This window comes from Oceanisphaera marina (assembly GCF_014643915.1).
Lineage (GTDB): Bacteria > Pseudomonadota > Gammaproteobacteria > Enterobacterales > Aeromonadaceae > Oceanimonas > Oceanimonas marina.
Genome location: NZ_BMKE01000002.1, coordinates 57,672 through 115,342 on the forward strand (window position 1 = coordinate 57,672; position 57,671 = coordinate 115,342).

Below are 57,671 nucleotides of genomic sequence, written 5' to 3' on the forward strand. Positions count from 1 at the left end.
TGACTTTAATCCAGCAATCATCGGTAAAGCTCATGGTCAGCAAACGCGGGTTGGCAACAGGCTCGGGAGCCGGTTCGGGCTCAGGCTCGGCGGCCGGTTCGGTAGCGTCGATGTCAGCCGATGCAACATTGGCATCATCTTCAACAGTTGGGGTGGGAGTCGCTTCTACTGGCACCAGCGCGTCGGAAGGCGGATTCAATGGCGGTAATGGCTCAGGTTGAGCAAGCGTGTCTTCGACCGGTGCCGTTTGCTCGCTGATGGGCGCCAGGTCACGTCCCATTTGCTGGGCACCACCATCTTGCCACCACCAATATACCAGGGAGGTGACCAGCCCCAGAAACACCAGCCAACTGGTGCGTTTAAGCCATTTGTCGCTTGCTTGTTGTCGGGTCTTCTTGGAAAAGCTTTTCATTGGCGCATCAGCCGCAACTTGTTCACGGCTCATGGCATCAAATGCGGCCAGCGCTTGAGGTTCAGAGACACCCACCACCTTGGCGTAGGCTTTAACGTAGCCTCGTAAAAAGGTCAGTGCGACCCCCGCCTTGTGCTGATCGTTGTCGATAGCCTCGATCACGGCCATTCGCAGATTGAGTCTGCGGGCCACTTCGGCCTGGGTCCAGCCTTTGGCCTCACGGGCTTCACGCAATAAGGCACCGGGACCAGGCCCTGGCGTCGCTACGGGGTCAGCCTGGTTTTCAGCCTGGGGCTGTGAGTCTGTTTCATTTATAGTCATTTAATAACAATCGCCTAGCCTGTCTGAATCTGGAAATAAGCGTATCGGCTTAACACTGGTCCTGATCTCACGACCCTGTGCTGGTGCCATACGCGCTGTTAACCATAAACCGTGTGGGCTGGGTGTTTGCCACTCTTGATCATGGCCAGAAACACCAGCGCAGCCGCGTCATTCCCTGTCCTTCGCAGGACCGCAAAGCCCAGCCGCACTTTGCGGTGTGGCCTGCCAGCTTAACATATCCAAGTGGCACCGCCGCCTTCTTAAACCTGACCCTCGTTTTAGTGAAACGTTCCCGTTACCACATAAAAAGGCCGTTTTCGTTTAATCAACGGCAATCATTCATTAACGGCCCGTACTCTTTATGCCTTTATCCATGAACGCTTAAACCATTGTGACGGATATACTTTGCTCCTGCATCCGTTTTTTCATGGTGCGCTTGGTACGGTCGATCACATCGCCCACCAACTGACCACAGGCAGCGTCGATATCATCACCCCGGGTTTTACGAATGGTGACCGTATTGCCATATTGCATCAATACCTTGTTGAAGCGATCGATGCGGCTGTTGCTCGGCTTCTCATAATCGTTGCCCGGAAAGGGATTGAACGGGATCAGGTTGATCTTGCAGGGCAGGTCTTTCAATAACTCGGCCAGCTCGTGAGCATGCTGCATGTCGTCGTTCACATGATCGAGCAACACATATTCTATGGTCACCTTGCCGTGGTTGGCATTGGACTTGGAAATATAGTTGCGCACGCTTTCGAGCAGGGTGGCAATGTTGTACTTGTCGTTGATCGGCATGATCTCGGAGCGCAGCTTGTCATTTGGCGCATGCAGCGATACCGCCAGCGCCACGTCGATCATGTCGCCCATTTTGTCCAGTGCCGGCACCACACCGGAAGTCGACAAAGTAACGCGACGTTTCGACAAGCCAAAACCGTAATCTTCCAGCATCAGACGCATGGCAGGCACCACGTTGTTGAGATTGAGCAAGGGCTCACCCATGCCCATCATCACCACGTTGGTAATGGGCTTGCGGCCCGAATCGCGCACAAAGCCCACCCGGCTGGCCGCTCGCCATACCTGACCGATAATTTCCGATACCTTGAGGTTGCGGTTAAAGCCCTGCTGCGCCGTTGAGCAGAATTTACAGTCCAGCGCACAGCCTACCTGAGACGACACACACAAGGTGGCACGGTCGCCATCGGGAATATAAACGGTTTCGACTTCCTGGCCTCCCACCTGCATCGCCCATTTGATGGTGCCATCGGCGGAGATTTTCTCGACGCTGATCTCGGGGGCGCGAATTTCCGCCTTTTGCAGCAGCTTGGCACGCAACACCTTGTTGATGTTGGTCATCTGTTCAAAGTCGTCACAACCGAAGTGATAGATCCATTTCATCACCTGATCGGCACGGAACGGTTTTTCGCCCATCTCATTAAAGAAGGCTCGCATGCCGTCACGATCCAGATCCAGCAGGTTTACTTTAGTTTCACTCATTTCGGTTGCCTCACGCTTACTGACCAGAGCCCACAAGGGCGCGAAATTGTACAGAATTTAGCATCGGCTTGCCAGTAATACTATGAAAGGCCGCAGGAATCGGCCAAGCATGGTCTGTCAGTCTAAACGCAAGCATAGCTTCGTATGGCAACTGCGGTACACCAACCGATGTCAACACAACATCTCATCCTTGTCTGGCGAGCCAGCCACAAAAAAGCCGCCTGTTTCAGGCGGCTTTAATTGAGTGACACAAGCGTTTTACTAGTGGTCGGTCACCGGCTTGTGAGTTGCAGAGGTGCCAGGCCCGACGCTCTTTCCTGCTTCAGTCACTTCACCTTCTACGGCAATCTCGTTGCCTTCCACATCAAACAGCTTGCCATCGGTGAAATAATCACCTTCGGCCAGTGTTTCAATGGCTTCGGCGCGCACCATACGGTCGGTACCGGCAGCAAATACCGATTGCTGATCCGAGTTACCCAGCGTCATGTGGTTAAACAGCAGGTTCAACAGTATGGCCATGATAGCGGTAGAGCTGATGCCGGAATGGAAGATGGTGGCGAACCAGTCCGGGAAATCATGGTAGAAAGACGGTGCTGCGATGGGCAGCATGCCAAAACCAATGGAAGTGGCCACAATAATCAGGTTCATGTTGTTGTGATAGTTCACCTTGGCCAGGGTACGAATACCACTGGCGGCAACGGTACCAAACAACACTATGCCCGCCCCGCCCAGTACCGCAGTCGGCACGGTGGCAATCACGCGGCCCATAATCGGCAGCAAGCCCAGCGTCACCAGGATCAACCCCGCAAAAGACACCACGAAGCGGCTCTTGACGCCGGTGACGGCAACCAGGCCCACGTTTTGCGCGAAGGCACTTTGAGTAAAGGAACCAAACAAGGGGGCGACGGCACTGGAAATCATGTCGGCACGCAGGCCATCACCCAGACGACGAGAGTCGACCTTGGTGTCTATGATGTCACCTACCGCAAGAATATCTGCCGAGGTTTCTACCAGAATCACCAGTACCACGATGAACATGGAGATAATAGCGGCCAGCTCGAATACCGGTGCGCCAAAATGGAACGGGGTTGGGAAAGCAAACAGTGGACCTTCCATTACCCGGGAAAAATCAACCAGGCCCATGCCCCACGCCGCCAGAGTACCCAGCACCATGGCCAGCAAAATCGACAATCGGCTGATGGCCGCATTACCCAGCTTGCTTAACAGCAATACCAAAGCCAGCGTCAAACCCGCCAGGCCTACGTTGGTCATGCTGCCAAAATCTTCGGCTCGGCTGTTGCCACCCATGGCCCAGCGTGCCGCAACCGGCATCAGGGTCAGACCTATGGTGGTAATCACGGCACCGGTCACCAGTGGCGGAAAGAATTTAATGATTTTGGAAAACACCGGCGTAATCAAAAAGCCGAGAATCGAAGCGGCAATAACGGCACCGAACACCGATGGCAAACCACCGCCGGAGGTCACGATCGCCACTATGGTTGCCACACTGGCAAAGGATACCCCTTGCACCAGCGGCAACTGACAACCAAAAAAGGGCACACCCAGAGTTTGTAACAGAGTGGCCAAACCACCGATGAACAAGGAGGCAGCAATCAACATGCCTATTTCTGCCGAACTCAGGCCTGCGGCCTGTCCTACAATCAGCGGCACGGCAATAATGCCGCCGTACATGGTAAGAACGTGTTGAAAACCGTAGGCGATGTTAGCTCCAACGCCCAGGTTTTCATCTTCTGGGCGAGCCGGCTTGGTGCCGACCTTTGATTTTGTAGTCATTTCTTTGCTCCCTGCGTATTTATATTGTGTATACGATAACCACAACATCATCATGATTTATGTAAAAATAAATGTAAACAACTTTTACATAGATCGCATACACAATTAACAGAAGCTGGAAAAAACGCCGCCCCGTCACTATCCCGTCATACCGGACTTGCTCCGGTATCTGGGTTTTGTCTGTTGATGACTCCCCCCAAAAGCGAGCTCCTGACGTGCGTCAGGTCGTCATGCCCGCCCTTACAGCCCCATGGCATATTTCATGACGCGTTTCTTTAGCGGGCCGCTGTGCTCGGCGGCTTTCAAGCCCAGGTTACGCAGCACCTTGAGCGGCAAAAAGTCATTGCTAAAGGTGTGATAACACGCATCCATGGCCGACTGCATCAGCAGATTGTCGGGCCGACGACTGCGTTGGTAACGGGCCAGGCGCTCGGGAGCGGCAAAATCCAGCCTGGCCTCAAGTCCCTGACGGATAAGTTCGTTTAAACGAGCTACATCCTTGAACCCCAGATTAACGCCCTGCCCCGCCAGTGGATTAATGGTGTGAGCCGCATCGCCAAGCAATACCACAACTCCTTTGACGTACTGATTGGCATGGCGACGACGCAAGGGAAAACTACCTTTGTTCAACACCAACAGCTTGCTCATACGCGGAGGAAAATGTGCCTTAACCTGTTCAGCCAGTGCCGCATTATCCAGCTTGCTCAACGCTGCTATGCGCGCCTTTTGGTCATACCACACCAGGCAGCCCTGCCGCGGCCCCATGGGTAAAAACGCCCGCGGGCCGCTGGGGGTAAATTGCTGCCAGGTGGTATCCGACTCCAGGCTGTCGGCTTCTATGCCAATCAACATGCAATGCTGGGCGTAGTCCCAGGCCGTAACCCCGATACCGGCCAGCTGACGCGTTAATGACTCGGCGCCATCGCAGGCCAACACCAGTCTGGCTGCCACTTGCTGGCCTCCGGTCAGGGTAAGCTGGGCTCCAGTACCGGTTTGCTGCAGGGCAAGCAGGCCATTGGGGCAGTCAAGCTGCACATTCGACCACTGCGCCAGCGCCTGCCACAGTCCGGATTGAATAATGCGGTTTTCAATCATGTACCCCAGATATTCACATCCCAGTTCTTCGGCATTGAATTGGGTATGAAAGCCTTGCCATTCACAGGCTTCCAGGCGTTGGTAGGGCCAGGCCCGCATGGCCAAAATATGCGGCCAGGCACCGGCTTGTTGCAACATCTCCACCGAGGTGGCACTTAATGCCGACACGCGCAAATCGGGTGCCTGCTCGGCGGCAAACGCTTCGGGCGCTTTGGCTTCTATTACCCTGATACTCAGGCCCGTTGGCGCCAACAAGGCGGCGGCAAGGGCACCGACCATGCCGCCGCCCACAATAGCAATATCACAATGTTCCATATGCTAACCTCGTGCTAACCTCGCGATTTTTCAACCATTCTACCGTAAAAGGCGCAGAATTTCGGCGAGAATATGCGGTTGTTTCCGCCAATAGCCGCCTGGATATTATCTGGCCACTGGCGCTTTAAGAGAGTAGAATCTCCGGCCTGATCCCATGTCCCTTACCGTCATTAATATGCCTTATTAATGCGGCCGTTATTCAAAGAGTGCCATGAGCAAAAAACTTCATATTAAAACCTGGGGCTGTCAGATGAATGAATACGATTCATCCAAGATGGCCGATCTGCTGGACGCCACCCATGGCTACGAGCTGACCGATGAACCCGAGCACGCCGACGTACTGCTGCTCAATACCTGTTCTATTCGCGAAAAAGCGCAAGAGAAGGTGTTTCATCAACTGGGGCGCTGGCGCCCCCTTAAAGTGGCCAACCCGAAACTGGTGATTGGTGTAGGTGGTTGCGTGGCGTCTCAGGAAGGCGATGCCATTCGTGCTCGCGCGCCTTACGTCGACCTGGTGTTTGGTCCCCAGACACTGCACCGCCTGCCCGCCATGATCAAATCGGTGCTGGAAGGCAACGGCGCTCAGGTTGATGTCGCCTTTCCCGAAATTGAAAAATTCGACAGCCTGCCCGAGCCTCGTGCCGACGGCGTAACCGCCTTCGTCTCCATTATGGAAGGCTGCTCCAAATACTGCTCTTTTTGCGTGGTGCCTTATACCCGTGGCGAAGAAGTCAGCCGCCCGATGGATGACGTCTTGTACGAGATTGCCCAGCTGGCCGACCAGGGTGTGCGTGAAGTCAACCTGTTAGGGCAGAACGTGAACGGCTATCGCGGTGAAACCCACGATGGCGAGATTTGCAGTTTTGCCGAGCTGTTGCGCTTGGTCGCCTCCATAGACGGTATCGATCGCATCCGCTATACCACCAGTCACCCGATTGAGTTTACCGACGATATTATCGAGGTGTATAAAGACACGCCCGAGCTGGTGAGCTTTCTGCATCTGCCGGTACAAAGCGGCTCGGACCGTATTCTGACCTTGATGAAGCGCCCGCACACGGCACTGGAATACAAGTCGAAAATCCGCAAGCTGCGCCTGGCCCGTCCGGACATCACCATCAGTTCCGACTTCATCATCGGTTTTCCCGGTGAAGATGAAGACGACTTTGCGCGCACCATGAAGCTGATTGAAGATGTGGGTTTCGACATGAGCTTCAGCTTTATTTTCAGCGCCCGCCCCGGTACTCCGGCCGCCGATTTGCCGGATGATGTGCCGCTGGATGAGAAAAAAGACCGCCTCTATCGCCTGCAAACCCTGATCAACAATCAGGCCCAGCAGATCAGCCGCCAGATGATGGGCACCACCCAGCGTATTCTGGTAGAAGGCCCGTCAAAGTTGAATCCGATGGAACTGCGCGGCCGTACCGAAAATAACCGCGTAGTAAACTTTGAAGGCCCGCACTCACTGATTGGTGGCTTTGCCGACGTGGAAATCATCGAAGCCAGACCCAACAGTCTGCGTGGCAAATTCCTTCGCGGTGAAGATGAAATGGGGCTGCGGGTACAGGTGTCGCCCAAGAGTATTCTGGTTCGTCGCCCCGATGGTGTCGCCGACGAAACGGGCGTGGCCACCTTTACCCCTTAATTGCCGGGAGTTGGGATTGGGGAGCAGGGACTGGAAAGTCCTCTCTAATCCCACATCCCCCTTCCCTAATCCCTAATCCCCTATTCAGGAGTTATTTTGACATCAACCGTCACTACTCTGGAACTTGAATTACAGCCTGCCGATGGCCAACGACTGGCCAGCCTCTGTGGCCCCTTTGATGACAACATCAAGCAGCTCGAGCGCCGCCTCGGTATAGAAATCAATTATCACAATCAGCACTTCAAACTGGTTGGCCCCGCCAATCTGGTCAAGGTGGGGGCCGACTTGCTGCAGCATTTGTATGTGGAGACCCAGTCGGTGCGGGGCCAGGCTGTGCCCGATATTACGCCGGATGATATTCATCTGGCCATCAAGGGCAGCCGGGTACTCGAGCAGGACGCCGAACCCGATGAAGGCTATCAGTACGGCAAAGAAGTGGTGATCAAGACCAAGCGGGGGCTTATCAAGCCCCGTACGCCCAATCAGGCCCATTATGTAGCCCATATTCTGAGCCACGACATTACCTTTGGCATAGGCCCAGCCGGTACCGGTAAAACCTATCTGGCGGTGGCGGCGGCGGTAGATGCACTGGAACGCCAGGAAGTGCGTCGTATTCTGCTGACTCGCCCGGCGGTAGAAGCCGGTGAAAAACTGGGCTTCCTGCCCGGTGATCTGAGCCAGAAGGTGGATCCTTACCTGCGCCCCTTGTACGACGCCCTGTTCGAAATGCTGGGCTTCGAGCGAGTAGAAAAACTGATTGAGCGCAACGTCATCGAAGTGGCCCCCCTCGCCTATATGCGTGGTCGCACCCTGAATGACGCCTTTATCATTCTCGACGAAAGCCAGAACACCACGGTTGAGCAGATGAAAATGTTTTTGACCCGTATCGGCTTTAACTCCCGGGCGGTGATCACCGGCGACATTACGCAAATCGATTTACCGCGCAATGCCAAATCGGGCCTGCGTCACGCCATTGAGGTGCTGAGCGGTGTTGAAGGGCTGTCTTTTGACTTCTTTCGTGCCGAAGATGTGGTGCGCCACCCTGTGGTGGCCCGTATCGTTCGCGCCTATGAAGCCTTCGATACTCAGCAAAAGCACATTCAGCACAACAACGAGACGCCATCATGACCTTGTGGCTGGATCTGCAAATTGCCTGTGATGAGGCCCCCGGTCTGCCCGATGAGCAACAGCTGGAAAGCTGGCTGATAGCCACCCTGGGCAAGGAGCGGGATGAAACCGAACTGACCGTACGCTTGGTTGACGAAGCCGAAAGCCGCGAGCTGAACCGTGATTATCGCGGCAAGGACAAATCGACCAATGTGCTGTCGTTTCCTTTCGAGGCTCCCCCCGGCATAACGTTACCGCTACTGGGCGATCTGGTTATCTGTCGTCAGGTAGTAGAGCGTGAAGCAAGCGAGCAGCACAAGCCACTTGAAGCCCATTGGGCTCATATGGTGATACATGGCTGCTTGCATTTACTCGGCTTCGACCATATTAAGGATGATGAAGCCGAAATAATGGAAGCCAGAGAAATCGCCATTCTGGCAGCACTCGGCATTGCCAATCCCTATCTAGATGATGAAGGTTAAATAACATTAATGAGCGACGATAATTCGAACTCAGACAACGGTTCGTCCAGCAAGAAAAACTGGCTAGAGAAGCTGGGTCAGCTTTTTCAGGGCGAGCCGAAGAACCGTGAAGAATTGGTGGAAGTGATCATGGATGCCAGTCAGCGCGAGCTGATCGATCAAGACACCAAAGACATGATTGAAGGGGTGCTGGAAGTCAGCGAGTTGCGAGTGCGGGACATCATGATCCCCCGCTCGCAAATGGTGACGGTAGAAAAGTCCCAGCCCGTTTCTCATTTTCTCCCCATGATCATAGAGTCCACTCACTCGCGCTTTCCGGTGGTGAATGAAGACAAGGATCACATAGAGGGCATACTGCTGGCCAAGGATCTGCTGCAGTACGGCTTTGCCCTCACCGAGGAAGAGTTCTCCATCGACAAGGTGCTACGCCCCGCCGTGGTGGTGCCCGAAAGCAAGCGCCTCGACAAGTTGCTCAAGGAGTTTCGCCAGCAACGCTACCACATGGCCATCGTGGTCGACGAGTTCGGTGGTGTGTCGGGTCTGGTGACCATCGAAGATATTCTCGAGCTGATTGTCGGTGACATTGAAGACGAATACGATGCCGAAGGCAGTGCCGAAATCCGCCAGATTACGTCGCGTGTGTACGCGGTGGCTGCACTCACCGATATCGAAGACTTCAACGAGTTTTTTCAGACCGACTTTAGCGACGAAGAAGCCGATACCGTGGGCGGGCTGGTGATGCATGCCTTTGGTCATTTACCTGCCAAGGGCGAACAGCTTGAAATAAATGGCTTTATCTTCAAAGTCGCCCATGCCGACCGTCGACGTTTGCTGCAGTTGCAGGTTAAGATACCGAACAATCAGGAAACCTCCACTTCGGAAGCCATATAAAAGTGCGCCATTATCTACCCAGTCTCGGGGCCCTGCTTAGCGGGGCTCTTGGCGTTTTAGCCTTTAGTCCTTTTGACTATTGGCCATTAGCGCTCGTATCCCTGTTCGGCCTGTTCGCCGTTACCCAAAAGCAGGCCCCAAAACAGGCGGCCAAGCGCGGTTTTATCTGGGCAATGGGCCTGTATCTACCCGGTTTGTGGTGGATTCATAACAGCATGACCCTGTTTGGCGGCCTGCCCTTGCTGGCCGCCTTTCTACTGGTTGCGCTGCTGGCCGCTTACCTCAGCCTGTATACCGCAGTCGCCGTTGGGCTGGCACAGCGACTGGTACCCACGCCCCGCTGGCGTGCACTCCTGGTGCTGCCGGCATTGCTGATACTGGCCGACTGGCTGCGCGGCTGGGTGCTTACCGGCTTTCCCTGGCTGTGGTTCGGTTACAGTCAGCTCGATGGCCCCCTTGCGGGTCTGGCCCCCATTCTGGGCGTACAGGGCATCAGCTGGCTGCTGACCTTTTCTGCCGGTGCGCTCTGGCTGGGCGTGCAACGCCGCCCCAGCTGGTGCTGGTGGCCTGGTGTTGCCGCCATCATCTTGTGGGCCGCGGCCTTCGCCACCGGCTTTATGCACTGGGTAACACCAACCCAAAGCAGCCGTTTTGCCTTGATTCAGGGCAATATAGAACAATCACTTAAGTGGATTCCGGGGCAGCTTGAACTCAGTCTGGAGCGTTACCTTGGCCTGACTCTGCCCGAACGCCAGGCCGACGTGGTGATCTGGCCCGAATCCGCTCTGCCCGCCTCCGAGCAGCAACTGGCACCCTGGCTGCAGCAAGTCGATCAACTGATGCGCGAGCGTAACCAGACCCTGATCACCGGATTGGTATCACAGCCCAGCTCGGGAGATGTCTATAATGCCGTGATCACCCTGGGCCGCAATGTCATTCCCTACGAGCTGGAACACAGCAACCGTTATTACAAGCAACATCTGGTGCCGATCGGCGAGTTTGTTCCCTTTGGCGACTTGTTGCGCCCACTGGCCCCCTTCTTTAACTTGCCGATGTCGTCTTTTGCTCGCGGTGAGTCAGGACAACCGGATCTCACTGCCGGTGGTCGCAACTTGAGCGTGGCTATTTGCTATGAAGTGGCGTTCCCAAGCCTGGTGCGCAACAACATGAAACCCGACACCGACTATTTGCTGACCCTGTCGAACGATACCTGGTTCGGTCAATCGATAGGTCCCTGGCAACATCAGCAAATTGCGCGCATGCGTGCCCTCGAGCTGGGCCGGCCGCTGATCCGCGCCACCAATAACGGCGTCACCCTGGTGACCGATGAAAAAGGCCATATTGTGGACAGTCTGCCGCAGTTTGAGTCTGGGGTGCTCACCACCCTGGTGACCGGCATGACCGGCCTGACCCCCTATGCCCGCTTTGGCAGCACGCCGCTGGTGGTCTGGTTATTACTCAGTGCCCTGCTCGGCATCACCCAGGGGCGGCGCCAATATCGCTGGCGCCAGCAAAAACTGGCCGCCAAGGAAAACCTGCGTATCAAAGCACGAAGTTAACGCCATACGTTGAACGCGGTACGGAAAACAAAAACGCCGCATCATCTGATGCGGCGTTTTTTCTTGCCCTAACATGCTGAGTAAAGAGCACGACATAACACTATTATACCAATCTGGAAAACTAACTGATCTATTTAGCTACCCTGTAAAGGTCGAACGAAGGTGCTACTCCACCGACACGCTGAACCGCATCCCTGCGACGCTCAGCACATGACGTCCTGTCATGTGATGGTCGCCTGAGTAGACCCCTTCATCCGCCCCTGTGCTGAGGCGTCGCCTGTGGGAACGCTCAGCAGACAACTCGGTGCTTAAGGAGAGGCAACAGAGTTCGGCTCCCACGACCGTGAAATGCCAAGGAAGGCATTTCCCGAGCCCCCAGGGATGGGTTCATGGCGTGTCGTGGGAGGTGATTCTATTGCCTCGCGTATCCAGCTTTAAAACAGATCACATTTTTACTTAGATTGGTATTATTTTTTAGTACTTACGTACGGCGTATAGCGTACCGCTATTACTCAAACCGCTAACGGCCGACGAATGAAATGCGGATGGTTGCATTCCAGACAGGTGGTCAGCACCTCTGGGTGAGTCACCTCGTGGGAATGGGCGCACAGGGTACAGTCGTAGCGGCCAGGTCCCACCACTTCGCCGGCCTGATATTCACCGTGATGGGTTAATTCCGTGGCCAGCTCGTGCCACTGCAGCTGACTTTTATCGGTAATATCAGACAGCCAGCCCCACACGGTTTCTTTAATGCGTCGATAAAACAGGCTATCTCTGAATTCATCACCGCTGTCCTCCAGCTCGACCAGATCCCGTTTTACGTATTCGGCAATCAGCGCCAGCTCGTCTTTGGTCAGATCACTGGCCGCTTCCATATAGGCTTGCGTGGTTTCAACCAGCTCTTTAATGCTGGTGTTTTCGCTTTCCTGCCAGCGCTTGTGCAGATCGTCAACGAAGGCGTCGTAACCCTTTTTCTTTTTGTGATCATGATTATCCATGTTCGATCTCCCCTATGATAGTCAGCGCCAAGGGGGTAGCTATTGTTGCCTTTCGCCCCCTAGGGTATTCTATTGCGATTTATCGCCGTGGTTTATCACCCATTTCACAGATCCGGATGTCACTAATGCAAGAGCAATACATTCCCCAAGATATAGAGCCCAAAGTGCAACGCTTGTGGGCAGAGCAGCAGACCTTCAAGGCCACCGAACAAGCGGGTAAAGACAAGTTTTACTGCCTATCCATGTTTCCTTACCCTTCGGGCCGACTGCATATGGGGCATGTGCGTAACTACACCATAGGTGACGTTATCTCTCGCTATCAACGGCTGCAAGGTAAAAATGTGTTGCAACCCATAGGTTGGGACGCGTTTGGCCTGCCTGCAGAGAATGCCGCCATCAATAACAAGACGGCGCCGGCACCCTGGACCTACGAAAATATCGACTACATGAAAAACCAGCTCAAGCGTCTGGGCTTTGGTTACGACTGGGATCGCGAGTTCGCCACCTGTACTCCCGAGTATTACCGCTGGGAGCAATGGTTCTTCACCAAATTGTACGAAAAAGGTCTGGTGTACAAGAAGACCTCTTCGGTTAACTGGTGCCCTCACGACGAAACAGTACTGGCCAACGAGCAGGTGAACGAAGGCTGCTGCTGGCGGTGTGATACCCCGGTTGAGCGCAAGGAAATTCCCCAGTGGTTTATCAAGATCACCGAATATGCGGACGAGCTGCTGAGCGATCTGGATAACCTGGACGAATGGCCGGAACAGGTTAAAGCCATGCAGCGTAACTGGATTGGCCGCAGCGAAGGCGTGACCCTGAGCTTTGCCGTTGCCGAGCAGGACCAGTCGTTTGACGTCTATACCACTCGCCCCGACACCCTGTTTGGTGTGACCTATGTCGGCATTGCCGCCGGTCACCCACTGGCCGCCAAGGCCGCCGCAGACAACCCGGCGCTGGCTGCCTTTATCGACGAGTGCAAGCACAACAGCAAAGTGGCCGAAGCCGACATGGCCACCATGGACAAGAAAGGCATGGCCACCGGCTTTTACGCCCTGCACCCACTTACCGGCAAGCAGGTGCCGATTTGGGTCGCCAACTTCGTATTGATGGATTACGGCTCAGGCGCCGTGATGGCCGTTCCGGCACACGATGAACGTGATTATGAATTTGCCAGCCAGTACGGCCTGGAGATCACCCCCGTGATCAAACCTGCGGACGGCAGCGAACTGGATATCAGTCACCAGGCTTATACCGAACACGGCATCTTGTTCAACTCCGGCGAGTTCGACGGCATGAACTTCGAACAGGCATTCAATGCCATTGCCGACACTCTGATCGAGAAGAAGCTCGGCCAGCGTACCGTCAACTACCGCCTGCGTGACTGGGGCGTGAGCCGCCAGCGTTACTGGGGCGCCCCCATTCCGATGCTGAACCTGGAAGACGGCTCAGTGGTGGGCGTACCCGAAGCCGATCTGCCCGTGGTATTGCCGGAAGACGTGGTGATGGACGGCATTCAAAGCCCGATTAAGGCGGATCCCGAGTGGGCCAAAACCACCTATAACGGCCAGCCGGCATTGCGTGAAACCGATACTTTCGACACCTTCATGGAATCCTCCTGGTACTACGCCCGCTACTGCAGCCCGGATTACGATAAGGGCATGCTGGATCCGGAAAAAGCCAACTACTGGTTGCCCGTCGACCAGTACATTGGTGGTATAGAGCACGCCTGCATGCACCTGTTGTACGCCCGCTTCTTCCACAAGCTGCTGCGCGACACCGGCCTGGTTGAGTCTGACGAACCCTTCAAGCGTCTGTTGTGTCAGGGCATGGTGTTGGCCGATGCCTTCTATCACACCGACGAAAAAGGTGCCCGTACCTGGGTCAGCCCGCTGGATGTGACCCTGGAGCGCGACGAAAAAGGCCGCGTGAAGAGCGCCCGGGATCAAGACGGCAACGAGCTGGTGCACACCGGCATGACCAAGATGTCGAAGTCGAAAAACAACGGCATAGACCCGCAGGTGATGATCGACAAGTACGGTGCCGATACCGTGCGTTTGTTCATGATGTTTGCCTCACCGGCTGACATGACCCTGGAATGGTCCGACTCCGGCGTAGAAGGCGCCCAGCGCTTTATCAAGCGCCTGTGGCGTCTGGTGTTCGAGCATCAGTCCCACGGACCGGTAGCGGTCTTGAATGTAGCAGGCCTGAGCAACGAACAGAAAACGCTGCGCCGTGACGTGCACAAAACCATCAACAAGGTGAGTGACGATGTGGGTCGCCGTCAGACCTTCAACACCGCCATTGCCGCCGTGATGGAGCTGATGAACAAGCTGACCAAGACCGACATGAGTGATGAGCAAAATCGCGCCCTGTTGCAGGAAGCCCTGGAAGCCATCACTGTCATGCTGCACCCCATAGTGCCGCACACCTGTGTTGAACTCTGGCAGGCGCTGGGTCATAGCGATATCGACCACGCCGCCTGGCCTGAGGCCGATGCCGAAGCCCTGGTTGAAGACGAGAAGCTGGTGGTAGTACAGGTGAACGGCAAGGTACGCGGTAAAATCACCGTGCCCGCCGATGCCAGCCAGGATCAGGTGGATGCCACCGCACAAGCGGACGAAAACGTGACGCGTCACCTGGAAGGCAAAACCGTACGCAAGGTGATTTATGTGCCCGGCAAGCTGCTGAACATAGTCGCCAACTAAATGTGAAGAGTGAGAGGGGAAGAGTGAAGTGGACAACCAAACACACCACTCTTTCCCGTCACATCGAGCACTTGGTTTATGTCGGATTCTGATTTTATGTAGGGTCGAATTCATTCGAGCGTTTTAAATGGTGCCATCATTTTTCGTCGGATACGCTTACCTGAAATAAGTCGACCCTACAAAAGAACTAACAAATAATGCTTATTGGGCTTCAAGCTTACCGCTGATAGCTTATTGCTTTGTTAAAGGAGTTTTTATGCTCATTCGTATTAAGGCAGGCATACTGATACTGCTTACCCTGCTGCTGGCCGGCTGTGGTTTTCAGTTGAGGGGCGGCGATAACCTGGCCCCCGAACTACAACGCCTGGCCCTGGTAGGTGACGACAAGAGCCAGTTTTATCGTCTGGTCTCTGCCCGGCTGCAACGGGCGGGAGTGCAACTGGTCGAGCCCAGCGCACTGACGCCCATACTCACCATTTCGGGTCTGGGCCAGGGCAACAGCGTGGCTTCGGTGAACGGCAGGGCCGACGCGCTGGAATACGCCACCCGCTTTGGCACCCGCTTTACTCTCGATATGCCGGATCAGGCGCGTCAGGTATTCAACGTGACCTTCAACCGCAGCTTTCTTGACAAGTCGGCTCAGGCGCTGGCGTCCAGCCGCGAACAGTTTCAGTTGCACGAACAAATGGAGCGTGAAGCCGCCGAGCAAATCGTGCGTCAGCTCAACCGACTGTCTTTCTAATGCGTCTGTACCCTGAACAACTGGCAAAACACCTACAAGCAGGGCTGGCTCCCTGCTATTTTATTTATGGTGAAGAGCCGCTGTTAAAACAGGAAGCGCTGGATATGCTGCGCCAGACGGCAAGAGCCCTGGGCTTTGACGATCGCCAACGCTTCGATGCCGATCAGGGGCTGGACTGGGACGAAATATTTGCCGCCAGCCAGACCCTGAGCCTGTTCAGCCAACGGCAAATAATTGAACTGCATCTGCCCGACAAGCTGGACAAGACCGCCTCGGAACGGCTGCGCGAATTACTCAAGCAATGTCACCCCGACTTATTGCTGCTGATCACGGGCCCCAAGCTGAATCAGCAACAGCAAAAAGGCGCCTGGTTCAAGGCCTTGTCTGCCGCCGGTCCGGTGATACCGGTAGTAACGCCCGACGCCCGGTATTTTGGCCGCTGGTTGACCCAGCGTCTGCAGCAACATGGTCTGAGTGCCGAATCAGAGGCACTGCAATGGCTGGCCTATGCCTTTGAAGGCAATTTGCTGGCGGTGAATGGCGAGATAGAAAAGCTGGCGCTGCAGAACCTGCCGCAGCCTTTAACGCTGCAGCAGTTGCAACAGCGGGTACAGCCCCATCATCAGTTTAACCCGTTTCAGTTGTTCGACCCTTTGCTGCAGGGCAAGGTCAAACGCGCCTGCCGCATTTTGTTACAGTTGCGCCAGGAAGGCATAGAGGCCGGCATGCTCTGCCACCTGCTGGCACGAGAGTTGAGCACCCTGCAACAGTTACAGCTGGGCCTGCAGGGTGGCCAATCATTTACGCAATTAGCCGCCAACCTGCATGTGTGGTCCAGCCGCCAGAGCTTGATGCAGTCCGCCCTGGCACGGGTGCCTCTGGCAAAACTGCGGCAACTGCAAGCCATGCTTGCCGCCGCCGACCGAGCAGTGGCGGCCTTTGATGACGATGAAGCCTGGCGCTGGCTATACAGTATCTGTGTCGGCTTTCTCGACGACCGGCTAATGGCGATAAGTCCATGAACACAACGCCGTAGGCTATAAGCTGTCAGTCCAAGACAAAAATAAACACCAAATCAGGTCTGCCAGGGGATACACATAACCCACAGAAAAATAAAAGCGAGTATGATTGCTAGCGTTAAACACTGATCATAAATAAGCGTTTAACTTATCGCTCTCGATGGGCTTTTCTTCCGTGTATTGTCTAGCAAAAAGGTGTTTAGCTTTGCTCTTGGCTTGTCCTGTTCACCCTTTACTCTTCACCCTTGACGTAGGATCTGTGCAATGAAAAAAGCCATTGGCCTGCTGGGCGGCACCTTTGATCCCGTGCATATCGGTCACTTACGTCCGGCCATTCAAATACTGGAGCAGCTGGAGCTGGCCGAGGTACGCCTGCTGCCCAACTATATTCCCCCGCACAGAGCCAGCCCCGACAGTGCGCCGGCTCACCGGCTGGCCATGGTGCAGCTGGCGACCGCCCAAACCCCGGGGTTAACGGTCGATGATCGCGAGTTGAAGCGCGACCGTCCTTCTTATACGGTAGAAACCCTAATGGAATTACGCCGAGAGCTGCCGGATACGCCGTTATGCTTTTTGATGGGCATGGACTCACTATGTAGCCTGAATCGCTGGCACCGCTGGCAGGAATTGCTGGAACATGCCCACCTGGTGGTCAGCCACAGACCCGGTTGGCAGCCCCAGTTCAACCCGACCATCAGCGCCTTGTACCTGGCCCATGGCACCCGGGACAGTGAGCAACTCCAGCGCCGTTTGTCCGGTTGTATCTACCTGTTCGACAACCCGGAACTGGATATTTCTTCTACCCAGATCCGCAATCACATACGAGTGGGGAACAATCCGCAATATCTGTTGCCTGAGCCGGTTGCGGATTACATTCGAGAACAGGGACTCTATCAATCGCCCGTGTTATAATCCGCCGTCATTTTTTATTGAGGAGAAAGCCCCCTTGCAAGGTCAAGAACTGTACGCCTTTATCGTAGACAAACTCGACGATACCAAAGCCCGCGACATACAAGTGCTGGACGTTACCGGCAAGTCGACCATTACCGACTGCATGATAGTGTGCTCCGGCAATTCCAGCCGCCATGTTAACGCCATTGCCGAAAATGTGGCCGCCGAAGCCCGCCATGCCGGTCTGAATTTTCTCAGCCTGCAGGGTAAAGACGCCGGCGAATGGGTACTGGTCGACCTGGGTGATGTCATCATTCACGTGATGCAGGAAGAAACCCGCGACTTTTACCAGCTGGAAAAACTCTGGGGCGGCACCGCTGTTGGAGCCTCGGCCTGATGAAGCTGCAACTGGTGGCGGTGGGTACCAAAATGCCCGCCTGGGTCACTACCGGTTTTCAGGAATATCAACGACGCTTCCCCCGAGACCTGCCGCTGGAACTGATTGAAATTTCAGCCGGCAAACGCGGCAAAAATGCCGATATAGAGCGCATTTTGCAGCGCGAAGGGGAACAAATGCTGGCGGCCGTATCCAAATCGGCCCGTCTGGTCACGCTTGATATTCCCGGCCGTCCCTGGACAACGCCCCAGTTGGCTACCGAGCTGACTCGCTGGCAGCTGGACGGCCGCGATGTGGCCATTCTTATTGGTGGTCCCGAAGGGCTGGCCCCGGCCTGCAAGGCGGCTGCCGAGCAATCCTGGTCACTGTCGCCACTCACGCTGCCTCATCCGCTGGTACGCGTTGTGGCAGCTGAAAGCCTGTATCGTGCCTGGAGCATCAATAACAACCACCCTTACCACCGGGAATAATCATGGCCAAGTCTCGGGTAAAGATGCGCGATCATGGCGCCGAATCATCCTTGTACTGGCGCCGTGCCGTCATTGCCTTCATGGGCATAGTGGTACTGATGGGGATACTGGTTGCCAATCTCTATCACCTGCAGATTGTCGAACACCAAATCTATCAAACCCGCTCTAACGATAACCGTATCAAGGTGTTGCCCATCGCACCCACTCGCGGCCTTATTTACGATCGCAACGGTACCTTGCTGGCAGAAAACCGCCCTATCTACAGCCTGGAAATCACCCCCGAACAGGTTCAGGATCTGGACAAAACCGTTGACGATCTGATTGCCCTGCTCGATCTTGACCCTGACGTTAAACATCGTTTTATGACCGAAGTGCATCGCCAACGGCGCTTTACTCCCGTGGTACTGGTGAACCGCCTTGACGAAAATCAGGTGGCCAGATTCAGCATCGATCAGCACAAATATCCAGGCGCGGCCATCGAGGCCTATCTGAAGCGCTTTTATCCCTATCGTGACACCTTTACCCATGTCATCGGCTACGTGGCCCGCATCAACGATAAAGACGTGGCACGGCTCAAAGAAGACAACAAGCTGGCCAACTATGCCTCCACCCGGGATATCGGCAAGCTGGGCGTAGAACGTTATTACGAAGATATACTGCACGGCCAGACCGGCTATCAGGAAGTGGAAGTCAATAACCGGGGCCGCGTCATTCGCACCCTGAAATATCAGCCCCCGATACCGGGTACCGATATTTATCTCAATGTCGACGTGGCCTTGCAGCAAAAAGCCCAGAAGCTGATGGCCAACCGTCGCGGTGCGGCCGTGATCATGACCCCCAAAGACGGCAAGATACTGGCGCTGATCTCCAGCCCCAGCTACGATCCCAACTTGTTTGTACACGGTATCAGCGGCCCGGAATACCGGGATCTGCTCAATAACCCGGATCGCCCGTTAATCAACCGCGCCAGCCAGGGTATTTATGCGCCGGCCTCTACCGTCAAGCCCATGCTCGCCGTCATGGGCCTGAACGAAGGCGCTTTTACCCCCAATACCCGCTATTTTGGCGGCCCGTTTTTTCAGATCCCCAACACCAAGCGAAAATTTCGCGATTGGCGTCGCTGGGGCCACGGCTGGATGGACGTATATCGGGCGATTGAAATCTCGGCAGATACCTTCTTCTATGATCTGGCTTACAAGGTCGGCATAGACAATATCAACGACTATATGACCCGCTTTGGCTTCGGCCAGTTTTCCGGCATCGATCTGCACGAAGAAGCCAACGGCACCATGCCCTCTCGGGAATGGAAAAAGTCGCGACACAAGCAGCCCTGGTATCAGGGCGATACCATTTCGGTAGGCATAGGTCAGGGCTACTGGACCGCCACCCCGCTGCAGCTGGCTCGCGCCGCCACCATATTGGTGGATCATGGTGAAACCATACATCCTCGCCTGCTGCATGGCATTGGCAGCACGAACGGCATGATTCCCATGCCGATCAGCAAGGGCGAACCCATCACCCTCAAGCAGGACAGCTACTGGAACGTGGCGCTCACCGGCATGCACAGAGTGGTGAACGGCAGAGAAGGCACCGCCAGACGCGCCTTTGCCGACACACCGTACACCGCCGCCGGCAAATCTGGCACGGCGCAGGTATTCAGCCTGGCGGAAAATCAGCAATACAACAGCGCCGCACTCAAGGAACATCTGCGAGACAATGCCCTGTTTATCGGCTTTGCGCCCTATGAAAATCCTGAAGTGGTGGTGTCTGTGGTACTGGAAAATGCCGGCGGTGGCAGTTCTAACGCGGCTCCCGTGGCCCGCTCCTTGCTCGACCTCTACATGGTCCCCGAATTACTGCAAACTCCCGACGATCAGGAGCCATCCGATGAATAAACATCAGCGTCGCCGCCCATTATGGGAAATGCTGCATCTGGACTGGCCTTTGCTGCTGGCTTTACTGACGCTGCTGAGTGCCAGCACGGTCATTTTGTATTCCGCTTCAGGGGAAGACATGGACTCGCTGATCCGTCAGGTAATGCGCATTGGCCTTTCACTCGTAGTCATGGTGGGGCTGGCCCAGCTGCCGCCGAGTTTTTATGCCCGCTGGGCACCACCTGTGTTTATGCTGGGCGCTATCTTGCTGGTGATGGTGATACTGATTGGCGATATCGGCAAGGGTGCCCAGCGCTGGCTCGAATTTGGGGCGATTCGCTTCCAGCCTTCCGAAATAATGAAACTGGTGATGCCGATGATGATCGCCACCTACATCAGCCGCTATCCATTGCCACCGAGCCTGCTACGGGTATTTCTGGCCCTGGGGCTGGTGATGATACCCACCCTGCTGATTGCCCGTCAGCCCGATCTGGGTACCTCTTTGCTGGTAGCAGCCTCGGGGTTTTTCGTGATTTTTCTGGCCGGCATGTCCTGGCGGCTGATTCTGGCCGCCCTGGTGGCCATTGCCGCCTTCTTGCCGCCGTTGTGGTTCTTTTTGATGCACGACTACCAGAAGCGACGGGTACTGACTCTGCTTAACCCGGAAAGTGATCCTTTGGGTGCCGGTTATCATATCATTCAGTCCAAGATCGCCATTGGCTCCGGTGGCCTTTGGGGAAAAGGCTGGCTGCAAGGTACCCAGTCGCAACTGGAATTTCTGCCCGAGCGCCATACCGACTTTATTTTTGCCGTATTAAGCGAAGAATTTGGCCTGGTGGGCGTGTGCCTGTTGATGCTGCTGTACCTCTTTATCATCTGGCGCGGCCTGTATATTTCGATGCAGGCCCAGGGCGCTTTTCCTCGTTTGCTGGGCGGCGCCCTCACTCTCACTTTTTTTGTATATGTTTTTGTTAACATCGGCATGGTCAGCGGCTTGTTACCCGTGGTGGGCGTGCCCTTGCCACTCATCAGTTACGGCGGTACCTCCATGGTGACTCTGATGGCCGGATTTGGCATTCTGATGTCTGTGCATACCCACAAGCGCCTGTTGGCTAAATAAAAGGATTACTAGAATGCGTCTTGCTCTTCTTTCTGCCGGCTTATTACTAACCACTTCGGTGCTGGCCGCAGACACCAATCCGGAACAACAAGCCTGGATCGACGGGTTGGCCAGCAAATTTGAATTACCCGTGGCCGAGCTGAATGACGCCCTGGCAAAGGCCAGCTATCAGCAATCGATTATCGATGCCATGACCCGTCCGGCCGAAGCCAAGCCCTGGTCTCAATATCGCCCCATTTTTCTGACCGAGAAGCGACTGCAACAAGGTGTGGCCTTCATGCAAGAGCACCGCGACTTACTCGCCAGTGCCGAGCAACAGCTGCAGGTGCCCGCAGAAATCATTACCGCCATTATCGGGGTAGAAACCTTCTATGGCGCCAACATGGGCAGTTACAAGGTGCTGGATGCACTCTATACCCTGGGCTTTCACTATCCGCCCAGAGGTGAATTTTTCCGTTCCGAGTTTGGCCATTATCTGGAACTGGCCAAACAGCAAGGCTGGGATCTGGAAGCACAAAAAGGCTCCTATGCCGGTGCCATGGGCATGGGCCAGTTTATTTCTTCCAGTTATCGTCACTACGCCGTGGATTTCGACTCCGACGGCGTACGCAACCTCTTTGTTGCCGACGACGCCATTGGCAGCGTAGCCAACTATTTTCACGAGCATAAATGGCAATACAATGAGGATGTGGCCTACCCTGCCACGGTAACCAATACCGAAACCGCCGATGCCTTGCTGAACCCGGCACTCGAGATTAACCACAGCTGGGCCGAGCTGGTCGCGGCCGGTATCGTGATCGATCAAGAACTGGATGCAGAAACACCGGTCAAACTTATTCGTCTCGATGGGGTTGAAGGTCCGGAATACTGGGTCGTTCGACATAACTTTTATGTGATTACCCGCTATAATCGCAGCCCTTTATACGCGATGGCGGTCTATCAACTCAGCGAACAGCTTAAGCAGGCCTATGAAAAATCTCTATAAAGCTCTTTTGCCCCTGACCGCCCTGGCGTTGACCGCCTGTAGCGCTCAGTCCAGCATGGAAAAAGCAGAGCAGCAGAAGCACGGCAAACACCAGAACGAAGCCAGGGATGCCAAGTGGGAAAAGGAAACCGCCGGAGGCCGCTATAGCCTGCGCCAGGACAAGCCACCGGGCAAGGCGCCTAACCTGGATCATGTTAAAGATGCCGTGCCCCGTTATGAACCCTATACGCGTGGCGGCAATAAGAATTACACTGTGTGGGGCCAGGACTATGAGGTTTGGCAAGAGGTAGAAAGTTACCGGGATGAAGGCATGGCCTCCTGGTATGGCGCCAAGTTTCATGGCTACCATACCTCTAACGGTGAGGTGTACGACATGTACACCATGACCGCAGCCCATAAAAACCTGCCGTTGCCCTCTTTTTTGCGCGTCACCAACAAAGAAAATGGCAAGCAGGTGGTGGTCCGCGTTAACGACCGGGGCCCTTTTCATGATGGCCGGGTAGTCGATTTATCCTATGCTGCAGCCTATAAACTGGGCATGCTGGATACGGGTACCGCCGCCGTGAAAGTCGAGCTGATAAAGGTCGCCCCCAACGGCAAACAAACCCAGTTGGCACAACAGAACACGAGTAAGCAGATAAGTGGCAAGGAAGCCGGCAGTAAAGCAACAAACCTGGCGCAAACGAAGCCAACAGCATCGGCGCCCGGCAAACACATACAATTATTGGCCACCCGCTCTGGTGAAAAAGCCAGGGAGCTTGCCGCTCAACTGAGCAAGGAGTATGGTTTTCCTGCCCGGGTTGAGCGCCAGTCTGAATGGTACCGCCTGCAAATGGGGCCCATACCATCCAGTAAAACACAGGCAACCCTGTCACGACTCGTTGCCGAAGGGTATGCCCAGGCCTATTTCATAAACTGATCCGGCCTTATAATTAACTTATCACCGGCAATTTTTGCCATTTAAAACAGGGTTTTGATAGACGTATGCGCATGGTTAACACTCTTCCTACTTTTTTGCTCGCCGCCGTGGTGTCTTTTGGCAGCCAGGCTCAAACTCTGGCTCCCATGATCCCGGAAGCGCCCTCGATTGCGGCCAAGTCCTATGTACTGATGGACTATGCCAGCGGCCAGGTACTGGTTTCTCATAACGCCGAGCAAAAACTGCCGCCGGCCAGCCTGACCAAAATGATGACCTCTTACATACTGGGCCAGGCGTTGCAGGAAGGTAAGGTCAAGCGCGACGACATGGTGACCATCAGCGAAGCAGCCTGGGCACAGCACTTCCCCGGTTCGTCGGTGATGTTTCTGGAAGTTGGCAAAGAAGTCAGCGTAGACCAGCTGAACCGCGGCATTATCATTCAGTCCGGTAACGATGCCACCGTAGCCATTGCCGAGCATCTGGCCGGCAGCATCAACTCCTTTGCCGACTTGATGAACGCCTGGTCGGCTCGTCTGGGCATGAAAGACAGCCACTTCGTGACTCCTCACGGCCTGCACAGCGATGATATGTTCACTACCGCCTATGACATGGCCTTGCTGGGTCAGGCCCTGATCCGTGATGTGCCGGAAGAATATAAAATCTATTCCGAAAAATCCTTTACCTATAACGGCATCACTCAGCATAACCGCAACTCTTTGCTGTGGGACAAGTCGCTGCAGGTAGACGGCATTAAAACCGGTCACGTAGAAGCCGTGGGTTACAACCTGGTCTCCTCAGCCACCAAGGAAGACATGCGCCTGATTGCCGTGGTAATGGGTGCCAGCAGTGAGCGGATGCGGGCCTCGGAAAGCAAAAAGCTGCTGACCTACGGTTTTCGCTTCTATCAAACGTTGACCCCTTACGAGGCGGGCAGCAAGTTGATGGATCAACAAATCTGGATGGGTGATAAAGACACGGTAGCGCTTGGCGTAGACAAGGCCGTGTCGGTGACCATTCCTCGCGGCCAGGCACAAAGTCTGCAAGCCGACTTTACCCTGGACAAGGCGCTGCGCGCGCCCCTGGCCAAAGGCGAGCAGGTAGGCACTCTGCATCTTAAACTGGATGATAAAGATGTAATGACCATGCCACTGGTTGCCCTGGAAGATATTGAGCAGGGTGGCATTTTCAGCCGCATGATCGACTACATCAAGCTGCTGGTAAAAGACCTGTTCAGCTGATGCCAACGGGTATCCTATAGGTCACAGGCCGGAAGCTTGCTTCCGGCTTTTTAATGCCGGTTGGCTTGCCTTATCAACTTGCCGGTTTAAGCGCCGCCGATTTTATGGTAAAAATGTGACCTGGGTAATAAATACATCTCGCCCATTTTAAATACAGCAGGTAGTAAAGATTGCTATGAACTCCCAACTAAACACCAAATTTGATGAGTACCTCGAGTTTCCCTGCCGCTTTCCCTTCAAGATACTGGGGCTGGCCGATGAACGTCTGCCCGACATGGTCGTTGAAGTGTTGCAACAGTACGCACCTGGCGATTACAGCCCTCAGGTGCGTCCCAGCAGCAAAGGCACTTACCATGCGATTACAATACAGGTCACCGTAAACAGCAAAGAGCACATTGAAACGCTGTATCAGAAGCTGGGTGAACTGGAACTGGTCAAGTACGTACTCTAGGACAAGCACGATGGCGCAGGATAAACTAACCGTCAGACACTGGGGTAAAGCCTCTTACGAGCACGTCTGGCACACCATGCAGGCCTTTACCGACCAGCGTGACCAGGACACCCAGGACGAACTCTGGTTGGTTGAACACCTGCCCGTTTTTACCCAGGGACAGGCTGGCAAGGCCGAACATATCCTCAATGTGGGTGACATTCCACTGGTGCAAACCGACAGAGGCGGCCAGGTCACCTACCATGGCCCCGGCCAGCTGGTCTTGTATATGCTGCTGGATGTGCGTCGTAAAAAGCTGGGCGTACGCCATCTGGTGACCAGCATGGAAAATGCCATTGTGGGTCTGCTGGCGGACTACCAGATAGAAGCCTACGCCAAACCCGATGCTCCGGGTGTGTATGTTGGCGATTGCAAAATTGCCTCGCTGGGCCTTCGCGTACGCCGAGGCTGCACTTTTCATGGCCTGGCGCTGAACGTGAATATGGATTTGACCCCTTTTTTGCGGATCAATCCCTGCGGCTATGCCGGCATGGCCATGACCCAGTGCAGTGCACTGGGTGGCCCACAAACACTAGATGAAGCTCAGTCCCGACTGGTACCCAAACTGGCAGAACAGCTTGGCTATCAACATCTCTACTACACCACAGAGAAGCTGAAATTATGAATAAACCTGTACGCGTAGAGCCCGGCGTAAAATTACGAGACGCCGATAAAATGGCTCTGATCCCGGTCAAGTTCATGCCGGAGGCAGACGAAGAAGTGCTGCGCAAGCCGGACTGGATGAAGATCAAACTTCCTCCCAGTAATCAGCGCATACAGGAACTGAAAAGTATCATGCGCGAGAACAACCTGCATTCGGTATGCGAAGAGGCCTCCTGCCCCAACCTGCCCGAGTGTTTTAACCACGGTACCGCGACCTTCATGATACTGGGTGCTATTTGTACCCGCCGTTGCCCGTTTTGCGATGTTGCCCACGGTCGCCCGCTGGCCGTCGATCCGGAAGAGCCGGCAAAGCTGGCCAAGACCATCAAGGAACTGAAGCTTAAGTATGTGGTGATCACCTCGGTTGACCGAGACGACCTGCGTGACGGCGGTGCCCAGCATTTTGTTGACTGCATTCGCGCCATTCGCGAGCAAAGCCCGAATACCAAGATTGAAATTCTGACCCCCGACTTTCGGGGTCGCATGGACACGGCACTGGAGATTTTCAAAGATACGCCGCCAGATGTGTTCAACCACAACCTGGAAACCGCGCCGCGTCTGTATCGCGTGGCCCGCCCGGGCGCCGATTATAAATGGTCACTGGAACTGCTGCGTCGCTTTAAAGAAATGCACCCGCAGGTGGCCACCAAGTCTGGCGTCATGATGGGACTGGGTGAAACCAACGAAGAAATCGCCGAGGTGCTCCAGGATCTGCGTGATCATAATGTGACCATGCTGACGCTGGGCCAGTACCTGCAGCCAAGCCGCCATCACCTGCCGGTGAAGCGCTATGTGCCGCCAGCAGAGTTTGACGAGCTAAAGGTATTCGCCGACAGCATTGGCTTTAGCCACGCCGCCTGCGGACCCTTCGTGCGCTCGTCTTATCATGCCGATCTGCAAGCCCAGGGTGTGGAAGTTAAATAAGCCTTGCGCCAGTCAGATACAGAAAAGGAGCCTTGCGGCTCCTTTTTTATTGTCTGGTGAAAATGGTAAAAGATGAACAGAGAACACCCAACCTGCAGATTAGTGGCTCTTACTCTTCACCCTTCACTCATCACTCATCACCTAATTAAGCCTGGCGACGGGCGGTCACCGCGTCGGCCAACTGCGCCAGCAGGGTTTCGGTATCGTCCCAGCCAATGCAGGCATCGGTAATGCTCTGGCCGTAGGTCAGCTCGCCGCCTTCTTCAAGATCCTGACGGCCTTCAACCAGATGGCTTTCTACCATTACGCCCATGATCGCCTGCTGCCCGGCGGCCAGCTGCGCGCTCACGTCCTCAGACACCACCATCTGGCGCTGGTATTGTTTGCTGCTGTTGGCATGGCTGAAGTCGATCATGACTTTCTGTGGCAGGTCGGCTTTTGCCAATGCAGTGCAGACCGCATCTACATGCTCGGCACTGTAGTTGGGCTCTCGGCCACCCCGTAGAATGATATGACAATCCGGATTGCCCGCGGTTTGCACGATGGCCGAATGCCCCAGCTTGGTCACCGACAGAAAATGATGCGCGGCACTGGCGGCACCAATGGCATCGGCCGCGACCTTGATGGTGCCGTCGGTACCGTTTTTAAAGCCCACCGGACACGACAGGCCAGAAGCCAGCTCGCGATGCACCTGAGACTCGGTGGTACGGGCACCAATGGCGCCCCAGCTCATCAAGTCCGCCATATATTGCGGCGTGATCATGTCGAGAAATTCACTGGCGGTAGGAATACCCAGATCGTTGAGATCCAACAACAACTTGCGGCCCATGCGTAAACCGTCGTTGATCTGAAAGCTGTTATCCAGATAAGGGTCGTTGATCAGCCCCTTCCAGCCCACAGTCGTACGCGGCTTTTCAAAATAGACGCGCATCACCACTTCCAGGCGATCGACATACTGATCGCGAAGCACTTTAAGCTTTTTGCCATACTCGATGGCGGCCTCGGTATTGTGAATAGAACAAGGTCCAATAACCACCAGCAGACGATCATCCTCGCCAACTAAAATACGATGAATAGCCTGGCGCGACTCAAAGACAGTGGCCGAGGCCGTGGCGGTAGCTGGATACTTTTCCAGAACCGCAATGGGCGGCAACAGTTCTTTGATTTGATTAATACGGATATCGTCGGTTTGAAAATACATGAGCAACCCTGCTTACAATGTTTGAGCCCCTGGCCCACTTTATATCGAAAAGACTGGTTTTTAATCTATCCCGAGCAAGGGCCGACTGTAAACGCTCAATTGGCGCTATCGGGCAATTGTTTGCCGTAATACCGTAAAATTTCTGCAAAAGCACGGTGTTCGTCGAAATATAGAGCAGCCATGCTCATATTCTCATCTGTAACACCTGCATCGGTTTTGCGGGATCCGCGCCGCGACTGGACAACACCGGCCATGCAATGGGAATATGCAAACAGATTCCCTGTATGAGATAAATCATGAGCTACATTCTGACCGATGCCGACAAAACAGCCGCACAAACCCTGCGTGATGACGAACGTTTCAATCACTTCGTTAACAAGGTATGCGAGCACGATGAAATATGGATTTTAACCGATGAGCACGGCTGCATGATGCTGACCTCGGACGATGAAGAAGACTGCATTCCGGTATGGCCGCACGCCGATTATGCCAAAGAATGGGCGGTCGACGACTGGAGCCAGTGCAAGCCAGAAGCCATTACCCTGAAGGTATGGCAGGCGCGTTGGGTACCGGGCATGGAAGACGATGAATTACTGGTCGCCGTGTTCCCGACCACGGATGCCACCGGCGTCTTGGTTGAGCCCCGTGAGCTGCAAGATGCGTTTACCCGCAAGCAAAAGCTGGGACGGCATAACTGATGCACATTTGGGTAGACGCCGACGCTTGTCCCAAGGTGATCCGCGATATTCTGTTTCGGGCCGCCGAGCGTACTCAAACGCCACTGACCATGGTGGCCAACCATTCGCTGCCCCTGCCAGGCTCTACCCTGATCAAGCAGTTACAGGTACCCAAGGGCTTTGATGTGGCCGACGATGAAATTGTGGCTCGCATCCAGCCCGGTGAAATACTGGTGACCGCCGATATTCCCCTGGCCGCCGAAGCACTGGAAAAAGGGGCCGTGGTGATAAGCCCACGCGGCGAAAAGTTTGATACCGGCACCATTAAAGCCAAGCTGACCATGCGTGATTTTATGGACACCATGCGTGCCAGCGGCGTACACACCGGCGGGCCGCCGACACTGAGCCCCGCCGATCGCCAGACCTTTGCCAACCAGCTGGACCAGTTACTGCGTTAATCCGGCTATGCGTCATAAGCTGGAAGCCGAGAGACAAGCACCGTCTTTCTTTAGCTTTCGGCTGACCGCTGTTCGCTCTCATTTAGAGGTATTTATGTTTAAGCCCCGCATGTTGAAATCCATCACCCTGAGCCTGACCACTTTGTTGCTAACCGCCTGTGCCAGCATCAGCCAATACAGTATTTCTGAAAGTGAACTTGAAAAATCCCTCTATACCTTGCTGGAACAAGAAGCGCCGCGCCTCACCCAGGGGCTGGTGGAAACCCAAATCGACAAACTGGACTTGCAGATTGGCCCCGAGAATCGCGACATAGTGCGCCTGAATCTGCAGGGAGAAACCGCCATTAACGCCCTTATCGCACGGTTTCCCGCCCAGCTGGACCTGGTCATAGAAGGTCGCCCTGTGTATGACCGCAAACAAAACGCCATCTTCCTGCGAGACTTGAATTTGTTGCAAAGCAAGGTTGATGCCTTTGGTTACAAGGGCGACATGACAATGGCATCCACCGGCATGATGCAGATAGTGCGCTCCATTCTTGAAAACCAGCCTATCTATCGCCTCGAGGGCAGCCGCTATTCCTGGCTGAGCAAAACCCCGGTTGGCCTGACCATAGCCCCCGGCCGCTTTATTCTCAGCCCTAAATTCAGCGATTGACCCAGGACTGATCCAGAATCGTCACGCTGATCTTGATTCAGTATCGGCATGACGGCTTAGGTATCTTCTTTATTTTTGGCGCCGTTTAAAGGGCGCCATAAATAGCCGTAGCCTATCCTCCGGCATTTGACCTACAATGGCAGTCAACATACGTAACCTCAGCCCTAACAACAGGTAGGTGTGCTATTAACTCTGCAGTCTTGATGGTGTTTATTCCCACCTTTTTCTTTGTCTCGGTGACACCCGGCATGTGCATGACACTGGCCTTGTCGCTGGGTATGACGGTGGGCGTGCGGCGCACCTTGTGGATGATGCTGGGCGAACTGGTCGGCGTGGGTCTGGTGGCCTGTCTGGCCGTGGTCGGCGTGGCCGCCATCATGTTGCAATATCCCACCCTGTTTCAGCTACTCAAATACGGCGGTGGTCTGTACCTGGCATGGCTGGGTATTCAAATGTGGCGCTCCCGAGGCAAGCTCGCCTTAAGCCCGGTAGATGCCGGCCCCCGTCATATTCCGGCGCGCACCCTGATCAGTCAGGGCTTTATTACCGCCATTGCCAACCCCAAGGGCTGGGCATTTTTTATCGCCCTGTTGCCACCTTTTATCGATAACCAGGCGCCGCTTGCCGGTCAGCTGCTGATATTGATCTCCATTATTCTGTCCCTCGAGTTCACCTGCATGCTGCTATATGCCAGCGGGGGACGTACCCTGAGCCGGGTACTGCAGCAAAAGGGCAAGGTGAAACTCATGAATCGCATCGCCGGCAGCCTGATGTTGGGAGTGGCCCTGTGGCTGGCCGTCGGTTAAGCAGTCGCTTAATACCGCGCCAGCCCGCCTGGTTGGCGCTGATGCTTGTCGCCGTGGTAATCAGCCTGTGTCTGGGCCAGCGCATGGGCATGGCGACCAGCTGCCCTTATTCGGCTCATGACAGTCATGCCATCCAGGCTGTCTCTGACGCTGGCACCCAGTCGTCACCCATATCAGACTCGAACAAAACAGACGATAACGAGCGCTGCAGTCTGTCGGAGCAACTATTAAGCAAGGTGTGGAGCATGCTCGAACCCATGCTGATCGCCATTTTAGTGTTGTTGATCCTGTGGCTGCTATCGCCGCAGCAGGTCCGTTATAGCCATCGGGTTCCTCCTCCCCTCTCGTTCGCCGGTCGACGACGACACCTGGTGTTGTGCGTGTTCCGAGAATGAGATTAACGCCTGTATTAACTGTTACTTGCGTTTATTTATCGGAGACTTTATTTGTGATCAGACTTTTTACCCTATTCATGGTGCTGTTATGTGCGCCCCAGGCGCTACTTGCCGCCACAGACCCAGGTGTGCAACAGACGGGTTGGCAGCAAGCGCCGGAGCATCCCCCGGTCAAGGTGCGCCTGGTACAAACCGGGCCCTATGATGCGGCCAATAACCACTATCCCGCCCTGCTGCAAGTACGGCTCAGTGATGAGTGGAAAACCTACTGGCGCTCCCCCGGTGAAGGCGGTATTGCGCCGCGCCTCGACTGGCAATCATCAGACAATATCCAGAACGTGAACTGGCAATGGCCGGTGCCGGAGCGCTTTACCTTATTGGGCGTAGAAACCCAGGGCTACAAGCATGCAGTGGACTTTCCGCTGCAGCTCACCCCCGCCAAGCCCGGCCAGCCCGTCACCTTCAACGCCACCCTGACGCTGCCCAGCTGTACCACCATCTGCGTGCTCACCGATTATCAACTGCAGTTGCCGCTCGATGCCGATTTGGCGCTAAACGAAAGCCTGAATCATGACTATCAACAGGCCGTGTCTCGGGTGCCCAGAGCGGCCAGCCTGGTCAGTGCCGAGTCACTGGTGTGGGATGCGACCAACAAGCAGCTTGGGATCACCCTGAGTAACGACCGCGGTTGGCAGCAGCCGGCGATTTATGTGGATGAGCTCGACGAGGCTATTTTCAGTCAACCCAAGCTGTCGATTGACAAGGAGCAGCTGCACGTTCGCTTTCAGGTAAGCAGCTGGGATGACGACCTTAACCTGGACCAACGAGCGGTGGTGATCACCGCCATTGATGACGGTCTGGCCGAAGAGCTGAGCTCCAGCATCCATTCAGGTGCTCTGGCGCCCCTGGCCGAGGCCATGCCCTCGTTGGGCTGGGTATTGCTGTATGCCGTGCTGGGCGGTTTAATACTGAATATCATGCCCTGTGTGCTGCCGGTGCTGGGCCTTAAGCTGAACAGCCTGGTGCTGGGCCAGCTTAACCCGGAGTCGGGCCTGCCCCGCAGCGTTCGCGCTCCTCTGCTGTGGTCGGCATTTGGCATCATGTTGTCATTCTGGCTGTTGGCCGCCTTTATGCTGGTGCTCACCTGGTCGGGCGCGCAATTGGGCTGGGGCATTCAATTTCAACAACCGGCCTTTATCGGCTTTATGTTGCTGGTCACCGCGCTGTTCTCGCTCAATCTGTTTGGCTTGTTTGAACTGCGCCTACCTGCCCGCCTTAACACCTGGCTGGCCACGCGCCCCGGCAATGGTCATGGTGGCCATGTGCTGCAAGGCATGTTTGCCACCTTGCTCGCCACCCCCTGCAGCGCGCCTTTTCTGGGCACCGCGGTCGCCGTTGCCCTGGCCTCTTCGCCCCTGGTGCTGATTGCCATCTTTACCGGTTTGGGACTGGGCATGGCCATGCCCTGGTTGCTGCTGGCGTTATTTCCGGGCGTGATCCGTGCCTTGCCCAAGCCAGGTACCTGGATGGTAAAGGTGAAATGGCTGTTTGGTTTGATGCTGCTGGCCACCAGCCTGTGGCTGTTGTCGTTACTCAGTTATACCCTGGGCTCGGGCATCACACTGGCACTGGCTGCACTGCTGATTATTCTGCCGCTGTGGTCTTTACTGCGTCAGTACGGCGGCCGTGGCTTTATCTTTGGTCTGGCGGGCATGCTGCTGTTGGGTGCCAGTGCCGGTGTAGTAGCACTGCTCACACAATCGCATTGGGTCAGCCCGGTGAAAGACGAGCTGAATTGGCAGCCTTTGGATGCGGATCGCATCGCGACTGAGGTGGCCGCCGGCAAGCGCGTGTTTGTCGATATAACCGCAGACTGGTGTATTACCTGTCAGGCCAACAAGATAGGCGTGACGCTGCGTGACCCCGTGTATTCGGCGTTGCAGGCAGATGACATGGTGCTGATGCGTGGCGATTGGACCCGCCCCGATGCTGCCATTACCGATTACCTGCATGCCAACCAAAGAGCCGGCATTCCCTTTAATCAGGTATTTGGTCCGGGCTTGCCGCAGGGCAAGGCGCTGGAAGTCCTGCTCACCACCAACAAGGTGATCAGTGCACTGGATGAGGCTAAGTAATGGCAACCAGTAACAATAACCGCGCAGGTAAAAAAGCAGGTAAGGGGTTACTTTACCTGCTGATGATCATGGTGGTGGTCACGGCGGTGGACTTGTGGCGCAGCAAGGATTTGCCCACCGACATCGCCGCACTGGGCACCCTGACTACCTTGAATGGAGAGGTCATGGATCTGGAGGCGCTCAGCCAGGATGAACCGGTTTTGGTATACGTGTGGGCCACCTGGTGCGGCGTATGCCGCATCGTCTCGCCCATGGTGGAGTTGGTGGGTACGCCGGTAGTCAGCATAGCGCTGGCCTCGGGACACGATGCCAAGGTCGCCGGTTATGTGCGCGACAAAGGCTACGATTTCAGCGTGGTCAACGACGAGGATCACCGACTGGGGAAAACCCTGGGCATCAGCGTAACGCCCACGCTGATGGTGGCGCATAACGGCAAGCTGCGTTTCGCCACCGCCGGCATCACCACCCTGCCCGGCATGTACGCAAGGTTATGGCTGGCTCGTTTGATCGACTAAACTCACCGGTTAAAAGCTAAAGCAAAAAGGCCGCACTCATAAAGAGCGCGGCCTTTTTTATGACTCGACACCTACGGCTAAAATCAAACAGACTGAATAACAGAGCCATGTTGCTACTCTGCAAAAATCGGGTAAAGGGCACTATTCTGTCGACTCGCTCAAGTACCTCCCTGTAACGCTCAGCATATGGCATCCCTGCCATATGATGGTCGACAGAGCAGACACCCTTTACCCTCCTGTTAACAACCGAGTCGCCTGCTAGTATTGCCTCAACACAGTTCGGCGCTGCCTTTTTGTACTTTTCGTGAAGAGGAGACTACCCAGCTGCCTCTGATCCGCGGTACTTATCAAAGAATCCGAGAGAAACAAACCAGCAAAGCTGGTTCAGCCAGCTAAAGCAAGCTGCTACAAAAGCCACGATGTTCTTCTGCATCGTCAGCAGAAAACCTGCATTTTTCACCTTCGCTGATTTAACAGTAACGAAAACCTCCGACACTGCTTTATTATCTGGCTTGGCATCCCTGCTATCGGCGATGCTTTACTTCATAGGGGCAGTCAACATCGGGTTACATCAAAAAGGGGCGAGTTGGACGACTTGCCCAAAATGTCAGGGTCGAGGCAAAAACAGCCAGAAGATACGCAAAAAAGTGCGCCTCGGCTATCAGGCGGCCGTGGCTCAATTTGAAAAAAGCGGCGGCCAGGGCTCGGCACCGGTTCGCCCCAAGGGTCATCTGTCTTTATGCCTGAACTGTAGCGGGTCCGGACTGATCACCGCGGAGCATCCTCCCGTTGCCGATACCACAAGCTACCCACAGGTGGCGATTATTGGTGGCGGCATCGGCGGCGTGGCACTGGCGGTGGCCTGCCTGCATCGCGGCATTCCCTTCACCCTTTATGAACGAGACAGCGGCTTTAACACCCGCTCTCAGGGTTACGGGCTCACCTTGCAACAGGCGAGCAAAGCGATAGAGGGCCTGGGGATTTTCTCGTTGGCAGCCGGGGTCATATCCACCACCCATGTCGTTCATACTACCGATGGCAAAGTGATCGGCGAATGGGGAGTAAGAAAGGGGCTGCATCCGGATGCAAAAACAGCGCCCAAGCGCACCAATGTGCATATCGCCCGTCAGTCCTTACGCCTGGCACTGCTTGAACAACTGGGTGGCCATGATGCAGTGCAATGGGGCCACCAGTTGCTCGACTTTAAAGAGGGCGTGAGTGAAAACGACGGTGTTGAACTGCGCTTTCTAGTAAACGGCGAGCTCAAGCACGCCAGGGCAGACCTGGTGGTAGGCGCGGATGGTATTCGCAGTGCCGTGCGCAGATTGTTGATCGGTGAAGATACAACCCCGCTGCATTATCTGGGGTGCGTGGTGATATTGGGTATTTGCCCCTTGAGTGCCCTCAAGGGGGTTGATAGCACCTTGCTGGACTCGGCCACGGTATTTCAGACTGCCAATGGCAACGAGCGTATTTACATCATGCCTTATGACGCAGACTCTGTGATGTGGCAATTGAGCTTCCCCATGCCCGAAGCTGACGCCAGAGCCTTGAGTGCCCAAGGCGCGCACGCCCTCAAGGCCGAAGCCTGCAGACGAACCCAGTGGCACTCGCCCATACCGCAGATTCTGGCAGCCACCCTGGAGGATCAGGTGTCTGGCTATCCCGTGTATGACCGTGAATTACTGCAACCGGCATTGCTGGAGCAGGCAGGTGCCGTGACGCTGATTGGCGATGCGGCTCACCCCATGAGCCCGTTCAAAGGCCAGGGAGCCAATCAAGCGCTGCTGGATGCGCTGGCACTGGCGCGAGGGATATTTCAAGGCTGCAGGCCACTATCGCAATGGCGAACGGTGGGCATTAGGGAAAGTGTATTATCAGGATTTGAAGCCGCCATGCTGGAGCGCAGTGCTGCCAAAGTGACAGATTCAGCCGAAGCTGCACAGTTTCTGCATTCCGATATCGTGCTTCATGAAGGTGATGAACCACGGGGCCGGTGCCGCAAGAAAGAAGATAAAGAAAAATAAGTCATCAAAGCTGCATCTTGAATACGCGGCTTTTTTGAATCTTTCGCTCTGCAAGTTTTGCCGTATAGTTGTCGATATCTATTCCTGAATAGGTATAATGCACGCCGACTTATAACCAAAAGTCATATCCTAAGGGGTGGCAGTCACGACTGCCTGAGATGCGCATTATGCGAACCCTTTGAACCTGATCCGGCTAATACCGGCGTAGGAATAGGAAGCCGCAACGCCCTGCCCTGCTCTTGTTGTTACCGGGTTTTCGTACGTATACGGAGACTTGAAGTGCCTAAATTGATCCCTTTTTCCTTATCAGCCATTGCCTTGAGCCTGATGACTGCGCTGCCAGCACAGGCTGCCGACAACCAGGACGGCGTTTACACCCTGGCCCCCACCCTGGTGACCTCCAGCTTTCGCGAAGACAGCCTGCAAGACACCGCCAGCAGCGTCAGCGTGCTGGATGAAGCCGAGCTAAACAAGCCCGGCAACAACCATCTGGAAGATGTGCTTGCCCAAACGCCCAACGTCAACCTAAGTGCCGGCGCCTCTCGCGGCAAGTATTATCAAATTCGCGGTGTGGGCGAACGCAGCCAGTTCATCGGCGTGGTTAATCCCTCGGTAGGCGTACTGGTAGACGGCATAGACATGAGCGCTATGACCATGGGCGCCACCCTGCTGGATGCCAATCAAGTAGAAGTATTACGTGGCCCGCAGAGCAGCCTGTATGGCTCCAACGCCCTGGCTGGCCTCATTAATATTCGCGCCAACGAGCCTACGGATACTCTGGAAGGCAATGTGGAAGTTACGGTGGCCGAGTACAACACCCATAATCTGGCCGCCGCCATGGGTGGTCCTATAAGCGATAAAGTCTCATATCGAGTTGCAGCGCAGCGTAATACCAGTGACGGCTTTATCAACAACGATTATCTGAATCGCGACGACACCAACAACATTGACGAGACCCTGCTGCGTACCAAGTTCCGCATTGCCGCCAGCGACGATCTGGACCTGGATCTGACCGCCTTCTACGCCAATATCGACAACGGTTACGATGCCTTTTCCCTCGACAACAGCCGCCATACCCTGTCGGATAATCCGGGTCACGATCGCCAGGAAACCCTGGCACTGTCGGGAAAAAGCAGCTGGTATGGCATCAGCGCCTTCATTCTGGAAACCGCGCTCAGCGTGAACAAGAGTGAACTGGAATACGGCTTTGATGTGGACTGGACTTACCCCGGTTTGCATCCGGACACCTACAGCGCCACCGACAATTACTACCGTGAAGAACGTGGAGCCACCGCCGATGTACGCTTCATCTCTACCGAAGAATCCATGCTGTTCAACGACACTACCGAGTGGACCGGCGGCCTCTATTACTTTCATCGCAGCTCGGATCTGAATCGTGAGTACACCTATCTGTCCAGCAATTTTACCAGTGAATATGAGGCTAACCGATTTGCCGGCTATGGCGAGCTGGAAACAGCACTGACCGACAAACTGACCTGGATAAATGGCGTGCGACTGGAGCAAGACCGCACCTTTTATAGCGATAGCGACGGTAACCGCAGCAAGCCCACGGATCTGTTGTGGGGAGGCCGGCTAGCGCTGGAATATCAGACCAGTGACAGCCAGATGCTGTATGCACTGATCGCTCGAGGCTACAAGGTCGGCGGCTATAACTCCAATGGCGACCTGCCCAACGCACTGCGTGATTTTGCCGCCGAAACCCTGTGGAACTACGAACTGGGCACCAAGCACAACCTGCTGAATGACAGCCTGCAGACACAGGTCGCGATATTCTTTCAACAGCGGGACGACGCACAAATCAACGCCTCGCGCACCGTGATACGTCCCGACAACTCCAGTACTTATACTGACTATACTGCCAACGCCGAGCAGGCATACAGCTATGGTCTGGAAGCCCAGGCTCAGTGGCAGGCCACCGACGCCGTGCGGTTGCACGGTAGCCTGGGGTTGCTGAACACCCAACTGGAAGAGTCCGGCGCCAACTTTGATGGTCGCGATGCAGCACACGCTCCCGAATATCAATTCGCTCTGGGTGTAAGCCTGGACCACGGACGCGGCTGGTTTTCTGGCCTGGACGTGGAAGGCAAAGACCAGTTTTACTTCTCCGACGATCACAATGCGCGATCCGATGCCTATGCCTTGTTGAGCGCCCGTCTGGGCTACCAGCAGGATAACTGGAGCGTCACCCTGTGGGGCAAAAACCTCACCGATGAAGAGTACGCGGTGCGTGGCTTTCAGTTCCCCAACGATCCTCGCAAGGGCTACATCACAGAGCAATACGTACAGCTGGGCGCACCGCGCATGTTTGGGGTAACCACCAAGCTCGCGTTTTAAACGACGCCACCGGCGTTAACCGTCATGCCCGCAACTTTCGTTTGCTGGCAAGGCCGACCATAAAAAAGGCCGCACTCTTGAGAGTGCGGCCTTTCTTTTTCGCTCTGCACCGGCTTAAAACAGTACGCGGCGACCCTTGATGCAATTACGACAAACCGGCTCGCCCTGTAGCGACCCCAGCAGCTCGGGAGCGCTGCGCTTGCCACAATAACTACACTCATGAAACGACTTCAAACGCAGTGCTATGGTGTCTTCTACCAATGTCAGCAACTCTTCCAAGGTGCCATTACGTGCTTCCACAACCCCCTGAGAGGTCGGTTTGGCGGTATGAATATCGTGATGACGCCACTGAATAGCCGGCAGTAACACATCAACCTTGTCGTGCTGAAAGGCCACTATCACCAGCGTGGGGTCGCCAATAAACAAAGTTTGCGCGCCTTGTACCGAATAAGGCAGCTGGCTTTTGAGATGCTGGCGCCAGGTTTCAAGAACAGGCGGCAATGGCATGGCCAGCAGCAAGGCGTCCAACAGCTTGGATGGCATAAAGTCCTCTCTTCACCGGACATAGGCGGCCAAGGCCGCCTATGTCTCTACATAACCGTATATCATTGACCGCTACGAACGGATCAGATAATCCGCCTGACCAATCCATTTGTAGCTGGTCAGTTCTTCCAGCCCCATGGGGCCGCGCGCATGCAGCTTCTGGGTAGAGACTGCCACTTCGGCTCCCAGGCCAAACTGGGCACCGTCGGTAAAGCGGGTAGAAGCATTCACATAAACCGCCGCCGAAGGAGCACCATTGATGAAACGCTCGGCACTCGCCATGCTGTTGGTAAGAATAGCATCGGAATGGCTGGCGTTGTGGCGACGCAAATGTGCCAGCGCCGCATTCACATCAGGCACCAGTTTTACGCCCAGGGTCAGGCCCAGCCATTCGGTATCAAAGTCGCCTTCTACCGCCGCCCGCACCTTGGCAGGGCCCGAGCTTAACAATGCCAGTGCGTCAGCATCCGCAACCAGTTCCACCTTCTTGCTGGCCATCCGTTCACTCAATAACGGCAAGATACTGGCCGCAATGGCGTCATGTACCAGCAGCGTGTCTATGGTGTTGCACACGCTGGGGCGCTGGGTCTTGGCATTATCAATCACCTCGATGGCGCGCAGCACATCGGCACTGTCATCGACAAAAATATGACCGATGCCGTAACCGCCAATAATCACCGGTATGGTGGCCTGCTCTTTGCACAATTTGTGCAGGTTGGCGCCACCGCGCGGGATGATCATGTCCACATACTGATCCAGCTTCAATAATCCGCTTACCCACTCGCGACCGGGCTCGCTGATGTATTGCACCGCACTTTCGGGCAACTGGCTGGCGGTCAGCGCCTGCTGGATCACTTTCACCAGCTCTTGATTGGTATGAAAGGTTTCTCGCCCGCCGCGCAGAATACTGGCATTGCCGGTTTTCAGACACAGGGCGGCAATGTCGATGGTCACGTTGGGGCGTGCTTCATAAATCACCCCGATGACGCCCAGCGGCACCCGGCGGCGCGACAAACGCATGCCGTTTTCCAGCATCCGACTGTCCAGCTCGCTCCCCACAGGGTCGGGCAGAGACACCACATTGCGTACGTCGCTGGCAATGGCCGCCAGTCGCTCCGGGTTCAACATCAGTCGATCCAGCATGGCATCGCTGATGCCACTCTCGCGGGCCGCATTCAGATCTTGCTGGTTGGCAGCCAAAATACGTTCTGCCGCGGCTTCCAGTGCATCGGCCATCACCAGCAGCGCCTGGTTTTTTACCTGGGTAGAGCTGTCGGCCAGGACATAAGCGGCATCCCGTGCCGCCTGTCCCATCTGTTCCAGATTCATACTATCTCCTACAAAAGCACCAAATCGTCTCGGTGAATGGCCACATTGCCGTAGCCATGCCCCAACAATGATTCAATCTGCTCTGAGTGCTGTCCTTTGATAAGATTCAGGTCGAGGGCATCGTAACGGCAAATGCCTCGAGCCAGTTCGCGCCCTTCCGGGTTGACGATGCGCACCGCTTCGCCACGGCGAAAACGCCCTTCAATACGTACTATGCCCTTGGGCAGCAGGCTGGAGCCTTTTTCACGCACCGCCTTGACGGCACCGGCATCAATATGAATTTCGCCATGGGGCGGGGGCCCGGCCAGAATCCAGCGTTTGCGGCTTTCCAGCGGGGTCGCCAGTGCCGGAAAACGCGTGCCGATGCGCTCGCCTTCAGCCAGGCGCCCGATCACTTCCGGTACCTGACCGGTAGCAATCACCACATCGATTCCGGCCCGGCGGGCCACGTCTGCCGCCTGTAGCTTGGTGGCCATGCCGCCGGTACCCAAGCCACCAATGCTGCCACCGGCCAGCTTGCGCAGGGTATCGTCTATGGTTTGCACTTCTTCAATCAGTTGCGCCTTGGGGTCGTTGCGCGGATCGGCGGTAAACAGCCCCTTTTGATCGGTGAGCAGGATCAACAACTCGGCCTCGGCCAGAATCGCCGCCCGAGCCGACAGATTATCGTTGTCACCGACCTTGATCTCGTTAGTGGCCACCGCATCGTTTTCGTTGATCACCGGAATAATGCGGTGATCCAGCAGGGCACGCAGCGTATCGCGGGCATTAAGATAGCGTTCGCGGTCTTCCAGATCGGCGCGAGTCAGCAGTATTTGCCCCACATGCAGCCCATACAGATTAAACAGTGACTGCCAGGTTTGAATCAGCTGGGTCTGGCCCACGGCGGCCAGCATCTGCTTGTTGGCCATGGTGTTGGCCAGGGTCGGAAAGCCCAGGTGTTCACGCCCGGCGGCGATAGCCGCCGACGTAACCACAATAATATGATGGCCAGCCCGGTGCAGGCTGGCACATTGACGCACCAGTTCTACCATGTGCGCGCGATCCAGATAACGGGTGCCGCCGGTGAGTACACTGGTACCCAGTTTTACAACTATGGTTTTGCCTTTCATGGAACGCCTTGCGGCTCCTTACTAACAGCAATGCCGGCAAAGCCGGCAAGATAATAAAATGAGGCGCATTCAGGCCAGTGAACCAAGCATTCAGATGATCACCACAAGCAATAATGAACCTAGGCCAAGCTTAACAGATGATCTTTTCCGAGTGCAGGTGATGGACGCGCATTGAGTGATAAACCGTCCAGACAGCCTTCCAGTTTATCGTAAAAGTCACGCAGGGTGCGCGCTACTTCTGTCTGGTGCTTCTTGGGCAGTGCTCGTTCTTGCCATTCGCCGCTGGCATCAAAAAAGCCAAGCTGGTAATAAAATTCGAAATTCTCGCCGTCTTCCGTGCTTAGCGTTAACCACCAGCCCCAAAACTCGCGAGCCTGGGGCTCGGCTTTGGCACTGACACACACCGACAGGCAATCAAAAAAATATTCGGATTCATTCGACTTAAGTTCCCGAAGGTACGGACCTATGGCGGTAAACTTACGTACTAATTTACGATGAGCAACCTTATCTATGGACATGCAACCTCCCTGTTAACTTGCCTATATGTAACGCTTTTTCGTGCGGGGGTAAAGGCCGCTCGGGGTGGTTGCTAGAAAAAACGCCGATATTTGGCCGAGGTGTGAAGCCAGAGGGATTACAAGGCGAATAAATGATACCGCGGCGACTTGCACCCGCATCGTCAAGGCAGGAAAGGGCTGGTCATTTTCAGATATGAAAAAGGCTCCTGAGGAGCCTTTTTAGCCTGGTGTTATGCTTTTTCCTGGTCACATAAGGGGGTGGCAAATACCACGCCCATATCCCAGGGCTGTTCTATCCAGGTATCCTGGCCAACTCGGACTTCAAAATCATCGACCAGCGGTTCGCCCTTTGGTTTGGCGAACACGGTAATAAACTTGGCTTTAGGGTACATCTCACGAATAACACGGGCAGTGTTACCTGTGTCCACCAGGTCGTCGACGATCAAAAAGCCTTCGCCATCGCCATTGGCTTGCTTGAGCACTTGCAAGTCTGCACGTTGCTGGTTGTGATCGTAGCTGGAGATACACAGAGTATCCACATGGCGAATTCCCAGCTCACGCGCCAAAATAGCAGCGGGAACCAAACCGCCACGGCTCACGGCAATAATACCTTTCCACTGGCTGGCAGGTAGCTGACGCTCAGCCAGTTTACGCGTTTCGCGCTGAAATGAGTCCCAGGTGACGACGAATTTATTGGACATAAAAGAACCTTTGGGTGTTGGCTTCGAGACAAGATGGACACCGCTGCCGCTTTTTTATACTTAAAACACAGTCACTATGGACTCGTCTTAGTCAATCCGCGAGCAAACAATGGCCGTATTATAGTGATACCACCCATTCTTGACCAGAGTTACAGCTTTTTTATTGGCTTAACCGTCACTCTCCGCAGTGGAGTGCGGCACAACACTCGCCTCGCACACCACATGAACATCGCATTATTGAAATATCGCCTCATTTTGCATTGCAATTTTCTTTAGGATAGGGATAGCTATATCACTACGGATGCTATCTCTCGTTAAAGTAAAGGAATATGGATGTGTTTTTACTTCGCTCACTTTCTATCGCCAAACGACTGTATCTAAACCTGTTACTGCTGTCTGTCGGCATCATCACTATCACACTGTTAACATTATGGCTGTTCTACAACAGCATGATTGAGGAAAAGCGAACCCAGGTGCGTCACCAGGTTGAGTCGACGGTGAGCCTGGTCAATTATTTTCACCAGCAACAGCAGCAAGGTCAGCTTACCGAACCACAGGCCCAGCAGCAGGCATTGGCCGCCATCGCCACATTGCGCTATGGCAACAACGACTATTTCTGGGTAAATGACGACCACCCGCGCATGATACTTCACCCCATGAACAGCAAATTGAATGGTGAGGACATCAGCAAGTTTACCGATCCGAATGGCAAGGCGCTGTTTGTGGAAATGGTGCAACAAGTACGCAACTCAGGCCAGGGATTCGTAGATTACATGTGGCCCAAACCGGGTCTGGCCAAACCGGTAGATAAAATTTCCTACGTACAAGGGTTTGCTCCCTGGGGATGGATTATTGGCACCGGGCTGTATGTGGACGATGTACAGACACAACTCACCAGCATAGCCGGTAAAATACTGATGGTGGTGGTGGGGCTGGGTGCCATCGCCATGCTGGTCGCCTTCGCCCTGATCCGCAGCATACTGCACCCCATGAGCGACACGGTAACCGCCCTGCAGAATATTTCCCACGGCGAGGGTGACTTGCGTCAGCGCCTGAATGAAGGCGGAAAGGATGAAGTCACGCAACTGAGTAAAAGCTTCAATGAATTTTGCTCTCGCCTGGCGCAAACCGTACGCAAATTGTCCCCCATCAGCCAGGAAGTGAACGCCGCCGCCGCCCGGCTGGCCGACATAGTGAGCCACAACCGCGGGGTATCCGAACAACAGTCCCGTGAAACCGAGCAGGTGGCTGCCGCCATGAACGAAATGATGGCATCAAGTCAGGAAGTGGCCAATGCCGCCGAGCAAGCGGCCACCTCCAGCCACGATTCTGCCACCGCGGCTCAACGGGGAGCACAGATGGTTGAGCGTACTCGTGAAGAGTCTTCCAGCCTGGTGAATGAATTGGTTGATACCCAGCAGCGCCTGGGCTCCCTGGCTGCACGTTCGCAAGAGATCGGCACCGTGCTGGAGGTGATCCGGGCCATTGCCGAGCAGACCAACTTGCTGGCATTGAACGCCGCCATTGAAGCTGCTCGCGCCGGTGAACAAGGACGAGGCTTCGCGGTCGTGGCCGATGAAGTCCGTAACCTTGCCACCCGCACCCAAAGCTCTACCGATGAAATAGAAGACATCATTCAACGCCTGCAACAGGAAGCCGGTGCCACCGTGAAGCATATGGAAAGCCTGATGCAACGGGCAAAAGACACCCAGGAAACGGCCAATCAAGCCGGTGAAGCGTTGCAGGCCATCAACCAGAGCATGGCACTGATCAATGATATGAACAGCCACATTGCCACCGCTGCCGCAGAGCAACGACAAACCACGGCGGAAATCAGCGAAAGCTTGAATCGGCTCAGTGAACTGGCGGAAGAAAGTCGCATTAAAACCCAGGAAACCGATCATGCAGGCGAAACCCTCTCCAGCCTTGGGCATCGTCTGACGGAAGAAATGCAAACCTTCAAAGCTTGATATCAGGACTATGAACGAACAGGGGGCGGCGGTAAGCTAGCGGCTCCCTTTTATGTCGCTTTATTGGAAGGTATGTATTCATGTCCAGCATTACTCAGCTTTCTCCGCGCCTGTTATGGCAGTTTTTCGACACCTTATGCAGCATCCCGCACCCTTCTGGCCATGAAGCTGCCGTTCGTCAGTGGATAACCGGCTGGGCACAAGAGCGCGGGCTGGCCGTCATGCAAGACACCATTGGTAATCTCATAATCAGTAAAGCCGCGACCCCGGGCATGGAAAAACGCCAGGGCGTAATCCTGCAAGCGCACATGGACATGGTGCCCCAGGCCAATGCCGACACCGATCACGACTTCACCACAGATCCAATACAGCCTTATATAGATGGCGACTGGGTACGTGCCCGTGGTACGACCCTGGGCGCGGATAACGGCATCGGGCTGGCCGCTTGCCTGGCTGTGCTGGCAGATGACAAGGTGCCGCACGGTCCACTGGAAGTCTTACTGACCGTAGATGAAGAAAGCGGCATGACCGGTGCCTTCGGTCTGGAGCCCGGTATATTGCGAGGCAGTATTTTACTGAATACCGATTCCGAGCAGGATGGCGATGTGTACATGGGATGTGCCGGTGGCGTGGATGTCAACATTGAACTGCCCTATCAAGCCGAGTCGGTGCCGGCGCAGCATCATGCCATGCGTTTGAATATCAAGGGCTTGCGCGGTGGTCACTCCGGTATCAATATTCATCAGGGACGGGCCAGCGCCAACAAGCTGCTGGCCGAGCTGTTGAATGACATTGCCGAGCACCCGGCTATTCGCCTGTCCGAGGTCAGTGGCGGCACCCTGCGTAACGCCATCGCCCGCGAAGCCAGCGCCCTGCTCACTCTGCCTGACGAGTCGGCAAACCTGTTAAACGAACTGGTGGCGGCGCGTCAGCAACAATACCGGCAAGAATTCAATGGTATCGATGATTTTATCAGTCTCGAGCTGGTCGCAGCCGAACTTCCTGACCGCGTAATGAGCACCAGCCTGCAGCAAAAACTCAGTGCCGCCCTGCTGGCCTGCCCCCATGGCGTGATGGCCATGAGCCGCGAGATGGAAGGCGTAGTGCAAAGCTCGACCAACCTGGGGGTTATTGGCACAGGGCCTGAGCATATTCATGTGCAGTGCCTGGTACGCTCACTAAGCAATATCGGCCGCGATCGCGTCGCCGCCATCACTAGCGCCGTGTTTCGTCTGGCCGGAGCCCGGTGTCGGCTGGATGGGGCTTATCCCGGCTGGCAGCCCAACCCCCAGTCGGCCATAATGCGAGCGGTATTGAATACCCACGAAGAGCTGTTTGGCGTGGTGCCACAAGTCAAGGTGATCCATGCAGGTCTGGAGTGTGGGCTGTTCAAAGCCACCTACCCCCATTGGGATATGGTGTCGTTTGGCCCGACCATTCAGGGCGCGCACTCTCCGGACGAACGAGTGCACATTGAAGCCGTATCTCGCTTCTGGCAATTATTGGTGCGGGTGTTACGCCAGATCCCGGAAGCGTAATGAGGAAATGGGACTGGGGAATCGGGAATGGGGAATGGGGAATGGGGAATGGGGAATGGGGAATGGGGAATGGGGAATGGGGAATGGGGACGATGAAGTTCCAACGTCAGCGCTCGACCAGGGCCGTGCAAATCGAGTATTAAAACGGCGTTTTTTAGCTTATGCTTTTGTCCATTCCTACTCGAGGTGTCCGTTATGAAAATCTTCTCTTTCAAACCAGCCCATACCTGCCTGTTGTTGTCACTGTTGGCGGCTCCGGCCATGGCCGATAATATTTTCAGCGGCATTATCAACTTTGGTCGCGAAGTGCTGGATGAAACACGCAAGCTGGCTCCCGGCATTCAGGATGATCGCCGTCATGAAACATCGGCCACCGTCAGGGCCACCCCGGATGATGGACGCGACTATCCTGCCCTGGAATCCTCGGGTTCAAACGTGAATGTTGGCCAGACGGGCTCTCATAACAACGTCGTCGTTGGCGAAGCGCCTGCCATGCAGCCTGCTTCTCCCACCGCCAATCAAGGCTGGCAGTTTGTGGAGGAGGATCACCTGAAATAGCAGCACAAAACCTGGAAACAGCGGGTTTAACCCTGACATTTTAGGGGTTTTATATTACCAGATAAGCTGATAGGGTAATCAGGGTCTGTTGACCTTTCGAGATGATTTTTGCAGCAGTTTGTGGCGTCTTTATACAAGGCAGCGCTTATGCCGTGTAGTGACTCTCCATAAATAAGCGGTAACGCAGTAGAAAGACGCCACAAGCGCTGCCCTTCGGGTTCGGCTAAACGCGTTTTTCTCTTTGTTGAGCGGGCTTTGCTTAGAATGACTAGGCTACAACCCGCTCGCCGCGATAAAAACGCGTTTAACTCGAACAAAACTTAACCTCGAAAGGTCAATAGACCCTAAACATCAGCAAAAGAATAACGGAGCAAACATGAAAAACCCTTCAATTGCCCTGTTTCTTGCACTGAGCGCGGGTTATTTAGGTGCCGCTACGGCCGACCCGATTACGGATAAAACAGCAGTTATGGGCAAGGAAGCCATCGCCAACAGTGATGAAACAAGCCAGCTTGAATCACAAGCAACAGCAGACAAGACTCAAACCCACTGGGTAGATCGCAAGACAAACCGCAACACCTGGCCTGTGCTTTAACTTCACACGCATTTTTACAGGCCGACCTTGTAATATTCACGCTGCTAAAGCATGAGCGGATCACCAACCAAAACTCAGCTGTTCGCTTTGAGCGGCTTTATCCTCTGAATAATGATCCAGCTCTACGCTGACCCCAACCAGCCGTACGCTTCGCCCGTTGGCGCGGTGCCACGCCTCGGCACACAGTTGCTCGGCCAAGCTGGCATCAGGTAGGCTGCAGCGGCGAGAAAGCGTCGTCTGGGTAAAGTCATCGAACTTGAGCTTGATACACAACCCCTTGATCGCTCTGCCATTGAGCCTTTTTATCAGCTCTGGCCATAACCCCGACAATACCTCTATGCCTTGCTCGACCCGCTGAATATCGGTGATCAGCGTGGTTTCCACGCCAACGGACTTTCGGATACGATGGGGCTGTACTTCTCGCTCATCAATGCCTTGGGCGCGCAGCCACAAGGCACCGCCAAACTTGCCAAAACGACGCACCAGCTCGGCCTCCCCTACCTCGGCCAACTGTCCGCAATGGGTCAAGCCTATTGCGGACAGCTTTTGTGCCGTCTTGCTGCCGACGCCGGGCAGCTTGGTCAGCGGCAATTCACGTACAAAATCGGCAACCGCCGAGGGCGGCAGCACAAACAGGCCATCAGGTTTGTTTTCATCGGAGGCAATTTTGGCAAGAAACTTGTTAGGCGCGACACCAGCAGAGGCGGTCAGCTGCAGCTCGTCGCTGATGGTGCGGCGAATATGCTCGGCGATACGGGTGGCACTGCCGGCAAACCAGGGGCTGTCGGTCACATCCAGGTAGGCTTCATCCAGAGAAAGGGGTTCAACCAGGTGGGTATAACGATGGAAAATCTCGCGTATTTGCTGCGATACCGCCTTGTAGGCAGCCATGTTGCCCGATATCAGCAATAAATGAGGGCAGCGCTGTAGCGCTTGGTGACTGGACATGGCCGAGTGAATGCCAAAGGCACGAGCGGGATAATTACAGGTGGCAATCACGCCCCGTCGGCTGGCACTGCCGCCGATGGCCATGGGAATATCACGCCACTCGGGGTGAGCGCGCATTTCCACCGCGGCATAAAAGCAGTCCATGTCGACATGAATGATTTTTCGCATAACGGCAATGCGGGGATTAGGGAATAGGGACTCGGGAATGGAAAACAGCGCCCCTAATCACCAATCCCTAATCACCAATCCCTGGGGTGTTAAATTATGCGGTTTTCACCCAGCATCTGACGACGGGCTTCTTCCTTGGCGAGCTTCTTCTTGCGGCTGGCACAAGGGTCCGGGCAATCGCAGGCTTTTTCGATGCCCACACCGCCCAGACCGCCACAGGATCCGGCAATGGTCTTGCGCTGAATGATATAGCCAATCGCCATCGCAAAAATAACCAGGGCAAAGACCGCAAACGTTACCAGAAAATACAGCATATCAACCTCTTGAATACTTCTTGAAGGCACTGGTCATATCTACTCTAAAGCCATCTTCCGTTTTGGTCAGCAGATACACCGCCAGCTCGTGTTGCTCGGCAAAGGCAAGGGCTTGCTCCGGCCCCATCACGGTTAGCGCAGTGGCTAATCCGTCTGCAATCATACAGGAGGGATGGATGACTGTCACCGATGCCAGGGCGTGCGTGATGGGCTGGCCCGTGGTGGGATCTATGGTATGGGACAAGCGTCGCCCGTCCAGCTCGTAGTAATTGCGATAATCACCCGAGGTGGCCACGGCGTTGTTGCCCGCTACCACCACCTGCTGTACGGAGCCGGTGCCATTACCCGGTTTTTCCACTGCCACCGTCCAGGGCTTTCCATGACCATTTACACCACTCAGGCGCAGCTCACCGCCAATTTCCACCAGATAATCGCTCAGCCCCTGTGACGACAGATATTCTGCCACCATGTCCACACCAAACCCTTTGGCAATGGACGACAGGTCGACATACAGCTCGGGATTCTGCTTGTGCAGATAAGCGCCTGCAACATCGTACTCCACACTCAAAAATTCCAGTCCGGTACGCGCTTTCACCTGGCTTAACTGCTGCTCGCTCGGGATCCGAATCGGTCTGGCATCCGGGCCAAAACCCCATAGATTCACCAGTGGGCCCACGGTGACATCCAGCTTGCCCTCGGTCAATTGGCCCAGCTTCAGAGCAGCCGTGACCACTTTGGCCGTATCGGCAGACACCTCAAACCGCCCGGCCTCGGCAAACTGATTGAAGCGGCTCAGCTCGGAGTCATGACGATAAGTCGACATCTGGTCGTTCACCAATTCCAGACGACGGTCAATTTCCTGCTGCAGCGCTTGCGCCCTGGCCTCGTCAATATCAGTGATTTTAATGGAATAATAAGTGCCCATGGTATTACCGGTCAGATGTTGTTCCGGGGAAACCAGGGGCGCCTTGGTGTCGGCCGGTTTGCACGCGACCAATAAAAAGGCCAGCCCCAGTGGGGCCAGCCATTTAGTTATATAAGAACTCATCAGGGGTTAACCACCAAAGTCATCCAGCAGAATGTTTTCTTCTTCTACGCCCAACTCTTTGAGCATATTGATGACCGCAGCGTTCATCACCGGTGGTCCACACATATAGTACTCACAATCTTCAGGCGCTTCGTGATCCTTCAGATAGTTTTCGTACAAGACGTTATGGATAAAGCCGGTATAGCCGGTCCATTCATCTTCCGGCGTTGCGTCACTCAAAGCCACATGCCACTGGAAGTTATCGCACTGCTCCTGCAGACCGTCGAAATCTTCTACATAGAACATTTCGCGACGTGAACGAGCACCGTACCAGAAGCTGATCTTGCGCTTGGAGTTCAACCGCTTGAGCTGGTCAAAAATGTGCGAACGCATTGGCGCCATACCGGCACCACCGCCGACAAACACCATTTCCGCGTCGGTATCCTTGGCAAAAAACTCACCGAAAGGACCGGAAATAGTCGCCTTGTCACCCGGCTTCAGCGACCAGATGTAGGAAGACATCTTGCCCGGAGGCGCGCTCCAGTTACGTGGCGGTGGTGTTGCAATCCGCACGTTAAGCATGATGATGCCTTCTTCTTCCGGATAGTTGGCCATGGAGTAGGCGCGGATGGTTTCCTCGTCTACCTTTGACTCCAACTCGAAGATTTTGAACTTGTCCCAATCTTCGCGGTATTCCTCGGGCACATCAAAATCTTTGTACTGTACGTGGTGCGGTGGCGCTTCAATCTGAATATAACCACCGGCACGGAAAGGTACGCTTTCGCCGTTAGGAATTTGCAGCTTCAGCTCTTTGATGAAGGTCGCTTTGCTATCGTTAGAGATAACTTCGCAATCCCACTTCTTGATGCCAAACACTTCTTCCGGCAGTTCAATTTTCATGTCCTGCTTGACGTTAACCTGACAAGACAGACGCTCGCCATGGCGCGCTTCGCCCTTGGAGATATGATCCAGTTCGGTAGGCAGTATTTCACCGCCCCCTTCCAGAATCCGCACACGGCACTGACCACAGGTACCGCCGCCACCACAGGCAGAAGAGACGAAGATACCGTTGGCAGCCAAGGCACCCAGCAGCTTACCGCTGGCACCTGTGGTAATCGCCTTCTCGGGATCGTCGTTGATGCTGATAGTCACATCCCCTTCCGCGACCAGCTTGGACTTGGCAAACAGGATAATGCCTACCAGGACCAGCACGATCACGGTGAACATGACCACGCCTAGAATGATTTCCATCGATTATTCCTTTTCTATCACCGGGTTACAGGGATATGCCAGAGAAAGACATGAAGCCAAGTGCCATCAGGCCGGCAGAGACAAAGGTAATGCCCAAGCCACGCAAACCGTTAGGTACGTCTGAATACTTCATTTTCTCACGCAGACCGGCCAGCAATACAATTGCCAGCATCCAGCCAATACCGGAGCCAAAGCCGTATACGATGGACTCGCCAAAGTTGTAGTCCCGCTGCACCATGAAAGATACACCACCAAAGATGGCGCAGTTCACGGTAATCAACGGCAGGAAAATACCCAGCGCGTTGTACAGTGCAGGAAAAAACTTGTCCAGCAGCATCTCGAGGATCTGAACCAGAGCCGCAATTACCCCGATAAAGGTAATGAAGTTCAAAAAGCTCAGATCAACCCCTTCCACCATGGCACCGTCTTTGAGGATGAAGTTGTAGATCAGGTTGTTGACCGGTACTGAAATAGTCAGTACCACCACCACAGCTACACCCAGACCAAACGAGGTCTTGACCTTCTTGGACACCGCCAGAAAGGTACACATGCCCAGGAAGAAAGCCAGCGCCAGATTTTCGATAAAGACGGCACGAACAAACAAACTTATATAATGTTCCATCTCTTACTCCTTCGCCTCTACCTGTTCTGGGCGCATGGTACGCAACACCCAGATAATGCCACCGATAATAAAGAAGGCACTTGGAGGCAACAGCAGCAGACCGTTGGCCTGATACCACCCACCATTTTTCACCAACGGCAGAATTTCGATACCAAACCAGGTACCGGAACCGAAGAGTTCACGGATGGTTGCCACAATCAGCAAGATCAGGCCATAACCCATGCCGTTACCAATACCATCCAGGAATGACATCATGGGCGGACTCTTCATGGCGTAAGCTTCGGCACGGCCCATTACGATACAGTTGGTGATGATCAGACCAACGAATACCGACAGCTGCTTGGAGATCTCGTAGGCGTAGGCTTTCAGGATCTGATCCACCACGATTACCAGCGAGGCAATAATGGCCATCTGCGCGATAATTCGCACCGAGTTGGGGATCTGATTCCGTACCAGCGAGATAAACAGGTTGGAAAATGCGGTTACCGCAATAACGGCCAACGACATTACGAAGGCAGTCTGCATCTGCGAAGTCACCGCCAAGGCAGAACAAATGCCCAGCACCTGCAAGGCGATAGGGTTGTTACCTATGATGGGACCGAACAGAACCTTTTTCATTTCAGCTTTATCAGCCATTGTTCAGCTCTCCTTTACGAACCTTGGCCAGGAAAGGACCGAAACCCTGTTCGCCGAACCAGAATTCAAAGGTATGTTGCACACCATTAGAAGTTAAGGTGGCACCCGACAGGCCATCGACACTCGAAGGCGCATCGGCAGGTGCACCGCCTTTCACGACTTTGAAGGCAGGCTTACCATTTTCGTCAAACAGCTTCTTGCCCACAAACTGGGCGCGCCAGTTAGGGTTTTCCACTTCACCACCCAATCCGGGAGTTTCACCCTGCTCGTAGTAGGTAATGCCCTTGATGGTATTACCATCGGGCGCAACCGCTACGAAGGCATACATGGTGGACCACAGGCCCTGACCATGAATGGGCAGAATGATGCTGTCCAGGTTACCGGCTTCGTCTTTGGCCATGTAGACCGGCACCAGATTGGCGCGACGACGAATACCCGATGGATCTTCGCTGGGGTCCAGCTTGATGCTCGAGTCCGGTTCTTTGGCAGCAACACGCTGGTTATAGCCCTGTACCGGCTTGTCCGTAAACTCGTCGGTGGTCAGGTCCAGCAGGCGCGCTTCAATGAAGCGGTCATAGGTTTCGGCTACGTCTTCACGGCCAAGGCCGGCGACGGAAACGATATTGGTTTGTACGTCCAGTGCCTGGTTGCGTTGTTGAGTCGGTTTGAGCAGCACGGCTGCACCAGATACCACGACCGAACACACCAGACATAGCACGCCGATTACGGCAAATGTTCTGCCGACAGATTCTTTCTTAGCCACGAGCCAGTCTCCGTTTGATGTTAGCCTGAACCACAAAGTGGTCAAACAAGGGAGCGAACAGGTTGGCGAACAAGATAGCCAGCATCATGCCCTCGGGGAAGGCGGGGTTGACCACACGAATCAAGACCACCATGACGCCGATCAGTGCGCCATACCACCATTTACCTTTATTGGTAAAGGAGGCAGACACGGGGTCGGTTGCCATAAACATCATGCCGAAGGCAAAACCACCCAGCACCAGATGCCAATGCCAAGGCATGCTGAACATGGCGTTGGTATCGGAACCGATGAAGTTGAACAGCGTTGCGGTGGCAATCATGCCCAGCATCACGCCCACTACGATACGCCAGGAAGCGATGCCCATATAAATAATGAACAGGCCGCCAATCAGAATCGCCAGAGTAGATACTTCACCTATCGAGCCCTGAATGTTACCGATAAAGGCGTCCATCCAGCTGATAAGAGAACCTGAGTTGGCATCCATTAACGCAGCCTGACCACCTGAGGCCCACTGGCCCAGAGCGGTCGCACCAGAGAAGCCGTCAACGGCGGTCCATACGGTGTCACCTGAAATCTCGGCCGGGTAAGCAAAGAACAGGAAAGCACGACCGGCCAGAGCAGGGTTCAGGAAGTTTTTACCGGTACCGCCAAAAATTTCCTTGGCCATGACCACACCGAAGGTGATACCCAGCGCCGCCTGCCATAATGGCAGCGTAGCCGGCACTATCAGTGCGAACAGTACGGAAGTCACGAAGAAACCTTCGTTCACTTCATGCTTGCGCACGGTAGCAAACAGCACTTCCCAGAAACCGCCCACGATGAATACCGTCAGGTAGATAGGCAGGAAGTAAGTTGCGCCCAGCAGCATCTTGCTGCCCCAACCCGCACCTTCGCCCAGGGTTGCCCCTAGCGTCTGTGCCAGGCCATAACGCCAGTTACCATCGATAACCGCAGCCAGATCTGCCGGGCTGTACATGTTCATCAGGGCATTGATGGTTTGCCCGCCAGAGTTGTACATACCGAAGAACATGGCCGGAAAGGTCGCCATCCATACCATGATCATGATGCGCTTCAAATCGATACTGTCGCGCACATGAGAGGCATTGCGTGTCACCATGCCCGGGGTATAGAGCACGGTTGCTACGGCTTCATACAAGGCGTAAAACTTTTCGTATTTTCCGCCCGGCTCGAAATGGTGCTCGAGCTTTTCCAGAGTGTGTTTCAAGCTCATAACTTAGCCCTCTAGCTCAATCGTGGTCAGACACCGACGTAGAGCCTTGCCATAATCGTACTTGCCCGGACACACATAAGTACACAACGCCAGATCTTCTTCATCCAGCTCCATGCAGCCCATGGTTTGGGCACTTTCGGTATCGTTAGACAGCAGGTCACGCAGTAGCAGAGTCGGCAGAATATCAAGCGGCATAATGCGCTCGTAGTTACCAATGGGTACCATGGCCCGAGCTGAACCATTAGTGGTGGTAGTCAGGTCAAACAACTTACCCTTGGTCAGGTGACTGAGATAGGCACGAGTGACCGAGAACTTGTTGGCACCTGGCGCCAGCCAACCCAGAAATTCTTTTTCACGACCTTCGGCCAGTACCGACACCTGCAGGTGATAACGACCCAGATAAGCATGGGGGCCGCTTGCCGCAGTACCATAGAGTACAGAGCCGGAAATAACGCGGCTTTCACCGTCTTGCAGCTCACCGGCCGTCAGTGTATCTAACGATGCACCAATACGAGTACGCAGCAAACGAGGCTTTTGCACCACGGGACCACCCAGGGCGACGACACGGTCGGTAAACAGCTCACCCGTGGTGAACAGCTTGCCGAACGCAATCACATCCTGGTAGTTGATGTACCACACCACCTTGCCGGCCACGATAGGGTCGATGAAGTGAATGTGAGTGCCGGGCAGGCCTGCTGGATGCACGCCGGTAAAGACGTGTTCTTTTATATTGCCAGCCTGAGCCTGAGGTAGGCTGCCTTCACCCTTACATACGTGTACCTGGCCTTCGGTCAGCCGGCTTAACACCTGCAGACCATCGGTAAATGCCTGGGCATGTTCCTTGATGATCAGTTCGGCATTGGCGCTCAGCGGATTGGAGTCCATGGCAGTCACAAAGATGGAGCTTGGCGTGGAATCGATAGCCGGCACCTTGCTGAAGGGGCGTGTGCGCAGCGCCGTCCACAGGCCGGATTCAACCAGCTGTTCGCGAACGGTATCAAGTTCCAGTTTAGAGAGTTCAGCAGAAGCGTATTTCGAAAAAGTAATCTGATCTTCGCTGTCATCAACCGCAATTACTACTGATTGCAGTACGCGCTTGGCACCACGGTTGATTTCAACCACGGTACCGGCGGCGGGAGCTGTGAATTTAACGCCAGGATTCTTCTTGTCTACGAAGATAACCTGACCTTTTTTGACACGATCCTCTACCTTGACGTGCATGGTAGGGCGCATGCCCACAAACTCCTCACCCAGCGTAGCAACGCGCTTGATGGCAGGACCATCGTAGATTACTTGCTCTGGGGCCCCGCTAATCGGGAGGTCCAGTCCTTTTTTAATTGTAATCATACTCACTTGCACTACTTGTTAGGGGAAGACAGGTACTTGCCATGCCAGACATGACAACATGCTGATGAGTCGCTACCGGTCTGTCCACTATCATGTCAACAACAGCCTGACCACAGTCCGGTAACATCCAGCCCGAAATTAAAGGCGCATAATGTTAGCACTTTTAACGCGGTGGCTGCCATGGCAATTACCAACATTTACCACCTCTTTGCATAAAAACATGTTGTACAAACAACAACCAAGCAAGAATAAGGCCATGATATTTGGTTACTTATCAGCCTTTAGTCCCATATGGAGAACTAATGACCTACCACAGAGCACCATCAGTGCGACACTGATGCGACAGTAAAACAGGTTACCCCGTCACGCCGCCCTGACCGCGACAGGCCGGACTGTCGAGCACGCCGTTACGGGCTTGCCATTCGACAGGTGTCAGGGTGTGCAATGCCAGGGCGTGCACCTCACCGGCCAGCTCGTCGGCCAGCAGGGCATTTATTTTTCTGTGTCGTGCCAGCGGTCGCTGGCCCTCAAACTGCTCGCTGACCACCACCAGTTTAAAGTGGGTTTCGGAGCCGGGTAGCACGCGATGCATATAACTTTCGTTAACCACTTCCAGGTGCGTGGGTGCCAGCGCCGCTTGCACTTTCTGCTCGATTTGAGCCTGTATCGACATAATTTACTCCTGGGTAGATATCAATGAGTGAAGACCGAGCTAGCCTTGAGCGCATTTCATCGCCAACCGGTTATTTTTATAGCAGCGCACGAAAAGTCAGGTTAATGCGCGATCCCTCGCTGGCCGCCATTTTCGGCAATGCATGCTGCCAATGATGCTGCATTTCGCCGGCCATCACCAACAGGCTGCCATGATTTAACTGTATTTCCTTGCGCTCGCCGCTTGCATGGCGCAATACGAAACGCCGGCTGGCCCCCAAGCTTACCGAGGCAATCATGGGGTTAACGCCAAGCGCTGCTTCATTGTCCGCGTGCCAGCCCATGCTGTCCTGGCCGTGGCGATATAAATTAAGTAACACGCCATTGAATGACTGTTCGCAGATGGCCTCGACCCGGCGGGCAATATCGCGCACCAGCGGATGCCAGGGCTCGGGTAGCCTGGTTTTTCCCGAATAGCGATAGCTCAGCTCCCCCATCCAGCAGGAGAGCCGTGGTTCATCATGTTCACGACCAAACAGGGTCAGCCGGTGCTGCTGCCAGGGGATTTCGGCAGCCAACCGTGTTTGCCAGATATCGGCCTGGGCAGCAAACGCATCAGGCCACCACAGCAGGCGTCCCTGATTCAGCGCCAGCCACTGCGGAGCATCAGACCATAGCTGCATGCTGCTTTTCCTCTATTAACTGTTAAAATACTTTTTTCTCTTGAGTAAATCGTCATGAATCACCATTTCCCCCTGCCTCAAGGCGGTGAACTACTGCTGCGCCGTTACCCTCGCTCAGCCCAACATGGCCTGCAAGCATGGGAAGCGGCCGATGAATATCTGATCAACGAGCTAGACAATCAGACTTGGGACACTGACGCCCCGCTGCTGATTTTAAACGATGCCTTTGGTGCCCTCACCCTGGCACTGCATCACCATCAGCCCATCAGCATCAACGATTCTCGCATCAGCGAACTGGCCCTGGCCGCCAACGCGCAAGATAATCAGCTGGACTTAACCGGTCAATCACTGACCAGCCTGACGCCCTGGACTGAACAGACACCGGGCCTGGTCCTGATGAAGCTACCCAGAACCAATGCCATGCTGGAATATCAGCTGGCCTATCTGAGCCAGATCATGGGCCCCGACACGCTGTTTATTGCCGCCGCCAAAGCCAAGGATATTCACGGTTCAACCCTCAAGTTGTTCGAACGCTATATTGGCGACACTCGCACCAGTCTGGCTTGGAAAAAAGCACGACTGGTGTTTAGCAAACGTGCTGAAAACAAACCTGCAAGCGACCTGCCCGCGCCTCTGGCCTGGCCGCTTGAAGGCACAGATTTCAATATTTACAATCATGCCAATGTGTTCTCCCGTGCCAACCTCGACATAGGTGCCCGCTTTATGCTGGAACACTTGCCAGGCAACCGCTCCGGGCACATAGTGGACCTCGGCTGTGGCAACGGTGTGCTGGGCCTGATGGCCCTGGCGCAAAACCCGGACGCCACCGTCACCTTTATGGATGAGTCTTACATGGCCATTGCCAGCGCCAAACAGACGATCAGCCATAATTTACCATCAGACACCGCCCGAGCGAACTTTGTGGTCAATAACTGTCTTGATGACGTCGCCGTTAACAGTGCCGAGTTAATCCTGTGCAACCCGCCTTTTCATCAGCAACAGGCCATCACCGATCATATCGCGTGGCAAATGTTTGTGGATGCCAAGCGCGTGCTGAGCGCTGGCGGCGAGTTGTGGGTGGTGGCCAATCGCCATCTTGATTACCATATCAAGTTAAAGCGACTGTTCGGTAATCAAACGGTGGTGGCATCTAATCATAAATTCGTTATTCTCAAAGCCATTAAAACCTCTTAAGGAAGCTATTATGAACCCTGTTAAATGGTTAATGACCGCCATACTGGCCCTGAGCCTGACCGCCTGCGCCAGCTACTACCCCATTGCCGTTGATGTGGCTCCCACCGTGGATGCCAAAGGCGGTGTTTATCGTGGCCAGACCCTGGCGTTAAACAGCCAGGACAGCCGCAAAAACGACTATGTGATCCAGAT

The 57,671-nt window shown here is 54.8% G+C and carries 56 protein-coding genes and 1 riboswitch (2 of these 57 cut by a window edge); of the genes, 34 read left to right on the top strand and 22 right to left on the bottom strand.

The genetic code is table 11. The annotated features are described in order from the left end of the window. From IEW52_RS01575 to IEW52_RS01590, 4 genes are all read right to left on the bottom strand, one after another. Window positions 1-733, bottom strand: partial view of a RodZ domain-containing protein gene (locus IEW52_RS01575; RefSeq protein WP_188628322.1) — the 5' portion only. 194 nt of this gene lie to the left of the window's left edge; the window shows 733 of its 927 coding nt (coding positions 1-733); it begins with the start codon at window positions 731-733; its stop codon lies off the left edge, out of view. A 381-nt stretch (window positions 734-1,114) separates the two neighbouring features. Beyond that, window positions 1,115-2,233 carry a dual-specificity RNA methyltransferase RlmN gene (gene rlmN, locus IEW52_RS01580; RefSeq protein ID WP_188628323.1) on the bottom strand — a complete coding sequence of 373 codons (1,119 nt, stop codon included), beginning with the start codon at window positions 2,231-2,233 and terminating at the stop codon, window positions 1,115-1,117. Window positions 2,234-2,494: 261 nt separating this feature from the next. After that, window positions 2,495-4,027: a nucleobase:cation symporter-2 family protein gene (locus IEW52_RS01585; RefSeq protein WP_188628324.1), complete on the bottom strand. Its 1,533-nt coding sequence runs from the start codon at window positions 4,025-4,027 to the stop codon at window positions 2,495-2,497. A 240-nt stretch (window positions 4,028-4,267) separates the two neighbouring features. Continuing rightward, the gene (locus IEW52_RS01590) at window positions 4,268-5,437 is read right to left on the bottom strand and encodes an FAD-dependent monooxygenase (RefSeq protein ID WP_188628325.1); all 1,170 of its coding nucleotides are present in this window, start codon (window positions 5,435-5,437) and stop codon (window positions 4,268-4,270) included. A 211-nt stretch (window positions 5,438-5,648) separates the two neighbouring features. Here IEW52_RS01590 and miaB point away from each other — a divergent pair, with 211 nt between their 5' ends. From miaB to lnt, 5 genes are all read left to right on the top strand, one after another. Further along, window positions 5,649-7,079 (top strand): tRNA (N6-isopentenyl adenosine(37)-C2)-methylthiotransferase MiaB, encoded by a 1,431-nt coding sequence (gene miaB / locus IEW52_RS01595; protein WP_188628326.1) that lies wholly within the window; start codon window positions 5,649-5,651, stop codon window positions 7,077-7,079. 96 nt (window positions 7,080-7,175) lie between these two features. Continuing rightward, entirely contained in the window at window positions 7,176-8,207 is a 1,032-nt protein-coding gene (locus tag IEW52_RS01600) for a PhoH family protein (RefSeq protein WP_188628327.1), read from the top strand. Further along, the gene (gene ybeY / locus IEW52_RS01605; protein WP_188628328.1) at window positions 8,204-8,668 is read left to right on the top strand and encodes an rRNA maturation RNase YbeY; all 465 of its coding nucleotides are present in this window, start codon (window positions 8,204-8,206) and stop codon (window positions 8,666-8,668) included. Before IEW52_RS01600 ends, ybeY begins: the two co-directional genes overlap by 4 nt. 9 nt (window positions 8,669-8,677) lie before the next feature. Next, a complete protein-coding gene (gene corC, locus IEW52_RS01610; protein ID WP_188628329.1) occupies window positions 8,678-9,559 on the top strand; it encodes a CNNM family magnesium/cobalt transport protein CorC in 882 nt (293 codons plus the stop codon). Between the two features lie 2 nt (window positions 9,560-9,561). Then, window positions 9,562-11,118, top strand: a complete 1,557-nt coding sequence (lnt, locus tag IEW52_RS01615; RefSeq protein ID WP_188628330.1) for an apolipoprotein N-acyltransferase — start codon at window positions 9,562-9,564, stop codon at window positions 11,116-11,118. 512 nt (window positions 11,119-11,630) lie between these two features. On the opposite strand, the gene IEW52_RS01620 is transcribed toward lnt, so the two are convergent. Continuing rightward, on the bottom strand, window positions 11,631-12,116 hold the full coding sequence (locus tag IEW52_RS01620) for a zinc ribbon-containing protein (protein WP_188628331.1): 486 nt from the start codon (window positions 12,114-12,116) through the stop codon (window positions 11,631-11,633). A gap of 125 nt (window positions 12,117-12,241) precedes the next feature. On the opposite strand from IEW52_RS01620, the gene leuS reads away from it, so the two are divergent. The 14 genes from leuS to lipA all read left to right on the top strand — a co-directional run bounded on the left by leuS (window position 12,242) and on the right by lipA (window position 26,556). Beyond that, on the top strand, window positions 12,242-14,824 hold the full coding sequence (gene leuS, locus IEW52_RS01625) for a leucine--tRNA ligase (protein ID WP_188628332.1): 2,583 nt from the start codon (window positions 12,242-12,244) through the stop codon (window positions 14,822-14,824). A gap of 256 nt (window positions 14,825-15,080) precedes the next feature. Continuing rightward, window positions 15,081-15,566, top strand: coding sequence for an LPS-assembly lipoprotein LptE (locus tag IEW52_RS01630; RefSeq protein WP_188628333.1), 486 nt, complete (start codon window positions 15,081-15,083; stop codon window positions 15,564-15,566). Then, window positions 15,566-16,588: a DNA polymerase III subunit delta gene (holA, locus tag IEW52_RS01635; RefSeq protein WP_188628334.1), complete on the top strand. Its 1,023-nt coding sequence runs from the start codon at window positions 15,566-15,568 to the stop codon at window positions 16,586-16,588. Before IEW52_RS01630 ends, holA begins: the two co-directional genes overlap by 1 nt. Before the next feature lie 261 nt (window positions 16,589-16,849). Next, window positions 16,850-17,497 (top strand): nicotinate-nucleotide adenylyltransferase, encoded by a 648-nt coding sequence (gene nadD / locus IEW52_RS01640; protein ID WP_188628335.1) that lies wholly within the window; start codon window positions 16,850-16,852, stop codon window positions 17,495-17,497. Window positions 17,498-17,531: 34 nt separating this feature from the next. Further along, window positions 17,532-17,873, top strand: a complete 342-nt coding sequence (rsfS, locus tag IEW52_RS01645; RefSeq protein WP_188628336.1) for a ribosome silencing factor — start codon at window positions 17,532-17,534, stop codon at window positions 17,871-17,873. Further along, window positions 17,873-18,343 (top strand): 23S rRNA (pseudouridine(1915)-N(3))-methyltransferase RlmH, encoded by a 471-nt coding sequence (gene rlmH, locus IEW52_RS01650; protein WP_188628337.1) that lies wholly within the window; start codon window positions 17,873-17,875, stop codon window positions 18,341-18,343. Before rsfS ends, rlmH begins: the two co-directional genes overlap by 1 nt. A gap of 2 nt (window positions 18,344-18,345) precedes the next feature. Beyond that, window positions 18,346-20,238 (top strand): penicillin-binding protein 2, encoded by a 1,893-nt coding sequence (mrdA, locus tag IEW52_RS01655; RefSeq protein ID WP_188628338.1) that lies wholly within the window; start codon window positions 18,346-18,348, stop codon window positions 20,236-20,238. Next, on the top strand, window positions 20,231-21,337 hold the full coding sequence (gene rodA / locus IEW52_RS01660; RefSeq protein WP_188628339.1) for a rod shape-determining protein RodA: 1,107 nt from the start codon (window positions 20,231-20,233) through the stop codon (window positions 21,335-21,337). Before mrdA ends, rodA begins: the two co-directional genes overlap by 8 nt. Window positions 21,338-21,350: 13 nt before the next feature. Then, window positions 21,351-22,322 carry a lytic murein transglycosylase B gene (gene mltB / locus IEW52_RS01665; protein WP_188628340.1) on the top strand — a complete coding sequence of 324 codons (972 nt, stop codon included), beginning with the start codon at window positions 21,351-21,353 and terminating at the stop codon, window positions 22,320-22,322. Then, window positions 22,306-23,241 (top strand): septal ring lytic transglycosylase RlpA family protein, encoded by a 936-nt coding sequence (locus tag IEW52_RS01670; protein WP_188628341.1) that lies wholly within the window; start codon window positions 22,306-22,308, stop codon window positions 23,239-23,241. Before mltB ends, IEW52_RS01670 begins: the two co-directional genes overlap by 17 nt. 71 nt (window positions 23,242-23,312) lie before the next feature. Next, entirely contained in the window at window positions 23,313-24,479 is a 1,167-nt protein-coding gene (locus IEW52_RS01675; RefSeq protein WP_373286208.1) for a serine hydrolase, read from the top strand. Between the two features lie 175 nt (window positions 24,480-24,654). Continuing rightward, window positions 24,655-24,930 carry a DUF493 family protein YbeD gene (gene ybeD, locus IEW52_RS01680; RefSeq protein ID WP_188628343.1) on the top strand — a complete coding sequence of 92 codons (276 nt, stop codon included), beginning with the start codon at window positions 24,655-24,657 and terminating at the stop codon, window positions 24,928-24,930. 10 nt (window positions 24,931-24,940) lie between these two features. Then, window positions 24,941-25,594, top strand: coding sequence for a lipoyl(octanoyl) transferase LipB (gene lipB / locus IEW52_RS01685; RefSeq protein ID WP_188628344.1), 654 nt, complete (start codon window positions 24,941-24,943; stop codon window positions 25,592-25,594). After that, window positions 25,591-26,556: a lipoyl synthase gene (lipA, locus tag IEW52_RS01690; protein ID WP_188628345.1), complete on the top strand. Its 966-nt coding sequence runs from the start codon at window positions 25,591-25,593 to the stop codon at window positions 26,554-26,556. Before lipB ends, lipA begins: the two co-directional genes overlap by 4 nt. A 145-nt stretch (window positions 26,557-26,701) precedes the next feature. On the opposite strand, the gene aroG is transcribed toward lipA, so the two are convergent. Further along, the gene (gene aroG, locus IEW52_RS01695; protein WP_188628346.1) at window positions 26,702-27,757 is read right to left on the bottom strand and encodes a 3-deoxy-7-phosphoheptulonate synthase AroG; all 1,056 of its coding nucleotides are present in this window, start codon (window positions 27,755-27,757) and stop codon (window positions 26,702-26,704) included. A gap of 296 nt (window positions 27,758-28,053) precedes the next feature. Here aroG and IEW52_RS01700 point away from each other — a divergent pair, with 296 nt between their 5' ends. The 9 genes from IEW52_RS01700 (at window position 28,054) to IEW52_RS01740 (ending at window position 37,780) form a co-directional block, all read left to right on the top strand. Further along, entirely contained in the window at window positions 28,054-28,455 is a 402-nt protein-coding gene (locus IEW52_RS01700; protein ID WP_188628347.1) for a DUF2750 domain-containing protein, read from the top strand. Then, window positions 28,455-28,892: a YaiI/YqxD family protein gene (locus IEW52_RS01705; RefSeq protein WP_188628348.1), complete on the top strand. Its 438-nt coding sequence runs from the start codon at window positions 28,455-28,457 to the stop codon at window positions 28,890-28,892. Before IEW52_RS01700 ends, IEW52_RS01705 begins: the two co-directional genes overlap by 1 nt. Before the next feature lie 94 nt (window positions 28,893-28,986). Further along, on the top strand, window positions 28,987-29,547 hold the full coding sequence (locus IEW52_RS01710) for a YceB family lipoprotein (protein ID WP_229667744.1): 561 nt from the start codon (window positions 28,987-28,989) through the stop codon (window positions 29,545-29,547). Between the two features lie 203 nt (window positions 29,548-29,750). Next, a complete protein-coding gene (locus IEW52_RS01715) occupies window positions 29,751-30,353 on the top strand; it encodes a LysE family translocator (RefSeq protein WP_188628349.1) in 603 nt (200 codons plus the stop codon). Continuing rightward, window positions 30,335-30,748: a hypothetical protein gene (locus IEW52_RS01720; protein ID WP_229667745.1), complete on the top strand. Its 414-nt coding sequence runs from the start codon at window positions 30,335-30,337 to the stop codon at window positions 30,746-30,748. The genes IEW52_RS01715 and IEW52_RS01720 overlap by 19 nt, the downstream gene beginning before the upstream one ends. A gap of 53 nt (window positions 30,749-30,801) precedes the next feature. Further along, window positions 30,802-32,883, top strand: coding sequence for a protein-disulfide reductase DsbD family protein (locus tag IEW52_RS01725; protein ID WP_229667746.1), 2,082 nt, complete (start codon window positions 30,802-30,804; stop codon window positions 32,881-32,883). Next, window positions 32,883-33,398: a protein disulfide oxidoreductase gene (locus IEW52_RS01730; protein WP_188628350.1), complete on the top strand. Its 516-nt coding sequence runs from the start codon at window positions 32,883-32,885 to the stop codon at window positions 33,396-33,398. Before IEW52_RS01725 ends, IEW52_RS01730 begins: the two co-directional genes overlap by 1 nt. 671 nt (window positions 33,399-34,069) lie before the next feature. Further along, window positions 34,070-35,425: an FAD-dependent oxidoreductase gene (locus IEW52_RS01735; protein ID WP_229667747.1), complete on the top strand. Its 1,356-nt coding sequence runs from the start codon at window positions 34,070-34,072 to the stop codon at window positions 35,423-35,425. Window positions 35,426-35,547: 122 nt separating this feature from the next. Continuing rightward, window positions 35,548-35,653, top strand: a riboswitch (TPP riboswitch). A 51-nt stretch (window positions 35,654-35,704) separates the two neighbouring features. After that, window positions 35,705-37,780, top strand: coding sequence for a TonB-dependent receptor (locus IEW52_RS01740; RefSeq protein WP_188628352.1), 2,076 nt, complete (start codon window positions 35,705-35,707; stop codon window positions 37,778-37,780). Between the two features lie 114 nt (window positions 37,781-37,894). Here the strand turns inward: IEW52_RS01740 and IEW52_RS01745 are convergent, their stop codons facing one another. The 5 genes from IEW52_RS01745 to gpt form a co-directional block, all read right to left on the bottom strand. Continuing rightward, a complete protein-coding gene (locus IEW52_RS01745; protein WP_188628353.1) occupies window positions 37,895-38,323 on the bottom strand; it encodes a hypothetical protein in 429 nt (142 codons plus the stop codon). A gap of 72 nt (window positions 38,324-38,395) precedes the next feature. Next, complete coding sequence (locus IEW52_RS01750) at window positions 38,396-39,652, bottom strand: glutamate-5-semialdehyde dehydrogenase (protein WP_188628354.1); 1,257 nt, start codon at window positions 39,650-39,652, stop codon at window positions 38,396-38,398. An 8-nt stretch (window positions 39,653-39,660) separates the two neighbouring features. Beyond that, window positions 39,661-40,764: a glutamate 5-kinase gene (gene proB / locus IEW52_RS01755; RefSeq protein ID WP_188628355.1), complete on the bottom strand. Its 1,104-nt coding sequence runs from the start codon at window positions 40,762-40,764 to the stop codon at window positions 39,661-39,663. A 119-nt stretch (window positions 40,765-40,883) separates the two neighbouring features. Beyond that, window positions 40,884-41,282: a sigma factor-binding protein Crl gene (gene crl / locus IEW52_RS01760; RefSeq protein WP_188628356.1), complete on the bottom strand. Its 399-nt coding sequence runs from the start codon at window positions 41,280-41,282 to the stop codon at window positions 40,884-40,886. Window positions 41,283-41,512: 230 nt separating this feature from the next. Beyond that, window positions 41,513-41,983, bottom strand: coding sequence for a xanthine phosphoribosyltransferase (gpt, locus tag IEW52_RS01765; RefSeq protein ID WP_188628357.1), 471 nt, complete (start codon window positions 41,981-41,983; stop codon window positions 41,513-41,515). A 335-nt stretch (window positions 41,984-42,318) separates the two neighbouring features. Between gpt and IEW52_RS01770 the strand changes: the two genes are divergently transcribed. From IEW52_RS01770 to IEW52_RS01785, 4 genes are all read left to right on the top strand, one after another. Beyond that, the gene (locus IEW52_RS01770) at window positions 42,319-43,953 is read left to right on the top strand and encodes a methyl-accepting chemotaxis protein (RefSeq protein WP_188628358.1); all 1,635 of its coding nucleotides are present in this window, start codon (window positions 42,319-42,321) and stop codon (window positions 43,951-43,953) included. A gap of 80 nt (window positions 43,954-44,033) precedes the next feature. Beyond that, on the top strand, window positions 44,034-45,491 hold the full coding sequence (locus IEW52_RS01775) for an aminoacyl-histidine dipeptidase (protein WP_188628359.1): 1,458 nt from the start codon (window positions 44,034-44,036) through the stop codon (window positions 45,489-45,491). Between the two features lie 195 nt (window positions 45,492-45,686). Then, window positions 45,687-46,049, top strand: a complete 363-nt coding sequence (locus IEW52_RS01780; RefSeq protein WP_188628360.1) for a hypothetical protein — start codon at window positions 45,687-45,689, stop codon at window positions 46,047-46,049. Between the two features lie 376 nt (window positions 46,050-46,425). Further along, a complete protein-coding gene (locus IEW52_RS01785; protein ID WP_188628361.1) occupies window positions 46,426-46,644 on the top strand; it encodes a hypothetical protein in 219 nt (72 codons plus the stop codon). Window positions 46,645-46,704: 60 nt separating this feature from the next. Here the strand turns inward: IEW52_RS01785 and dinB are convergent, their stop codons facing one another. The 11 genes from dinB to IEW52_RS01840 all read right to left on the bottom strand — a co-directional run bounded on the left by dinB (window position 46,705) and on the right by IEW52_RS01840 (window position 56,285). After that, complete coding sequence (gene dinB / locus IEW52_RS01790; protein ID WP_188628362.1) at window positions 46,705-47,760, bottom strand: DNA polymerase IV; 1,056 nt, start codon at window positions 47,758-47,760, stop codon at window positions 46,705-46,707. 89 nt (window positions 47,761-47,849) lie between these two features. Then, on the bottom strand, window positions 47,850-48,074 hold the full coding sequence (gene nqrM / locus IEW52_RS01795; RefSeq protein WP_188628363.1) for a (Na+)-NQR maturation NqrM: 225 nt from the start codon (window positions 48,072-48,074) through the stop codon (window positions 47,850-47,852). Window position 48,075: 1 nt separating this feature from the next. Continuing rightward, window positions 48,076-49,122 (bottom strand): FAD:protein FMN transferase, encoded by a 1,047-nt coding sequence (locus IEW52_RS01800; RefSeq protein WP_188628364.1) that lies wholly within the window; start codon window positions 49,120-49,122, stop codon window positions 48,076-48,078. A 6-nt stretch (window positions 49,123-49,128) separates the two neighbouring features. Then, the gene (nqrF, locus tag IEW52_RS01805) at window positions 49,129-50,352 is read right to left on the bottom strand and encodes an NADH:ubiquinone reductase (Na(+)-transporting) subunit F (protein ID WP_188628365.1); all 1,224 of its coding nucleotides are present in this window, start codon (window positions 50,350-50,352) and stop codon (window positions 49,129-49,131) included. Between the two features lie 25 nt (window positions 50,353-50,377). Then, window positions 50,378-50,974: an NADH:ubiquinone reductase (Na(+)-transporting) subunit E gene (gene nqrE, locus IEW52_RS01810; RefSeq protein ID WP_188628366.1), complete on the bottom strand. Its 597-nt coding sequence runs from the start codon at window positions 50,972-50,974 to the stop codon at window positions 50,378-50,380. Between the two features lie 3 nt (window positions 50,975-50,977). After that, entirely contained in the window at window positions 50,978-51,610 is a 633-nt protein-coding gene (locus IEW52_RS01815) for an NADH:ubiquinone reductase (Na(+)-transporting) subunit D (RefSeq protein WP_188628367.1), read from the bottom strand. Then, the gene (locus IEW52_RS01820) at window positions 51,603-52,373 is read right to left on the bottom strand and encodes a Na(+)-translocating NADH-quinone reductase subunit C (RefSeq protein WP_188628368.1); all 771 of its coding nucleotides are present in this window, start codon (window positions 52,371-52,373) and stop codon (window positions 51,603-51,605) included. The genes IEW52_RS01815 and IEW52_RS01820 overlap by 8 nt, the downstream gene beginning before the upstream one ends. Further along, the gene (locus tag IEW52_RS01825; RefSeq protein WP_188628369.1) at window positions 52,366-53,604 is read right to left on the bottom strand and encodes an NADH:ubiquinone reductase (Na(+)-transporting) subunit B; all 1,239 of its coding nucleotides are present in this window, start codon (window positions 53,602-53,604) and stop codon (window positions 52,366-52,368) included. The genes IEW52_RS01820 and IEW52_RS01825 overlap by 8 nt, the downstream gene beginning before the upstream one ends. A 3-nt stretch (window positions 53,605-53,607) precedes the next feature. Continuing rightward, window positions 53,608-54,951: a Na(+)-translocating NADH-quinone reductase subunit A gene (locus IEW52_RS01830; RefSeq protein WP_188628466.1), complete on the bottom strand. Its 1,344-nt coding sequence runs from the start codon at window positions 54,949-54,951 to the stop codon at window positions 53,608-53,610. A 355-nt stretch (window positions 54,952-55,306) separates the two neighbouring features. After that, complete coding sequence (locus IEW52_RS01835) at window positions 55,307-55,624, bottom strand: BolA family protein (protein WP_188628370.1); 318 nt, start codon at window positions 55,622-55,624, stop codon at window positions 55,307-55,309. Between the two features lie 76 nt (window positions 55,625-55,700). Then, window positions 55,701-56,285, bottom strand: coding sequence for an alpha-ketoglutarate-dependent dioxygenase AlkB family protein (locus IEW52_RS01840; RefSeq protein WP_188628371.1), 585 nt, complete (start codon window positions 56,283-56,285; stop codon window positions 55,701-55,703). 54 nt (window positions 56,286-56,339) lie between these two features. Between IEW52_RS01840 and IEW52_RS01845 the strand changes: the two genes are divergently transcribed. Both IEW52_RS01845 and IEW52_RS01850 read left to right on the top strand, forming a co-directional pair. Then, window positions 56,340-57,479, top strand: coding sequence for a methyltransferase (locus tag IEW52_RS01845; RefSeq protein WP_188628372.1), 1,140 nt, complete (start codon window positions 56,340-56,342; stop codon window positions 57,477-57,479). A gap of 10 nt (window positions 57,480-57,489) precedes the next feature. Then, on the top strand, window positions 57,490-57,671 hold the start of the coding sequence (locus tag IEW52_RS01850) for a YajG family lipoprotein (RefSeq protein WP_188628373.1). Its footprint extends 400 nt past the window's final position; only the first 182 of its 582 coding nucleotides appear in the window; its start codon is at window positions 57,490-57,492; the stop codon falls past the right edge of the window.

What these genes read in the sequence shown, in the direction of transcription:
- rlmN (WP_188628323.1), bottom strand. Translation starts at nt 2,233, where the DNA reads ATGAGTGAAACTAAAGTAAACCTGCTGGATCTGGATCGTGACGGCATG.
- IEW52_RS01585 (WP_188628324.1), bottom strand. Translation starts at nt 4,027, where the DNA reads ATGACTACAAAATCAAAGGTCGGCACCAAGCCGGCTCGCCCAGAAGAT.
- IEW52_RS01590 (WP_188628325.1), bottom strand. Translation starts at nt 5,437, where the DNA reads ATGGAACATTGTGATATTGCTATTGTGGGCGGCGGCATGGTCGGTGCC.
- miaB (WP_188628326.1), top strand. Translation starts at nt 5,649, where the DNA reads ATGAGCAAAAAACTTCATATTAAAACCTGGGGCTGTCAGATGAATGAA.
- ybeY (WP_188628328.1), top strand. Translation starts at nt 8,204, where the DNA reads ATGACCTTGTGGCTGGATCTGCAAATTGCCTGTGATGAGGCCCCCGGT.
- corC (WP_188628329.1), top strand. Translation starts at nt 8,678, where the DNA reads ATGAGCGACGATAATTCGAACTCAGACAACGGTTCGTCCAGCAAGAAA.
- IEW52_RS01620 (WP_188628331.1), bottom strand. Translation starts at nt 12,116, where the DNA reads ATGGATAATCATGATCACAAAAAGAAAAAGGGTTACGACGCCTTCGTT.
- leuS (WP_188628332.1), top strand. Translation starts at nt 12,242, where the DNA reads ATGCAAGAGCAATACATTCCCCAAGATATAGAGCCCAAAGTGCAACGC.
- IEW52_RS01630 (WP_188628333.1), top strand. Translation starts at nt 15,081, where the DNA reads ATGCTCATTCGTATTAAGGCAGGCATACTGATACTGCTTACCCTGCTG.
- holA (WP_188628334.1), top strand. Translation starts at nt 15,566, where the DNA reads ATGCGTCTGTACCCTGAACAACTGGCAAAACACCTACAAGCAGGGCTG.
- nadD (WP_188628335.1), top strand. Translation starts at nt 16,850, where the DNA reads ATGAAAAAAGCCATTGGCCTGCTGGGCGGCACCTTTGATCCCGTGCAT.
- rlmH (WP_188628337.1), top strand. Translation starts at nt 17,873, where the DNA reads ATGAAGCTGCAACTGGTGGCGGTGGGTACCAAAATGCCCGCCTGGGTC.
- mrdA (WP_188628338.1), top strand. Translation starts at nt 18,346, where the DNA reads ATGGCCAAGTCTCGGGTAAAGATGCGCGATCATGGCGCCGAATCATCC.
- rodA (WP_188628339.1), top strand. Translation starts at nt 20,231, where the DNA reads ATGAATAAACATCAGCGTCGCCGCCCATTATGGGAAATGCTGCATCTG.
- mltB (WP_188628340.1), top strand. Translation starts at nt 21,351, where the DNA reads ATGCGTCTTGCTCTTCTTTCTGCCGGCTTATTACTAACCACTTCGGTG.
- IEW52_RS01670 (WP_188628341.1), top strand. Translation starts at nt 22,306, where the DNA reads ATGAAAAATCTCTATAAAGCTCTTTTGCCCCTGACCGCCCTGGCGTTG.
- IEW52_RS01675 (WP_373286208.1), top strand. Translation starts at nt 23,313, where the DNA reads ATGGTTAACACTCTTCCTACTTTTTTGCTCGCCGCCGTGGTGTCTTTT.
- ybeD (WP_188628343.1), top strand. Translation starts at nt 24,655, where the DNA reads ATGAACTCCCAACTAAACACCAAATTTGATGAGTACCTCGAGTTTCCC.
- lipB (WP_188628344.1), top strand. Translation starts at nt 24,941, where the DNA reads ATGGCGCAGGATAAACTAACCGTCAGACACTGGGGTAAAGCCTCTTAC.
- lipA (WP_188628345.1), top strand. Translation starts at nt 25,591, where the DNA reads ATGAATAAACCTGTACGCGTAGAGCCCGGCGTAAAATTACGAGACGCC.
- aroG (WP_188628346.1), bottom strand. Translation starts at nt 27,757, where the DNA reads ATGTATTTTCAAACCGACGATATCCGTATTAATCAAATCAAAGAACTG.
- IEW52_RS01700 (WP_188628347.1), top strand. Translation starts at nt 28,054, where the DNA reads ATGAGCTACATTCTGACCGATGCCGACAAAACAGCCGCACAAACCCTG.
- IEW52_RS01705 (WP_188628348.1), top strand. Translation starts at nt 28,455, where the DNA reads ATGCACATTTGGGTAGACGCCGACGCTTGTCCCAAGGTGATCCGCGAT.
- IEW52_RS01710 (WP_229667744.1), top strand. Translation starts at nt 28,987, where the DNA reads ATGTTTAAGCCCCGCATGTTGAAATCCATCACCCTGAGCCTGACCACT.
- IEW52_RS01715 (WP_188628349.1), top strand. Translation starts at nt 29,751, where the DNA reads ATGGTGTTTATTCCCACCTTTTTCTTTGTCTCGGTGACACCCGGCATG.
- IEW52_RS01730 (WP_188628350.1), top strand. Translation starts at nt 32,883, where the DNA reads ATGGCAACCAGTAACAATAACCGCGCAGGTAAAAAAGCAGGTAAGGGG.
- IEW52_RS01745 (WP_188628353.1), bottom strand. Translation starts at nt 38,323, where the DNA reads ATGCCATCCAAGCTGTTGGACGCCTTGCTGCTGGCCATGCCATTGCCG.
- IEW52_RS01750 (WP_188628354.1), bottom strand. Translation starts at nt 39,652, where the DNA reads ATGAATCTGGAACAGATGGGACAGGCGGCACGGGATGCCGCTTATGTC.
- proB (WP_188628355.1), bottom strand. Translation starts at nt 40,764, where the DNA reads ATGAAAGGCAAAACCATAGTTGTAAAACTGGGTACCAGTGTACTCACC.
- crl (WP_188628356.1), bottom strand. Translation starts at nt 41,282, where the DNA reads ATGTCCATAGATAAGGTTGCTCATCGTAAATTAGTACGTAAGTTTACC.
- gpt (WP_188628357.1), bottom strand. Translation starts at nt 41,983, where the DNA reads ATGTCCAATAAATTCGTCGTCACCTGGGACTCATTTCAGCGCGAAACG.
- IEW52_RS01775 (WP_188628359.1), top strand. Translation starts at nt 44,034, where the DNA reads ATGTCCAGCATTACTCAGCTTTCTCCGCGCCTGTTATGGCAGTTTTTC.
- IEW52_RS01780 (WP_188628360.1), top strand. Translation starts at nt 45,687, where the DNA reads ATGAAAATCTTCTCTTTCAAACCAGCCCATACCTGCCTGTTGTTGTCA.
- IEW52_RS01785 (WP_188628361.1), top strand. Translation starts at nt 46,426, where the DNA reads ATGAAAAACCCTTCAATTGCCCTGTTTCTTGCACTGAGCGCGGGTTAT.
- dinB (WP_188628362.1), bottom strand. Translation starts at nt 47,760, where the DNA reads ATGCGAAAAATCATTCATGTCGACATGGACTGCTTTTATGCCGCGGTG.
- nqrM (WP_188628363.1), bottom strand. Translation starts at nt 48,074, where the DNA reads ATGCTGTATTTTCTGGTAACGTTTGCGGTCTTTGCCCTGGTTATTTTT.
- IEW52_RS01800 (WP_188628364.1), bottom strand. Translation starts at nt 49,122, where the DNA reads ATGAGTTCTTATATAACTAAATGGCTGGCCCCACTGGGGCTGGCCTTT.
- nqrF (WP_188628365.1), bottom strand. Translation starts at nt 50,352, where the DNA reads ATGGAAATCATTCTAGGCGTGGTCATGTTCACCGTGATCGTGCTGGTC.
- nqrE (WP_188628366.1), bottom strand. Translation starts at nt 50,974, where the DNA reads ATGGAACATTATATAAGTTTGTTTGTTCGTGCCGTCTTTATCGAAAAT.
- IEW52_RS01815 (WP_188628367.1), bottom strand. Translation starts at nt 51,610, where the DNA reads ATGGCTGATAAAGCTGAAATGAAAAAGGTTCTGTTCGGTCCCATCATA.
- IEW52_RS01825 (WP_188628369.1), bottom strand. Translation starts at nt 53,604, where the DNA reads ATGAGCTTGAAACACACTCTGGAAAAGCTCGAGCACCATTTCGAGCCG.
- IEW52_RS01830 (WP_188628466.1), bottom strand. Translation starts at nt 54,951, where the DNA reads ATGATTACAATTAAAAAAGGACTGGACCTCCCGATTAGCGGGGCCCCA.
- IEW52_RS01835 (WP_188628370.1), bottom strand. Translation starts at nt 55,624, where the DNA reads ATGTCGATACAGGCTCAAATCGAGCAGAAAGTGCAAGCGGCGCTGGCA.
- IEW52_RS01840 (WP_188628371.1), bottom strand. Translation starts at nt 56,285, where the DNA reads ATGCAGCTATGGTCTGATGCTCCGCAGTGGCTGGCGCTGAATCAGGGA.
- IEW52_RS01845 (WP_188628372.1), top strand. Translation starts at nt 56,340, where the DNA reads ATGAATCACCATTTCCCCCTGCCTCAAGGCGGTGAACTACTGCTGCGC.